Source organism: Affinirhizobium lemnae (assembly GCF_022968395.1).
Classification (GTDB): Bacteria; Pseudomonadota; Alphaproteobacteria; order Rhizobiales; family Rhizobiaceae; genus Neorhizobium; species Neorhizobium lemnae.
This window is the reverse complement of the sequence record NZ_JALJQZ010000022.1, coordinates 1-56,774: the sequence shown is the minus strand read 5'-3', so window position 1 is coordinate 56,774 and position 56,774 is coordinate 1. Positions and strand designations below refer to the sequence as shown.

The 56,774-nt window shown below is 58.2% G+C and carries 54 protein-coding genes, 1 tRNA gene and 1 other RNA gene (1 of these 56 running past the window's edge); 34 read left to right on the top strand and 22 right to left on the bottom strand.

The genetic code is table 11. From position 1 onward, the window contains the following. Positions 1-205 carry the 3' end of an FAD-binding dehydrogenase gene (locus MUU53_RS14475; RefSeq protein WP_247261518.1) on the top strand. Its footprint begins 1,466 nt before the window's first position, so only the last 205 of its 1,671 coding nucleotides appear in the window; its start codon lies beyond the left edge, outside the window; its stop codon occupies positions 203-205. 63 nt (positions 206-268) lie between these two features. Here the strand turns inward: MUU53_RS14475 and MUU53_RS14470 are convergent, their stop codons facing one another. Both MUU53_RS14470 and MUU53_RS14465 read right to left on the bottom strand, forming a co-directional pair. Further along, positions 269-1,204: a Bug family tripartite tricarboxylate transporter substrate binding protein gene (locus MUU53_RS14470; protein ID WP_247261529.1), complete on the bottom strand. Its 936-nt coding sequence runs from the start codon at positions 1,202-1,204 to the stop codon at positions 269-271. A gap of 243 nt (positions 1,205-1,447) precedes the next feature. Next, positions 1,448-3,232, bottom strand: a complete 1,785-nt coding sequence (locus MUU53_RS14465) for an ABC transporter transmembrane domain-containing protein (RefSeq protein WP_247261517.1) — start codon at positions 3,230-3,232, stop codon at positions 1,448-1,450. A gap of 199 nt (positions 3,233-3,431) precedes the next feature. Between MUU53_RS14465 and rpmE the strand changes: the two genes are divergently transcribed. Further along, positions 3,432-3,653 carry a 50S ribosomal protein L31 gene (gene rpmE, locus MUU53_RS14460; protein ID WP_062555693.1) on the top strand — a complete coding sequence of 74 codons (222 nt, stop codon included), beginning with the start codon at positions 3,432-3,434 and terminating at the stop codon, positions 3,651-3,653. A 126-nt stretch (positions 3,654-3,779) separates the two neighbouring features. Then, a complete protein-coding gene (locus MUU53_RS14455) occupies positions 3,780-4,673 on the top strand; it encodes a D-alanyl-D-alanine carboxypeptidase family protein (RefSeq protein WP_247261516.1) in 894 nt (297 codons plus the stop codon). 79 nt (positions 4,674-4,752) lie between these two features. Here MUU53_RS14455 and rcdA read toward each other — a convergent pair whose 3' ends face one another. The 11 genes from rcdA to MUU53_RS14400 all read right to left on the bottom strand — a co-directional run bounded on the left by rcdA (position 4,753) and on the right by MUU53_RS14400 (position 12,790). Beyond that, positions 4,753-5,265: a protease adaptor protein RcdA gene (gene rcdA, locus MUU53_RS14450; protein WP_062555692.1), complete on the bottom strand. Its 513-nt coding sequence runs from the start codon at positions 5,263-5,265 to the stop codon at positions 4,753-4,755. Between the two features lie 449 nt (positions 5,266-5,714). Next, complete coding sequence (locus MUU53_RS14445) at positions 5,715-5,906, bottom strand: DUF1192 domain-containing protein (RefSeq protein ID WP_062555691.1); 192 nt, start codon at positions 5,904-5,906, stop codon at positions 5,715-5,717. Positions 5,907-5,913: 7 nt separating this feature from the next. Further along, positions 5,914-6,738: a TIGR00282 family metallophosphoesterase gene (locus tag MUU53_RS14440; protein WP_247261515.1), complete on the bottom strand. Its 825-nt coding sequence runs from the start codon at positions 6,736-6,738 to the stop codon at positions 5,914-5,916. A 10-nt stretch (positions 6,739-6,748) separates the two neighbouring features. Further along, positions 6,749-7,330: a 5-formyltetrahydrofolate cyclo-ligase gene (locus MUU53_RS14435; RefSeq protein ID WP_247261514.1), complete on the bottom strand. Its 582-nt coding sequence runs from the start codon at positions 7,328-7,330 to the stop codon at positions 6,749-6,751. After that, positions 7,327-8,613: a hemolysin family protein gene (locus MUU53_RS14430; RefSeq protein ID WP_281435141.1), complete on the bottom strand. Its 1,287-nt coding sequence runs from the start codon at positions 8,611-8,613 to the stop codon at positions 7,327-7,329. The genes MUU53_RS14435 and MUU53_RS14430 overlap by 4 nt, the downstream gene beginning before the upstream one ends. A gap of 186 nt (positions 8,614-8,799) precedes the next feature. After that, a complete protein-coding gene (locus tag MUU53_RS14425; protein ID WP_247261513.1) occupies positions 8,800-9,840 on the bottom strand; it encodes a sensor histidine kinase in 1,041 nt (346 codons plus the stop codon). 15 nt (positions 9,841-9,855) lie between these two features. Continuing rightward, positions 9,856-10,293, bottom strand: a complete 438-nt coding sequence (locus MUU53_RS14420) for a response regulator (RefSeq protein ID WP_062555687.1) — start codon at positions 10,291-10,293, stop codon at positions 9,856-9,858. After that, on the bottom strand, positions 10,290-11,789 hold the full coding sequence (locus tag MUU53_RS14415) for a sensor histidine kinase (protein ID WP_247261512.1): 1,500 nt from the start codon (positions 11,787-11,789) through the stop codon (positions 10,290-10,292). The genes MUU53_RS14420 and MUU53_RS14415 overlap by 4 nt, the downstream gene beginning before the upstream one ends. A gap of 94 nt (positions 11,790-11,883) precedes the next feature. Further along, a non-coding RNA gene (gene ssrS / locus MUU53_RS14410) (6S RNA) lies at positions 11,884-12,042 on the bottom strand. Between the two features lie 61 nt (positions 12,043-12,103). Continuing rightward, positions 12,104-12,484 (bottom strand): cell division protein ZapA, encoded by a 381-nt coding sequence (locus MUU53_RS14405; protein ID WP_247261511.1) that lies wholly within the window; start codon positions 12,482-12,484, stop codon positions 12,104-12,106. Positions 12,485-12,517: 33 nt separating this feature from the next. Continuing rightward, positions 12,518-12,790, bottom strand: coding sequence for a DUF4164 domain-containing protein (locus MUU53_RS14400; RefSeq protein ID WP_247261510.1), 273 nt, complete (start codon positions 12,788-12,790; stop codon positions 12,518-12,520). 347 nt (positions 12,791-13,137) lie between these two features. On the opposite strand from MUU53_RS14400, the gene tkt reads away from it, so the two are divergent. After that, positions 13,138-15,117, top strand: coding sequence for a transketolase (gene tkt, locus MUU53_RS14395; RefSeq protein ID WP_247261509.1), 1,980 nt, complete (start codon positions 13,138-13,140; stop codon positions 15,115-15,117). A gap of 67 nt (positions 15,118-15,184) precedes the next feature. Beyond that, positions 15,185-16,195 carry a type I glyceraldehyde-3-phosphate dehydrogenase gene (gene gap, locus MUU53_RS14390; protein ID WP_247261508.1) on the top strand — a complete coding sequence of 337 codons (1,011 nt, stop codon included), beginning with the start codon at positions 15,185-15,187 and terminating at the stop codon, positions 16,193-16,195. A gap of 74 nt (positions 16,196-16,269) precedes the next feature. Here gap and MUU53_RS14385 read toward each other — a convergent pair whose 3' ends face one another. Then, positions 16,270-17,556 (bottom strand): TadE/TadG family type IV pilus assembly protein, encoded by a 1,287-nt coding sequence (locus MUU53_RS14385; protein WP_247261507.1) that lies wholly within the window; start codon positions 17,554-17,556, stop codon positions 16,270-16,272. 322 nt (positions 17,557-17,878) lie between these two features. Between MUU53_RS14385 and MUU53_RS14380 the strand changes: the two genes are divergently transcribed. From MUU53_RS14380 to MUU53_RS14370, 3 genes are all read left to right on the top strand, one after another. Beyond that, on the top strand, positions 17,879-19,708 hold the full coding sequence (locus MUU53_RS14380) for a potassium/proton antiporter (RefSeq protein WP_247261506.1): 1,830 nt from the start codon (positions 17,879-17,881) through the stop codon (positions 19,706-19,708). An 81-nt stretch (positions 19,709-19,789) separates the two neighbouring features. Continuing rightward, positions 19,790-20,992 (top strand): phosphoglycerate kinase, encoded by a 1,203-nt coding sequence (locus MUU53_RS14375; RefSeq protein ID WP_247261505.1) that lies wholly within the window; start codon positions 19,790-19,792, stop codon positions 20,990-20,992. Between the two features lie 216 nt (positions 20,993-21,208). After that, the gene (locus MUU53_RS14370; RefSeq protein WP_247261504.1) at positions 21,209-22,123 is read left to right on the top strand and encodes a fructose bisphosphate aldolase; all 915 of its coding nucleotides are present in this window, start codon (positions 21,209-21,211) and stop codon (positions 22,121-22,123) included. Positions 22,124-22,186: 63 nt separating this feature from the next. On the opposite strand, the gene MUU53_RS14365 is transcribed toward MUU53_RS14370, so the two are convergent. After that, entirely contained in the window at positions 22,187-23,581 is a 1,395-nt protein-coding gene (locus MUU53_RS14365; RefSeq protein WP_247261503.1) for an FAD/NAD(P)-binding protein, read from the bottom strand. Positions 23,582-23,693: 112 nt separating this feature from the next. Further along, the gene (locus tag MUU53_RS14360) at positions 23,694-23,855 is read right to left on the bottom strand and encodes a hypothetical protein (protein WP_165134805.1); all 162 of its coding nucleotides are present in this window, start codon (positions 23,853-23,855) and stop codon (positions 23,694-23,696) included. Between the two features lie 251 nt (positions 23,856-24,106). Between MUU53_RS14360 and MUU53_RS14355 the strand changes: the two genes are divergently transcribed. Both MUU53_RS14355 and MUU53_RS14350 read left to right on the top strand, forming a co-directional pair. Beyond that, positions 24,107-25,366, top strand: a complete 1,260-nt coding sequence (locus tag MUU53_RS14355; RefSeq protein WP_247261502.1) for an MFS transporter — start codon at positions 24,107-24,109, stop codon at positions 25,364-25,366. A gap of 101 nt (positions 25,367-25,467) precedes the next feature. Beyond that, a complete protein-coding gene (locus tag MUU53_RS14350; RefSeq protein WP_377307268.1) occupies positions 25,468-26,301 on the top strand; it encodes an MBL fold metallo-hydrolase in 834 nt (277 codons plus the stop codon). 9 nt (positions 26,302-26,310) lie between these two features. Here MUU53_RS14350 and MUU53_RS14345 read toward each other — a convergent pair whose 3' ends face one another. After that, positions 26,311-26,814 (bottom strand): pyridoxamine 5'-phosphate oxidase family protein, encoded by a 504-nt coding sequence (locus MUU53_RS14345; protein WP_247261501.1) that lies wholly within the window; start codon positions 26,812-26,814, stop codon positions 26,311-26,313. Positions 26,815-26,974: 160 nt separating this feature from the next. Here MUU53_RS14345 and MUU53_RS14340 point away from each other — a divergent pair, with 160 nt between their 5' ends. Then, on the top strand, positions 26,975-27,721 hold the full coding sequence (locus MUU53_RS14340) for a YebC/PmpR family DNA-binding transcriptional regulator (protein WP_247261500.1): 747 nt from the start codon (positions 26,975-26,977) through the stop codon (positions 27,719-27,721). Positions 27,722-27,859: 138 nt separating this feature from the next. Further along, the gene (locus MUU53_RS14335; RefSeq protein WP_247261499.1) at positions 27,860-28,483 is read left to right on the top strand and encodes a hypothetical protein; all 624 of its coding nucleotides are present in this window, start codon (positions 27,860-27,862) and stop codon (positions 28,481-28,483) included. 15 nt (positions 28,484-28,498) lie between these two features. Here MUU53_RS14335 and MUU53_RS14330 read toward each other — a convergent pair whose 3' ends face one another. Both MUU53_RS14330 and MUU53_RS14325 read right to left on the bottom strand, forming a co-directional pair. Next, the gene (locus tag MUU53_RS14330; protein ID WP_247261498.1) at positions 28,499-29,497 is read right to left on the bottom strand and encodes an LLM class flavin-dependent oxidoreductase; all 999 of its coding nucleotides are present in this window, start codon (positions 29,495-29,497) and stop codon (positions 28,499-28,501) included. Between the two features lie 95 nt (positions 29,498-29,592). After that, positions 29,593-30,873 (bottom strand): hypothetical protein, encoded by a 1,281-nt coding sequence (locus tag MUU53_RS14325; protein WP_247261497.1) that lies wholly within the window; start codon positions 30,871-30,873, stop codon positions 29,593-29,595. A 187-nt stretch (positions 30,874-31,060) separates the two neighbouring features. On the opposite strand from MUU53_RS14325, the gene ruvC reads away from it, so the two are divergent. The 19 genes from ruvC (at position 31,061) to MUU53_RS14230 (ending at position 51,264) form a co-directional block, all read left to right on the top strand. Beyond that, entirely contained in the window at positions 31,061-31,570 is a 510-nt protein-coding gene (gene ruvC, locus MUU53_RS14320; protein ID WP_247261496.1) for a crossover junction endodeoxyribonuclease RuvC, read from the top strand. 79 nt (positions 31,571-31,649) lie between these two features. Further along, entirely contained in the window at positions 31,650-32,267 is a 618-nt protein-coding gene (ruvA, locus tag MUU53_RS14315) for a Holliday junction branch migration protein RuvA (protein ID WP_247261495.1), read from the top strand. 88 nt (positions 32,268-32,355) lie between these two features. Then, the gene (ruvB, locus tag MUU53_RS14310; RefSeq protein ID WP_062555669.1) at positions 32,356-33,396 is read left to right on the top strand and encodes a Holliday junction branch migration DNA helicase RuvB; all 1,041 of its coding nucleotides are present in this window, start codon (positions 32,356-32,358) and stop codon (positions 33,394-33,396) included. Positions 33,397-33,401: 5 nt separating this feature from the next. After that, positions 33,402-33,926 carry an NUDIX hydrolase gene (locus MUU53_RS14305; RefSeq protein WP_247261494.1) on the top strand — a complete coding sequence of 175 codons (525 nt, stop codon included), beginning with the start codon at positions 33,402-33,404 and terminating at the stop codon, positions 33,924-33,926. A 63-nt stretch (positions 33,927-33,989) separates the two neighbouring features. Beyond that, complete coding sequence (locus MUU53_RS14300; RefSeq protein ID WP_247261493.1) at positions 33,990-34,226, top strand: hypervirulence associated TUDOR domain-containing protein; 237 nt, start codon at positions 33,990-33,992, stop codon at positions 34,224-34,226. 84 nt (positions 34,227-34,310) lie between these two features. Then, positions 34,311-34,775: a tol-pal system-associated acyl-CoA thioesterase gene (ybgC, locus tag MUU53_RS14295; protein WP_247261492.1), complete on the top strand. Its 465-nt coding sequence runs from the start codon at positions 34,311-34,313 to the stop codon at positions 34,773-34,775. 212 nt (positions 34,776-34,987) lie between these two features. Next, positions 34,988-35,707 (top strand): protein TolQ, encoded by a 720-nt coding sequence (gene tolQ / locus MUU53_RS14290; RefSeq protein ID WP_247261491.1) that lies wholly within the window; start codon positions 34,988-34,990, stop codon positions 35,705-35,707. A 28-nt stretch (positions 35,708-35,735) separates the two neighbouring features. Further along, a complete protein-coding gene (tolR, locus tag MUU53_RS14285; RefSeq protein WP_062555665.1) occupies positions 35,736-36,194 on the top strand; it encodes a protein TolR in 459 nt (152 codons plus the stop codon). 10 nt (positions 36,195-36,204) lie between these two features. After that, positions 36,205-37,341: an energy transducer TonB gene (locus tag MUU53_RS14280; RefSeq protein WP_247261490.1), complete on the top strand. Its 1,137-nt coding sequence runs from the start codon at positions 36,205-36,207 to the stop codon at positions 37,339-37,341. Positions 37,342-37,355: 14 nt separating this feature from the next. After that, a complete protein-coding gene (tolB, locus tag MUU53_RS14275; protein ID WP_247261489.1) occupies positions 37,356-38,663 on the top strand; it encodes a Tol-Pal system beta propeller repeat protein TolB in 1,308 nt (435 codons plus the stop codon). Positions 38,664-38,811: 148 nt separating this feature from the next. Continuing rightward, positions 38,812-39,351, top strand: a complete 540-nt coding sequence (gene pal, locus MUU53_RS14270; protein WP_137133577.1) for a peptidoglycan-associated lipoprotein Pal — start codon at positions 38,812-38,814, stop codon at positions 39,349-39,351. Between the two features lie 183 nt (positions 39,352-39,534). Beyond that, positions 39,535-40,554: a tol-pal system protein YbgF gene (gene ybgF, locus MUU53_RS14265; RefSeq protein WP_247261488.1), complete on the top strand. Its 1,020-nt coding sequence runs from the start codon at positions 39,535-39,537 to the stop codon at positions 40,552-40,554. A gap of 36 nt (positions 40,555-40,590) precedes the next feature. Beyond that, complete coding sequence (tilS, locus tag MUU53_RS14260; RefSeq protein WP_247261487.1) at positions 40,591-41,949, top strand: tRNA lysidine(34) synthetase TilS; 1,359 nt, start codon at positions 40,591-40,593, stop codon at positions 41,947-41,949. A 102-nt stretch (positions 41,950-42,051) separates the two neighbouring features. After that, the gene (gene ftsH, locus MUU53_RS14255; RefSeq protein ID WP_247261486.1) at positions 42,052-43,986 is read left to right on the top strand and encodes an ATP-dependent zinc metalloprotease FtsH; all 1,935 of its coding nucleotides are present in this window, start codon (positions 42,052-42,054) and stop codon (positions 43,984-43,986) included. Positions 43,987-44,210: 224 nt separating this feature from the next. Next, the gene (glmM, locus tag MUU53_RS14250; protein WP_247261485.1) at positions 44,211-45,563 is read left to right on the top strand and encodes a phosphoglucosamine mutase; all 1,353 of its coding nucleotides are present in this window, start codon (positions 44,211-44,213) and stop codon (positions 45,561-45,563) included. Positions 45,564-45,779: 216 nt separating this feature from the next. After that, entirely contained in the window at positions 45,780-46,628 is an 849-nt protein-coding gene (locus tag MUU53_RS14245) for an outer membrane protein (protein WP_247261484.1), read from the top strand. Positions 46,629-46,930: 302 nt separating this feature from the next. Then, complete coding sequence (locus MUU53_RS14240) at positions 46,931-48,109, top strand: phosphoserine transaminase (protein ID WP_247261483.1); 1,179 nt, start codon at positions 46,931-46,933, stop codon at positions 48,107-48,109. Between the two features lie 84 nt (positions 48,110-48,193). Next, positions 48,194-49,789 carry a phosphoglycerate dehydrogenase gene (gene serA, locus MUU53_RS14235; protein ID WP_247261482.1) on the top strand — a complete coding sequence of 532 codons (1,596 nt, stop codon included), beginning with the start codon at positions 48,194-48,196 and terminating at the stop codon, positions 49,787-49,789. A gap of 449 nt (positions 49,790-50,238) precedes the next feature. After that, positions 50,239-51,264, top strand: coding sequence for a Tim44 domain-containing protein (locus tag MUU53_RS14230; protein WP_247261481.1), 1,026 nt, complete (start codon positions 50,239-50,241; stop codon positions 51,262-51,264). A 2-nt stretch (positions 51,265-51,266) separates the two neighbouring features. Here MUU53_RS14230 and MUU53_RS14225 read toward each other — a convergent pair whose 3' ends face one another. Further along, complete coding sequence (locus tag MUU53_RS14225; RefSeq protein ID WP_247261480.1) at positions 51,267-51,683, bottom strand: DUF1810 domain-containing protein; 417 nt, start codon at positions 51,681-51,683, stop codon at positions 51,267-51,269. Positions 51,684-51,960: 277 nt separating this feature from the next. Between MUU53_RS14225 and mnmA the strand changes: the two genes are divergently transcribed. Continuing rightward, positions 51,961-53,157, top strand: a complete 1,197-nt coding sequence (gene mnmA, locus MUU53_RS14220) for a tRNA 2-thiouridine(34) synthase MnmA (RefSeq protein WP_247261479.1) — start codon at positions 51,961-51,963, stop codon at positions 53,155-53,157. 145 nt (positions 53,158-53,302) lie between these two features. Then, positions 53,303-53,379 (top strand) — tRNA-Met (locus MUU53_RS14215). Positions 53,380-54,973: 1,594 nt separating this feature from the next. On the opposite strand, the gene MUU53_RS14210 is transcribed toward MUU53_RS14215, so the two are convergent. Then, the gene (locus MUU53_RS14210; RefSeq protein WP_247261478.1) at positions 54,974-55,201 is read right to left on the bottom strand and encodes a helix-turn-helix domain-containing protein; all 228 of its coding nucleotides are present in this window, start codon (positions 55,199-55,201) and stop codon (positions 54,974-54,976) included. Between the two features lie 355 nt (positions 55,202-55,556). Between MUU53_RS14210 and MUU53_RS14205 the strand changes: the two genes are divergently transcribed. Next, positions 55,557-56,387: a universal stress protein gene (locus tag MUU53_RS14205; RefSeq protein ID WP_247261477.1), complete on the top strand. Its 831-nt coding sequence runs from the start codon at positions 55,557-55,559 to the stop codon at positions 56,385-56,387. On the opposite strand, the gene MUU53_RS14200 is transcribed toward MUU53_RS14205, so the two are convergent. Beyond that, the coding region (locus tag MUU53_RS14200) for a GNAT family N-acetyltransferase (protein ID WP_479683724.1) at positions 56,388-56,774 on the bottom strand (387 nt) is incomplete at its 5' end.

Sequence of the window (56,774 nt, the reverse complement as noted above, 5' to 3'; positions counted from 1 at the left end):
GCGAAAGACGCTTGGCGGCATCCACACCGATCTCAATGCGCGCGTGCTGGGTGCGAATGGCGAGGTTGTGCCGGGGCTTTATGCGGTTGGCGAGGCCGCAGGTTTCGGCGGGGGCGGCCTGCACGGGTACAATGCGCTGGAAGGAACATTTCTCGGCGGCTGCCTGTTTTCGGGCCGCATCGCGGGACGACATGCGGCAGCCTGAGCAGGAGAAGCCAGAGAGGTGGCGTAAGCTGTCTCTCTGGCCTTTTCGTTGAGCGTCGTAGACTTAATCCATCGTCACATTGGCGCTCTTGACGATGGGTGCCCATTTCGCGAGCTCGGCCTTCACATGGTCGCCCAGTTGCTCCGGCGTGGAGGCAACGATGGAGGCGCTGAACTCCTTCATGCGGTCGGCCACGGCTGGCGTTGCGAGCGCTGCCTTCGCGGCTGCGTTCAGGCGGTCCACCACGGGCTTGGGCGTGCCCTTGGGAGCAAAGAGAGCGTTCCAGGTATAGGTCTCATAGCCCGGGATGCCTGCCTCAGCCATGGTCGGAATATCCGGGAAGGAGGGTGCGCGCTGTGATGTGGTGACGGCGAGGGCACGCAGTGTTCCGGCCTTGATGTGACCAGAAGAGGACGGAAGGTTGTCGAACATGATCGGCACCTGGTTGCCGATGACATCGTTCAGTGCAGGACCGGCACCCTTGTATGGTACGTGCTGCATGTTGACGCCCGCCATGCTGTTGAACAGCAGGCCCGACAGATGCAGCGGCGTTCCATTGCCGGACGAGGCATAGCTGTACTTGTCCGGATTAGCCTTCAGAAGCGCCAGCAGTTCGGCAACATTCTTGACGGGAAGCTGTGGATTGACGACCAGCACGTTCGGAACGACCACCAGCAGCGAGACCGGTGCAAAGTCCTTTTCGGCATCGTAAGGCTTGGTCTTCAGCATCAGCGGGTTCAGTGCATGAGTGGCGACGGTTCCCATGAGAATGGTATAGCCATCCGGTTCGGCACGCGAAACGTTGGCCGCACCCAGGCTTCCGCCAGCGCCCGCGACGTTCTGGATGATGACCTGCTGACCAAGATCGGCAGACATGCGCTCGGCGATGACGCGAGCAACCACATCCGTTGAGCCACCCGCCGCGAATGGCACGACGAGCGTGATCGTACGTTCCGGAAACTGCGCGCTGGCGCTGCTTGCGGCAAAAAGGCCCGTCATCAGGCCAGCGGCCAGAATGGATTTGAGAAACTTCATCCGATCATCCTCCCGTAAATGGTCAAGCCAGCAGACGGTTCTCCTCCACGCCTGCCAGATGCGCGGAATTTTTGTCGCACGGATTCGCAATACAACGGAAATACGACGAGCGATCGGGAGGCACGCGCCAGACAATCTGCGAATGGGTGATTTTCCACCCATGCACACCATTTGCCGGGTGGATTTCCACCCAACGCCCGGCCTCTCTTATTGCGCGGCGATGAAGCTCTGGCTCCCAGCCTCGAATTGCAGTTTGGCAAGGCTGGCATAGAGGCCGCCCTTCGCAACCAGTTGCTGGTGCGTTCCTTCCTCAACGATCCGCCCGTTCTCCATGACCAGAATGCGATCGGCCCTGAGAATGGTCGCAAGGCGGTGAGCGATAACGATGGTCGTGCGGTTCTGCATCAGACCGTCTAGTGCCTTTTGGACCAGCGTTTCGCTTTCGGCATCCAGCGCTGAGGTGGCTTCGTCCAGAAGCAGCACGGGAGCATCCTTGAGGATGGCGCGGGCTATGGCAATGCGCTGTCTCTGGCCGCCGGAAAGGCTAACGCCACGTTCGCCCGCCATGGTGTCGTAGCCGTTTTCGAGGCGGGAAATGAACTCATCCGCCTGCGCCGCAATCGCCGCCTGCCGAACGGCCTCGCGCGTAGCATTCGGCTGTCCGAAGGCGATGTTGTCGTGAATAGAAGCGGCAAAGATCGTCACATCCTGCGGCACGATGGCAAGACGCGACCGAAGTTCTGCAAGCCTTGCCTCGCGCAGATCGACGCCATCGAGGCGAATTGCGCCGGATGTCGGATCATAAAAACGCATTAGCAGCGCGAGCAACGTGCTCTTGCCAGCGCCCGATGGCCCCACGACGGCGACTGTTTCGCCCGCAGCGACTGTGAAGGACAGCTGCTCGATGGCTGCCGCATTGGTCCGTGTCGGGTAGATGAAGCCAACCTTGTCGAAGCTGACTTCGCCGCGTGCGGGGGAGGGCAGGGAGACCGGATGCTGCGGATCGCGAATCGCCGGGACTTCGCTCAGCAATTCGCTGAGGCGCTCCGCCGCGCCACCAGCCTGCGAAAGCTCTCCCCAGACCTCGGAAAGCTGACCGAGTGAGCTTGCGGCAATGACCGAATAAAGAACGAATTGCCCAAGCGTTCCGGCGGTCATGGTGCCGTTCAGCACGCTTTGTGCGCCGTACCACAGCACGCCGACAATGCTGCCAAAGACCATCAGGATGGCAAAACCTGTCAGAAACGCCCGTGACCGGATGGCAACGCGTGCTGCATCATAGGCCGCTTCGACGGTCGAGGTGTAGCGCGCGCTTGCGGCCTGTTCCGCGCCGAAAGCGTGAACGGTCCGGTTGGCCGATATGGTCTCAGACGCGAAGGCAGAGGTTGCAGCCAGCGTATCCTGGGCCGCGCGCGCGCGGCGGCGAACGGAGCGCCCGAAACCCACCAGCGGGAAGACGATCAGCGGAATGGCGCCCAGAACCAGAAGCGAGAGCTTGGGGCTTGTCAGGATCATCATCGCCATCGCGCCAAGACAGAGGATGACATTGCGCAGGGCCTGTGAGGCGGCGGAACCGAAGGCAGACTTGATCTGAGTCGTATCCGCCGTCAGACGCGAAACGATCTCTCCGGACTGGTTGACATCAAAGAAGGAGGCCGAGAGCGCGGTGACCCGCTGGAAGACTTCTGTGCGAAGATCGGCAACGACACGTTCACCGATCGTGATGACATAGTAGTAACGCATGGCGCTCGACACCGCGAGAAGCACGGCCAGCGCCAGCAACATGGCAAAATAGCTGTTGATGAAGCTGCCGTCTGCCGCCGCGAAACCATGATCCACCATGCGGCGCACGGCCAGCGGCAACATCAGCGTTGTTGCCGCCGCAAGCGCCAGAAACACGCCTGCAGCCGCCACCATCTTTCTGTAGCGCATGACATAGGGCATCAGGCGCAGCAGAGGCTGGGGGGAGCGGCGCGTCTTCTCGGCTTTCATCGGGCATTTCCGTCTGGCTTGGCCACAAAACAGGGCTGTTCAGCCCGTTTGCGGGTACTTGTGCTTTGGGAGACCTTCCTGTATAGGCTCCGCATCGAATTGGGAAGCCGTGGCCTTGACCGGTGCACGGCTTCATTTACGGAATAGGGTCGCTCGCTGCAATTGCGACATAAAGACCCCGCAAAGCAGGAACTGTGTCATGAAGGCGAACATCCATCCCGACTACCACAAGATCAAGGTTGTCATGACTGACGGCACCGAATACGAAACCTTCTCCACGTGGGGTTCGGAAGGCGCAGTGATGAACCTGGAAATCGATTCCAAGTCGCATCCGGCATGGACCGGCGGCAGCCAGCAGCTGATGGACCGTGGTGGCCGCGTTTCCAAGTTCAACAAGCGCTTCGGCGGCCTCGGCCTCTGATCTTGAGCCGGATCATGCATCCGGTTCTCTGACGATATCCTGCCGCCCGAGGCGAAAGCTTCCGGGCGGTTTTCTTTTTTGTCCGAAAGCCGGTATCCCGGCTTTCGCAACATGAAGAGAATGCTCATGTCTTTTGCTTTTTCGCGGTCGCTGACCTCGCTTTTCGTCGCAGGCTCCCTGTTTCTGTCCACTGCACCGGTCCATGCCGAAGGCAATCAGGCCAGCCTGGTCATCGATGTGAAAACCGGCCAGGTGCTGGAAGCCGACCGTGCGACGGAGCTGCATTATCCGGCTTCGCTCACGAAGATGATGACGCTCTACATGACGTTCGAGGCTTTGCATTCCGGCAAACTCAAGTGGACGGACCGGATCAAGATTTCCGAGAATGCCAACAACAAGGAGCCGTACAAGTTTGCGATCGGCGCCGGAAACACCATCAGCGTGCGCGAGGCGGTCGAAGGCATGATCGTGATCTCTGCCAATGATGCCGCAACCGCCATGGGCGAATATTTCGGTGGCACGGAAGAAGGGTTCGGAAAGCTGATGACGGCAAAGGCGCGTCAGCTCGGCATGGCCAATACCGTCTTCAAGAACCCCGCCGGACTTCCCGACCCCGAGCAGGTGACCACTGCTGCCGACATGGCGAAGCTTGGCATGGCGTTGATGCGCGACTTCCCCGAAGACTTCAAGATGTTCTCCGCGCGATCCATCCAGTTCCGCAGCATGAAGATCCGCGGTCATAACGGCGTACTGAACACCTATCCGGGCGCCAGCGGAATCAAGACAGGCTATACGGATGCATCCGGCTACAATCTTGTGACTTCAGTGTCGCGAGGAGGGCGCAGTCTCGTCGGTGTCGTGCTGGGCGGAAAGACGGCTCAGGAACGGGACGAGACGATGAAGGTTCTCCTCGATCGCTTCCTGCCGGCTGATCCGACGGCTGTGGCAAAGCGTCCCGGTGCGGATGTCGTTGCTCCTGCAAAGACAGCGACCGTCAAGACAACCGTTGCCCAGCCCTGACAATATCTATTCGAGCAAAGAAAAAGCCGCGTCGCCCTTCATAGGCATCGCGGCTTTTTTCATGCATTTCTGGCTGGGCTCAAGCGCCCTTGAAGGCCGTCCGTAGGAGATCGAGCTGCGCACGAACGCTGTTCTCGTTGTCCGGAACGATGGCTTCCTGCGGGCGATAGATTTCGCGATCGAGAAGCGCAACGCGGTTCTGCAGGCGCAGCGAACGCTCGACAAGATCACGGAAGGCTTCCGGAAGGTCACCCCAGCCCGGCGCCATGCGATCGACATTGAAACCGTCGAGGCGAACCTTGTTCTTCTCCGCAAGCACCTGATCGTAGCTCATCTCGCCATTGTTGACGGCGCGCTGCAGCAGCAGCCACGATGCCATCTGCATAAGGCGGGTGGTAAGCCGCATGGATTCGGCTGCGTAAAGAACGGTCGCGACACGCGGCAGCACCTTGGACGCGGCGCGGCCCGGGCCATCGAGATAAGCGGCGGTCTCTTCGACCAGTGACATGCCTTCCGTATACAGCGCCTTGAACTGCGACGAGCTAGCGGCGCGGCCAGCGAAACTTACGGTATTCAATACCTGCTCTGACATCGAGATAATCCTGCTAACGCATCCACTTGATCAGGCAATGACGAAACCACGCAAAAGGTTCCGCTCTCGCTTCTTTCTGCAACAGAAGATGATCCCACTAGCGCAAATCCGCAAGGCGTTTCTTAAAGAAGGGTTAATTCCCACAGTTTATAAGCATAGACACAAAAAAAAGAGCCGCAGTAGCGGCTCTCAAGGTAAAACAGGGAGAATCAGACCAAATCGCCGATCGGAGAAACTGTCTGAGACCAGGAAACCCAGTCAAACTCATCATTACTGAAAATGCTTAATGAGGGATTAATAGGTTTACACAAAGTGTAAATTCTTCGCGAGCAGCCATTCCAGCTTGGACCAAAGCTGTCTCGCAAAGAAAAACATCGCCACTTCAGATCGAAAATCTGCTGAAGTGATTCGTACGGTTGCAAACATTGGGCAGCATGAGGCGCTTTGTCTCATCGCTTGAAGAAGTCTTCCGCTGCCCGGCGTCCCGCATCCTTCTGCGCGCGCTCTGCCTTCAAACGAACGATTTCCGCCTCGAGCAAAGCGACGCGCTTGTCCAGCTCGTCCGCAGACAAGAGCGAGAGGTCGCAGCCGATTTCGTGCTGCGTTACCTTTTTCGGGCGGTCGTCATCGAAGATGCTCATTGTCCGGTTATCTCCAAAATTCGGGAATGGCTTCCTGCAGGCGAGGGCCGATGCGAAGCGGGGCAATCTTTTCCGCAAGCCCGGTGCTGTCGGATATTTCCACGCCAACGCCACAGATCGTTGCGGGACCGCTGGCGGCCTCGAAACGCCCCTTCGGCATCTTGGAAATGAAGCGGTTCAGCGGCTCTTCCTTTTCCATGCCGAGCGATGAATCGTAATCGCCGCACATGCCGGCATCGGACATATAGGCGGTTCCGCCGTTCAGGATCTGGTGATCGGCCGTCGGAACATGCGTATGCGTACCCACGACAAAACTTGCACGACCATCGACAAAATGCCCGAAGCACTGCTTCTCGCTTGTTGCTTCCGCATGGAAATCGAAGACGATGGCGTCCGCCTGTTCCTTGAGCGGGCAAGCGTCGAGAATGGCTTCGGCGCTCTTGAAGGGATCATCCAGCTCCGGATGCATGAAGACGCGGCCCATGATGTTGGCGGCCAGAACGCGCGCGCCGTTACGGGCGTAAAACAGGCCGGAGCCGCGACCTGGGGTGCCAGCCGGGTAATTGGCAGGACGCAGGAACTGATCGTGACGGCCAGCAAATGAAACGGCTTCCTTCTGATCCCAGACATGGTTACCGGTGGTCACCACATCGGCGCCGGCATTGATCGTCTCGAGATAAATATCTTCGGTGATGCCGAAGCCGCCCGCAGCATTCTCACCGTTGACGATGACGAAATCGAGCTTGAGGTCCGAGATGAGGCCGGGAAGGCGATCCCAGACGGCAGTGCGTCCGGTCTTGCCTACCATATCGCCGAGAAAGAGAAGTCGCATACCAATCCGTTCAGCTGTTCAGGCGTCTCAGGCCGCTTTCTGTGAGGATGCCGTGAAGACGCATATCGTGAGGTTCTGCGGGCACTGATGCCACTTCCTGACAATCGAAGGCAATGCCGATCAGGCGCGGATGCAAGCCTTTCCTGTGCAAACGGTCGATTGCGCGGTCGTAATAACCGCCGCCGTAGCCGATCCGATGGCCGGTCCTGTCAAAGGCTGCCAGGGGTACGAGCATCAGCGAAGGGTCCAGTTCCGCGCAATCGGCACCCGGACCGAAGGTGCCGAACCCCAACGGCACCAGAGGACGGTCTGCATGCAGTTCGCGAAAAACGATGGTCGTTTTGTCGAGGATAACCGGTAGGCAAAGAACGGCGCCGCGCGACTTGAGGTCTGCCATCAGCGGCCTGATATCGACTTCGGACCGGATCGGGAAGAAACCGGATACGACCATGCCCGGCTCGATTTCCAGTGTGGTAAGGCCTGTCTCGGCGATTGTCAGGCTCTTTTCGATGCGTTCGGATGTCGGCAGCTGGTTGCGGACTGCCAGCCTTTCTGCTCTCAGAAGAGCCTTCGCCGCGACCTTGTCCGTCATGCTCCGACCGTTGCCTTTTGCACCAGAAGTTTGTCGATGCGCCTGCCATCCAGATCGATTACTTCGAAGGACCAACCATTCCAGTTAAATCGCTCACCCAGTTCCGGTAGATGCTTCAGCTCGTCCAGAACAAAGCCGGCAACCGTCTCGTAATCCGGATCCTCTTTCATGGAGAAGCCCATCTGATGGGCGAATTCATCGACCGGCATCCAGCCAGCCACGAGGAAGGAACCGTCGTCCCGCTGAACGATTGCGGGCTCTTCGACTTCATCTTCCTGGAACACCCCAGTGATGGCCTCCAGAATGTCGCCGGAGGTTACAATGCCTTCGAAGTGGCCATACTCATCATAGACCAAAACCATATGGGCGCTGGACTTGCGCAGGGCCTGTATCACGTCGATAGCGCCCGTGAGATCGGAGACCACGGGTGCCTCGCGCATCCGGTTGCGAATATCTGGATCCTTGCCTTCGGCAATCGCCTCGTAGGCATCCTTCACGAACAGAACGCCAAGAATTTCGTCGGACGAGCCATTGCGAACCGGTAGCCGGGATTTTTGCGTGTTCCTGAGCTGTGCGCGGATTTCCGCCGGATCGTCCTCGATGTCGATGACTTCCACATCGCGGCGGGGGGTCATCAATCCGCGGGCGGTCCGGTCTGCAAGGCGCATGACACCGGAGATCATCGCCGATTCTTCGGTCTCGATCACGCCCGCGATCTGCGCTTCGGCAAGAACCGTGCGAATTTCCTCATCGGTCATTCGCTCCTCGGATTCGCCCTTCTGACCCAGGAGCGCCAGAACGCTTCGACCGGAGGCATCCAGCAGCCACACCAGGGGAAGCGCGAGCTTCGACAGAAGCACCATCATCGGCGCAACGCGCGCTGCAACCGTTTCCGGAGCTCGCAGCGCGATCTGCTTGGGTACCAGCTCGCCAACAATCAGCGAAAGATAGGTGATAGCTACAACGACCGAGCCGACGCCGAGGCCATCCGCCCAGCCTTGAGGAAGGCCCATGGACAGAAGCCAGGCGGACAGGCGAGCCCCGAGGGTTGCACCGGAGAAAGCGCCTGAAAGGACGCCGACGAGCGTGATGCCGATTTGAACGGAGGAAAGGAAACGGCCAGGGTCTTCTGCCAGCTTGATGGCCTGCGCGGCACCTCTGTTGCCCTGTTCTGCCATGAGCTTCAGGCGAACGGCACGGGAGGAAACGACAGCCAGTTCGGACATGGCTAGTACGCCGTTAAGGATGGTGAGAAGAACGACGATGGATATTTCGGTTAACAAGTGACTCTCATTTGTTGCGCCAGAGTTTGAACCACCTTGCATGAAGCATGGTAAACCCGGGCCGACTCGAACATCCGGTCGACCCCGCCGCGCAAACACATGGAAGCTGTTTCGGTTCCATGGTGAAGGCCACGGCTGACGTTAGGAGCCGGATATTATCGGTCGTGCTGCGCCTTGGCAATGCGCTCAGCCCGTTTGTCCGAGCTCCAGAGTAAGTTCCGCACGCGTTCCGCGTGTGACGTCCGCATAGGCGATGGAGCTTCCAAGGGTTGCAGCCATCGAACGAATGATGCGGCTGCCCAGTCCTGTACCATTGGGTGTCGATTCTTCGACGAGACCGATGCCGTCATCTTCTACGGCCAGGAGGGCGTTGTCGTCACCCGTGCGCTTTAGATGTACCCGCACCTCTCCGCCGGACCCCACGGGATAGGCGTATTTCAGTGCATTGGTCAGGAGTTCGGTCACAATCATGCCGACCGAGACCGCGCGATCCGATGACAGTGATACAGCGTCAGCATCCAGCGAAATAGCAGGCCCTTTACTGCCAAGATTGACGGAACGTTGCACCTCTTGCACCAATGTTGCGAGGTATTTGTCCATCTCCACATGTCGGACATCGTCCGAGGTATAGAGGCTGCGGTGCATGCCCGCGATGGCGGTAATGCGGGCCTGCGTCTCCGTCAGGGCGTCGCGGACTGCCTCGTCTTTGCTGTTCGTTACCTGAAGACGGATCAGTGCGGCTACCAGTGCCAGACTGTTGGCAACCCGGTGGTTGACTTCTGCCAGCAGAACTTCCGCGCGTTCTTTCCCGCGGCGGATTTCCTGTTCGGCAAGCTCTTTCGCCCGGTGCAGTTCCGCTGTGGCAATGGCCTGGCGCAGCGCGCTTTCCATCAGAGACCAGAATTCCTCGCCAACAGTCTTGATCACATAGTCTGCGGCACCGCTTTTTAGCGCATCGACTGCAATCGTCGCCTCGCTCGATCCCGTCACGTAGATTGTCGGGATGGAGAGACCGCGTTCCTTCAACATACGCAGAATGTCGAGACCTGTCTCCGATCGCAGATAGTGATCGAGGACAATGGCATCGTAATGGTTGGCGTCCAGTGCGGCGAGGCAGGCCGCACCATCCATGACATGCTCCACCGTATAGCCGACGCGACCGAGCGAACGCTGGGCAAGCCGGCCGAGCGCTGCATCGTCGTCAACGTAAAGGATGGTCTGCGACATTGTCTCCACGCTGTATCAAGGGATTTGCATGACGGAAAAGAACAGGCCCAACTGCCGGATGGCGTTGGCGAAACTGTCGTAATCCACGGGCTTGGTAATGTACACGTTGGCGCCGAGATCATAGCAACGCTGGATTTCGCGCTCGTCATCCGTCGTGGTGAGGATCACCACCGGCAGGCGCTTGGCATGCGGGTTGGACTTTACCTTCTCCAGAATATCGATGCCGGACATGTCCGGCAGGTTCAGGTCGAGAAGGATGAGGATGTACCTGTTCTGAATGTTGTCGCCGGTCCGGTCGGGGCCGAGAATGTAGTCGAGAGCGGCGTTCCCGTTGGTGAAGGGAATGATCTCGTTGTTGACGCCCGCCCGGCGTACGTTTTTCTCAATCAGGCGGGCATGGCCTTCGTCATCCTCGACCATGACGATTGTGACTTCGCGTCCTGCAGCTTTCATACCCCGTGACTCCTGACATACTGGGAAAGATCCATCGGCAGGCGCACAATGAAAGTTGAGCCGCCGCCGAGCGTGGAGGTGACCGTAATCTCACCTCCTAAATTTCTAACTAATGATCTAACATGGGCGAGGCCGATGCCTTCACCCGGACTATCCTGCTGACCTGAACGGCGGAAGAGCTCGAAAACCCGTTCGTGATCTTCAGGAGCTATACCGCGACCGTTGTCCTGTACTTCGATGCGAAGCGCCGTTCGACCGACAGAATAGGCTTTGACAACCAGTTGCAACGGACGCTGCGGGCTTTTGTACTTCACTGCGTTGTCGAAGAGATTGCCGAAGATCTGCTCGAGCGAGAACTTGTCAGTCACAAGGTTGCGGGCGGCCTGCACCGAGATGGTGACTTCGCCACCGGCATCGGTCACCTGGTGGTTGATGCTAGCCGCCGTTGCGTCCAGGAGCTCTTGCAGGTTGACCGGCTCCGGCTTCAGTTCCCTGCGTCCATCGCGGGAAATCTTGAGGATTGCATTGATGAGCCCATCCATCTTTTTCGTAGAGGAGCGGATGAAGGAAATCGCTTCCGGCAGATCCTCTTCCACGGCGAGGCGCGCCTGCTGAACCTGATCGTCCGTCAACTTGTCGCCATCGGCCAGGACATAGGCGCGGATCGACTTCAGTGTCTGGTCCAGCTCACTGGTGAAGCCCATGATGTTGACGAGTGGCGCACGTAGATCATGGCTGACGATATAGGCGTAGCGCTGGATCTCGCGGTTTGCCTGGATGAGATCCTCGGTGCGCTCATCGACGCGCTCTTCTAGCCCCGCATTCAGCGCTTCAACCTCGCGATGGGCACGGGAAAGTTCTCGAACGTGTTGAACGACAATCAGAATAGCGCCCCCCACGACGATCATGATGACGATGCCGCCGCCCATCGTCGCCCATTGGAGGGTGCCTGCTGTGCCATTGAGGTCTTGAATGCCCGTGCTCAGTCTTTCGTCCAGATCGCGAATGAGGGTGATCAGTAGGCCGCTGATGTTATCCATGATCTCGCGGCCGGTCGCTTCGCGAACAAGCGTAATTGCTGCGTCAAAACGGTCGGCCTCGGCCAGATCAAGCGTACGCTTCATCTCTGCCAGCTTGGCATTGAGCAAAGTGTTGAACTGCTCCACCGGGAAGTGCACTGCCGTCTGACCGTCATAGGCCTTCTGGAAACGGGATCGGGACGCAGCGACTCGCTCGGTTGCCGCCAGATAGGGCTCGAGAAATTCTCGATCACGGCTCAGGAGAAAGCCGCGCTGCCCAGCTTCTGCGGCGCGCAGTAAAAGCATCATGTCCGCAGCGGAACTTCTTAAGTCGCGCAGGCGCACGACGTCCGCAAAGTAGCTTTGCGTCGAGCGCGCCAGATAAACGGAAGAGACGACGATGGCGGCCAGAACGGCTGCGCCAATCATCAGCATCAGAAGCGACGAACGCGCGAATTTTTTATTTGTGAATGGCATATATTAGAGAACCCTACCCCGGACGGGGTAGTTGGTCTTGCCGCGCGAGAAGTCAAGGCTTTACACGCAAAAGGTTTTTCAACCTTCAAAGAAAGTACGATCCACGACAACCGATGGAGATTTACGATCCTGGGCGCCTACAAAAGTAGGTGGGCGCCGTGTGTCCAGGCCCACGGGCCTGGTCAGGGACAGCTCCCTTTGGATCGAGTATGGCCCCAGGGATTGTGGTTCCTGTCGGGAAGCGCAGACCGCAACACCAATATAAGCGAGAAGGTGAGGGATCGCCAGAGGGGCGAACGGAAATAGATGAGATATCAGTTGGACGGGTTCTGAGCAGGCCGCGTATTGAGCTTTGCGGTGATGCCTTCAAGTCGTCCCGCAAGTTCCGAGAGCGTGTGGATCATCGCGACCTCGCTCCTGTGCTGTGCTTCGGCGGCACCATTGCCCTCAGCTTTGAGAACGTCAAGCTCTCCCTCAAGCGATGCGATGCGTCGGTTGAGTTCGGAAAGCTCGTCCATGACCATGATCCCCGCCATGACGGTGAGGCGCAGGTCTCCGATCTCGCCGAACTGGCTCTTCAGATGGCCGACATAGCGATCGAAACGGGATGCCAGCATTTCAAGGTGGCTTTCCTGGCCTTCCTCGCAGGCCATGCGGTAGGCCTTGCCGTCAATGGTGATCGTTACCTGAGCCATGGCTGTCGCCTGCTTTCCTGATTATCGGCCTGATTACCGGTCGAGAACGGCACGAATGGTTTCCATCGCCGTCACCAGACGGCGTGATACTTCGCGGTTGACCTCTTCCAGCCGGTTGGCGCGGAATTCCGATTGATCAAGCTCATGCGCCAGACGTGCGCGATCGGCATGAACGCGCCGCACTTCGCTTTCCACATCGGCGGCTTCCCGCTGACGATCCATGCGCATGTCCACGGCAGTCTCAAGGCGGCTTAAGGCAGCCCAGAGTTCGGCTATGGTGGCTTCCAAGGTTTTACTCACCGGCATCCTGCGGGGTCACAAGGCAGAAGATATGGCGATTGCGAATCGTGGCCGCCAAATCTCTCATAAGCATTGCACACTATGCGTCGTGTCATTTCCGGTCAATAAACCGAGCCATGCGTCGGCATACCTTTGCTGTGGATCAAGTCTTTCGACCTGAGGGGCGCTATCCTCATTTTAGGCCTTTCAAGTGAAGCCGACAGATCCTACTTTACGACTGCATCAAATGCAGCGACGAGCCCAGTTCGCGGGTGGCATTTATTGACTTGGCCGTTGCACCTGATATGGAACACCCGCGCCTCGTTTGGTCCTACTCACGGGCTTGATTGACACTGCAAACCAGCGGACTAGCCATGACCTCTGCCGAAAAACATAACCGGATGGCGAATGCGATCCGTTTCCTCTCCATGGATGCGATCGAAAAGGCAAACTCCGGGCACCCAGGCCTGCCAATGGGTGCGGCCGACGTCGCAACCGTTCTGTTCAGCCGTTACCTGAAGTTCGATCCCAAGAACCCGCTCTGGCCGGATCGCGACCGTTTCGTGCTCTCCGCCGGTCACGGCTCGATGCTTCTCTATTCTCTCCTGTACCTAACAGGATATGAGGATATGACGATCGAAGACATCAAGCAGTTCCGCCAGCTCGGTTCCAAGACTGCGGGCCATCCGGAATACGGCCATGCCTCGGGCATCGAGACCACCACGGGTCCGCTCGGTCAGGGCATTGCCAATGCTGTGGGCATGGCGATTGCCGAGCGCAAGCTGGCGCAGGAATTCGGCTCTGAGCTGCAGAACCATTTCACCTATGCGCTGGTCGGCGACGGCTGCCTCATGGAGGGCATCAGCCAGGAAGCCATCGCGCTCGCCGGTCACCTGAAGCTCAACAAGCTCATCGTCTTCTGGGATGACAACAAGATCACCATCGACGGTGCGGTCTCCCTGTCGGATAGCACCAACCAGATCGCCCGCTTCAAATCGGTGAACTGGAACACGATCGAGATCGACGGCCACGATCAGGACGCGATTGCCGCAGCGATCGAGCAGGCGCAGAAGTCTGATCGCCCAACCTTCATCGCCTGCAAAACCATCATCGGTTTTGGCGCGCCGAACAAGCAGGGCAGCCATAAGGTTCACGGCTCACCGCTGGGTGCCGAAGAAATCGCGGCAACCCGCAAGGCGCTCAACTGGGAAGCGGAAGCATTCAGCGTTCCCGCCGACGTTCTGGACAACTGGCGTCTGGCCGGTCTGCGTTCCACCAAGGCACGCAAGGAATGGGAAGAGCGTCTGGCTGCTGCCGAAACCGAAAAGCGTGCCGAGTTCGTGCGCCGTTTTGCCGGCGACCTGCCGGGCGGTTTTGACAGCGCCATCGATGCCTTCAAGAAGAAGGTGGCTGCCAATAATCCGACTGTTGCCACGCGCAAGGCTTCCGAAGATGTGCTGGAAGTGATCAACGGTCTTCTGCCGGAAACGCTGGGTGGTTCCGCCGACCTGACGCCGTCCAACAACACCAAGACCAGCCAGATGAAGTCCATCTCTCCGGATGATTTCTCTGGCCGTTACATGCATTATGGCATCCGCGAGCATGCCACTGCCGCTGCCATGAACGGCATCGCGCTGCATGGTGGACTTATTCCGTATTCGGGCGGCTTCCTGATCTTCTCGGATTACTGCCGCCCGTCCGTTCGTCTGGCGGCCCTGATGGGCATTCGCGTGGTTCACGTCTGGACGCATGACTCCATCGGCGTCGGCGAAGACGGTCCAACGCACCAGCCGGTCGAGCATGTGGCATCGCTGCGCGCGATCCCTGGCCTCATGCTGTTCCGTCCGGCCGACGAGACCGAGACGGCGGAATGCTGGCAGATCGCGCTCAACCACAAGTATCGTCCGTCCGGTCTGGCGCTGACCCGTCAGAACCTGATGCCGGTCCGCAAGGAGTATGAGGAAAAGAACCTCTGCGCCTCGGGAGCCTATGAACTGGTTTCGTCCAGCGATGCCAAGGTTACGCTGTTTGCATCCGGTTCCGAAGTCGAGATCGCGGTCAAGGCTGCTGAAGCCTTGGAAGGCAAGGGTGTTGCCACCCGCGTCGTCTCGGTTCCGTGCGTCGAGCTGTTCTTCGAGCAGTCGGAAGACTATCGCAAGGCAATCCTCGGCAAGTCGCCGGTCAAGATCGCCATCGAGGCAGGCGTTCGCGAGGGCTGGGATGCCTTCATCGGCAACGATGGTGCCTTCATCGGCATGAAGTCCTTCGGTGCTTCCGGTCCGGCCAAGGATCTCTACAAGCACTTCGGCATTACGGTCGAAGCTGTCGTCGCAGCCGCCGAAGCCAAGCTTTGATTATTCCGGGCGCCTGATGGCGCCCGTTTTCCATCACCATAAGCCCAAGTCTAGGGAGTTAATGCACATGACTGTCAAGGTTGCCATCAACGGCTTCGGCCGCATCGGCCGCAACGTTCTCCGTGCCATCGTCGAGTCGGGCCGCACCGACATCGAAGTCGTCGCGATCAACGATCTCGGCCCGGTCGAGACCAATGCTCATCTGCTGCGCTACGATTCCATCCACGGCAAGTTCCCGGCAGAGGTCAAGGTCGAGGGCGATGCGATCACCGTTGGCGGTGGCAAGCCGATCAAGGTCACGGCAGTCAAGGATCCGTCAACGCTTCCGCACAAGGAACTGGGCGTCGACATCGCTCTGGAGTGCACGGGCATCTTCACGGCGCGCGACAAGGCTGCCGCTCACCTGACGGCTGGCGCAAAGCGCGTCATCGTTTCGGCTCCGGCAGACGGCGCGGACCTGACGGTTGTTTACGGCGTCAACCACGACCAGCTGACGAAGGACCATCTGGTCATTTCCAACGCCTCCTGCACCACGAACTGCCTTGTACCGGTCGTGAAGGTTCTGGATGATGCCGTCGGGATCGACCACGGTTTCATGACGACGATCCACTCCTACACGGGCGACCAGCCGACGCTCGACACCATGCACAAGGATCTGTACCGCGCCCGCGCCGCAGCTCTTTCTATGATTCCGACCTCGACCGGTGCTGCCAAGGCCGTTGGCCTGGTTCTGCCGCACCTGAAGGGCAAGCTGGACGGCACGTCCATCCGCGTTCCCACGCCGAACGTTTCCGTGGTGGATTTCAAGTTCGTTGCCAAGCGCGACACGACCGCAAAGGAAATCAACGATGCCATCATCGCTGCTTCGAATGGCGCTCTGAAGGGTATCCTCGGTTATACGGATGAGCCGCTGGTTTCGCGCGACTTCAACCATGACAGCCATTCCTCGATCTTCGCACTCGACCAGACGAAGGTTCTCGAAGGTAATTTCGTGCGTATTCTCAGCTGGTACGACAACGAGTGGGGCTTCTCCAACCGTATGTCGGATACGGCTGTTGCGATGGCAAAGCTCATCTGAGCCATCCAGTAATCAACGAGAAAGGGCGCCTCGAGCGCCCTTTTTCATGTCCGGTGTGTTCTGCGGGCCGTCTGTTATTTGACGAGCCGTCCCACGTTCGACGTGCTGCCACCGTTCGAGGTGGAGGTCGTGGTGCTCGCTGTGGCGGATGGCGTAAACGGTTCCATGCGCCAGTTCGACGTGTTCATGATGACGGAATTGACCACCATGCTGATCTTGCTGGTCTGGTTCGTCGTGGAGTTATAGGTCACGTCGCGGTTGGGCAGGTAGATGATGCCTTCGATGTTTTCGCCCTTGGAGCCGTTGAAGATATATTGCGTCTTGCGACTATTACTGGCCGCGTCCGACGTTTTTTCGAACATGAGAATGTCTTTGTACGCGCCGCTGGTCGAAGGCGAGCCGGTGAAGGTCAAGCCGCCATTGGCCCGGATTTCGCTATCGACATCGGGGAAATAGAAGGTCACGCCCTTTGCTGTTACCGTTGAACCGGAGTTCAATATCATCCTGCCCTTGATGATGTGGAGGCCGGGTTTGAAGGTGACCGACGGGCTTCCATTGAATGTAACGTCGCAGTGCATGCCAGGTTCTAGTGTAAAGCTGCTGCCATCCCGCGCGCCGGTCGTCGTGCATGATGAGGGAAGCTTTGGCTCAGCGAATTTTCCCCGATAGGGATCAGGATTGACCGCGCAGGCCGTCTTCAGGTTGGAGAGCGTGCCCCCGTTCTTGATGTACTTAGTGCCCTTGACGCAAAATTCCGCGGTATCAACTGTCGAACCGCCATTCATGATGAAGGCTGGATCGGCGGTTGAATGGACATCGATACGACAGGCGTTCGACTTGAGGTTGACCCCCGAATTGATGAGCACCGCCTGCGACTGATTGCCGAGAACATAAAGGCAAGAACCCGCCGTCGTCTGGGTCGCGGTGGACGAGGTTGGCGGTGTTGATGGCGCGCCGTTTACGGTGGCCGTCACGCTGAGCGGCAAGGTGGGCATTCCGACCAAGCCGAGAAACCAACTAGTGTAGCTTCGCGAATACACTCCGGTCAGGCTTCCATCCGTATTTCGGACTACTTTCAGACGCTTGCTTAGTGCACCATCTGTCTGCGTAGCGACGTTTGCCGTATCGAAGGTCGAAATGAAGTCTGCGGTCACATCCTGTTGCGTGCTCAGGTCACTCTCGCGGGCAGCTGCCAAGAGACCGCCATCCAGATGCGCCTGCATCTGCTGACGCTGATCATAGGCTGCATGGATATCGATAGCGCCGCCTGCTGCGAGCAGAAGGATTGGCGCGACAAGAGCCGTTATGATGCTAAAATTAGCAGAATCGCACTGAGCAAAGGACGTTTTGTTATTTCGCAAGGCAGTTCTATCCTACAATATGATCTTACTATCGCTCCATCGCCGGATATTGATCGAAGGGTGTTAAGACGTCGTCACAGGGATGTCTAAAAATCGAAGTATGTGTTATTTTAGTATTTTCAAACATTTAATCGGTTTGCTACATGATGCTGTAGCCGCCCTGCTGCTGCCCGAATCATCGACGCCTATGCATAAAGGCGCGAGATTTTTTTCAGTTGCCGTTGTCTTTTCGGTTGTCGACCGCGAGGCTGGCCTGGAAAGATCGTGAAGAGAGGCCGCCCGCGCGGGCTCTATTACAGTTGGTGCGAGAGGGGCGAGATCTTTGGAGACGTTTTATGTCGTCGTGCTGGTGGGAACGGTGCTTGTTCTCGCGGCCGCCTTCTCCAGTCTGCTCGCCTTCCGGTTTGGCGCGCCCCTTCTTCTGATCTTTCTGATGATCGGGCTCGTTGCCGGAGTGGACGGGATCGGCATCAATTTCAGCAACTTCTCGATGGCCTATGTGCTGGGTTCGCTGGCGCTGGCTGTCATTCTCTTTGATTCCGGCTTCGGCACATCGCTCCATTCCTTCAAGATCGCGGCTGCACCTGCCTTGACGATGGCCTCGGTGGGCGTGGTGCTGACGGCTGCGATATTCGCGTTTGCGGCGTCCCTGCTGCTCGGCATCGACTGGCTGCACGGAATGCTGCTCGGCTCCATTGTCGCCTCGACCGATGCGGCTGCTGTCTTCTTCCTTCTGCGCGTCGGCGGAGTTCACATCCGCGACAAGGTACGCTCGACGCTGGAAGTGGAATCCGGCACCAACGATCCGATGGCGGTATTTCTGACCATCGCGCTGGTCGAACTCATCGCCTCGGGACATGGAGCCTCCGGCTTCAACCTCGACCTGCTGACCATGTTCGTCAAGCAGATGGGGCTTGGCACTGCACTCGGTCTGCTGGGCGGTTTGATGATCGTCTCTGTGCTCAACCGGCTGCCACTGGATCGCGGTCTTGCGCCCATCTTCGTGCTTGGGCTTGCGATGCTGATCTTCTCCTTCACCGGGGCGGTGGGCGGTAGCGGCTTTCTGGCCGTCTATGTTGCGGGCATTTTTGCCGGGAACAAGCGCATCTTCGCCAAGGAAGCAATCCGCCGCTTTCAGGACGGACTGACCTGGCTTGCGCAGATCATCATGTTCCTGGTGTTGGGTCTTCTGGCCACACCTTCGCAGTTCCCTACCATTCTGCTGCCGGCCATCGGGCTTGCGCTCTTCCTCATCTTCGTCGCGCGGCCTATTGCCGTCTGGCTCAGCCTGCTGCCGTTCGACTTTACACAGCAGGAAATCGGTTTCGTGGCCTGGGTGGGCCTGCGTGGTGCGGTTTCCATTCTGCTCGGCATCATGCCGATCCTTGGCGGCATTGACGACCAGCATGTCTTTTTCAATACCGCGTTCATCATCGTGCTCGTCTCGCTGCTGCTGCAAGGCTGGACCATCCGCTCGGTTGCGGAACGGCTTGGCCTGATCATTCCGCCGAGAATGGGCGAGGTGGACAAGGTGGAACTGGACCTGCCGGGCAGGGCCAATCACGAACTCATTTCCTACCGTGTCATCAAGGACAGCCCCATTCTGCGCGGTGAACGCATTCCACGCTGGGCAATGCCCTCGCTCGTCATTCGCGATGGTCGCAGCATGCGCTACCAATATGCCGGTCGATTGCGGGAGAACGACCAGGTCTATCTGTTCATCGCGCCGGGGTACTCTCGCCTGCTTGACCGGCTGTTTGCCAGCCGCGTGCCGGTGGACGAGGATGATGCGGATTTCTTCGGCGCTTTCGCTATCTCGCCCTCGCGTCCCGCGAAGGAACTGGATGCCGCCTATGGTCCGGGCCTTCTGACAACGGCGGAACAGGCCATGACGGTGGGCGATCTCATGACCTACAGGCTTGGCGGCAAGGTGGATTATGCGGACCGGGTGCGTCTTGGATCCATTATCCTGATCGTGCGGGATCTGGACGAGCACGAGCATGTGAGTTCCGTAGGTATCTCACTGGAGCCTGTCGAGCCTGCGACGCGACTGCCGATCTTCATCAATATGCGCGAAATCGCCCATCGCATTCGCGATCTCATCCGCCGTTACCGTGGCAAGCCGGTTCCGGGACAGGAAAATCGGGGGTAGGAAAGGGCCACGGCCCTTGCACCGTCCGGCAGGTTGAGTATGGTCCGCTTCGAAATTCAACCATCGAAACGGATTGCCATAATGCCAGCCTTCAAGACCCTGGACGACCTCTCCGATATCGCAGGCAAGCGCGTTCTCTTACGCGTGGACCTCAATGTTCCCGTCTCGGACGGAAAGGTAACGGACGCAACGCGCATCGAGCGTGTCGCTCCGACGATCCTCGAACTGTCCGGCAAGGGCGCAAAGGTTATCCTGCTTGCGCATTTCGGCCGCCCCAAGGGTGCGCCGGTTGCCGATATGTCCCTGAAGCTCATCGTGCCCGCCGTTGAAGACGTGCTGGATCACGCTGTTCTCTTTGCCGAAGACTGCATCGGCGAAGCAGCGGCGTCTGCGGTGTCCAAGATGCAGAACGGCGACATTCTGCTTCTGGAAAATACCCGCTTCCATAAGGGTGAAGAAAAGAACGACGCCGACTTTACAGCAGCTCTGGCCGCGAATGGCGACATCTTCGTCAATGATGCCTTCTCTGCAGCGCACCGCGCCCATTCCTCGACGGAGGGCCTGGCCCACCATCTTCCCGCCTATGCAGGCCGCACCATGCAGGAAGAGCTGGAAGCGCTGGAGAAGGGTCTTGGCAATCCGGCACGCCCGGTTGTCGCGATTGTTGGTGGTGCCAAGGTTTCGACCAAGATCGATCTCTTGATGAACCTTGTGAAGAAGGTCGATGCGCTCGTGATCGGTGGCGGCATGGCCAATACATTCATCGCAGCGCGGGGCACCTCTGTTGGCAAGTCTCTCTGCGAGCATGATCTGGCAGAGACGGCCAAGCAGATCATGATCGAAGCGGCCAGCGCGCAGTGCGCCATCGTTCTGCCGGTCGACGGCGTGGTGGCCCGCGAGTTCAAGGCCAATGCGGAAAATGAAGTGGTCGATATCGACGCCATTCCAGCCGATGCCATGGTTCTGGATGTTGGCCCGAAGTCTGTTGAAGCCGTCAATGAATGGATTGGTCGCGCGCATACGCTGGTCTGGAACGGACCGTTGGGCGCCTTCGAAATCGCGCCCTTCGATGCCGCGACGGTTGCTGCTGCAAAATTCGCCGCCGAACAGACCAAGGCTGGCAAGCTGGTATCCGTCGCAGGTGGTGGCGATACTGTCTCCGCGCTCAACCATGCCGGTGTCGCAGACAGCTTTTCTTACGTCTCGACCGCCGGTGGTGCCTTCCTCGAATGGATGGAGGGCAAGGAACTACCCGGCGTCTCCGTCCTGATCAAAAGCGCCTGAACCGCGGCAAAATAGCGCGTGCGCAACTTGAGGAAAGAGTTGCGCACGTCGAAATCACTAGCTTTAAATTTTTTTAGATGTTTTAAACGATTGAAATAATTTCAATCGTTTCAAGCCTTAAGCATAGGATTTCCCTCACTAAAAACTTCTGTTATCCGCGGATGATATCCAACGGGATGAGCCCGTTATAGGCCGACTTAGGGACAGGAGTTGAGTATGGGAGACGCCAAGATGTTGCACAAGATGAGTTCCGCACCGGGATTTATTGCGGCTCTGGATCAGAGCGGCGGTTCGACACCGGGAGCCTTGCGTGCGTATGGCGTCATGGAAACCGACTACCAGGGCGACGAGGAAATGTTCCGCCTGATGCACGCCATGCGCGTCCGCATCATGAGTGCGCCCTCGTTCACGGGCGACAAGGTTATCGGCGCGATCCTGTTCGAGCGCACGATGGACGGCGATGTCAATGGTGAGCCGGTTCCGTCCTATCTCTGGCAGAAGCGCGGCGTCGTTCCCTTCCTGAAGATCGACAAGGGACTGAATGCGGAAGAAAATGGCGTTCAGACCATGAAGCCGATGCCGGAACTGGATGCTTTGCTCATCCGTGGCCGCGAAAAGGGCATTTTCGGCACCAAGATGCGCTCGGTCATCGCGAATGCGGACAAGGCCGGCATCGCTGCCGTCGTGAAGCAGCAGTTTGAAGTGGCCCGTCAGATCATCGGTCAGGGCCTGATGCCGATCATCGAGCCGGAAGTTTCCATCAAGAGCCCCACCAAGCAGGAAGCGGAAGCCATTCTGCGTGATGAGATTGCTGCCTATCTCGATAAGCTGCCGTCCAGCGAGACGGTCATGCTGAAGCTGACGATCCCGACGGTTGCCGATTTCTATGCGCCCTTCATCGGCCACAAGTCGGTCGTTCGCGTGGTCGCCCTGTCGGGTGGATACAGCACGGCAGACGCCTGCCAGAAGCTGAAGCACAATCCCGGCATGATCGCCAGCTTCTCGCGCGGCCTGACCGAGAGCCTGCGTGTGACGATGACGGATGCCGAATTCAACGCAGCCGTCGCCGGAACCATCGACCAGATCTATGACGCCAGCGTCAACAAGGTTGCAGCCGGCTGCGCTGCTTGAGACTTAGTTTAGTAACTCAAGAAAGCCGCTTCGGAAACGAGGCGGCTTTCTTGCGTGGAGTTATCAGGATGTGGCAGTCCGCACGGCACTCGTCGAACCGGTAGCAAGCTCAGCAGCAATTTGCGAGGCAACGGCATTGGCCTGCACGCGAATATCCGGCACCGCCGTGATTTCCCAGAAACGGCCTGCGGTCAGGGCACCCACCACATGGATATTGTGTTGAGGTTGGCCATCCCTGCCAATCAGGCGGCTTGTCTCATCAACCATGATGCCAAGACCCAAGGGGTCTGGCTGAAGCTGGCCACGATCCTTCATGCATTGGAGAAGAGGAGAGTGATCAATGCCTGCTCTTTCCATTCCGGTACAATTGACAATCCAGTCCGCCGTCAGGCGCCGCATCTCACGCGAGCCCCTTGCGCGATAGGAGAGGCTGATGCCGGGGCGCGAAAGTTCCGCCTGTTGCAGATAGCCTGCATGGACCGTGAGACGTCCATCGTTCAGGACGCGATCGAGATCATCGGCCACGTCCGGTGCCAGCCTGTGCCGGTGCACGGTCCACCAGGGCAGAGCGTGGCGCAGGAAACGTTTCTTTTCTGCATCCGGTAGCTCCTGCCACAAAGTTTGCGTATGCGGTCTGAGGCCGTCGATCACCGAACGCCAGGCAGCGCCGCGCCTAACCTGTTTGCGCAAGGCGACCAGTAGCTTGCTCATGCGTCGATCTGTTTCGGGCAATTCCGGTGTCACCGGGGACACGGGCTGACGGTCATGTCGATGGGGCAGAAGCCCCCGCCGTGAAAGCACATGGATCATGCCTTGATGCCCGCTGGCACGCAATGCCAGAACCTGATCCACCATGGTCAGGCCAGAACCGAGAATGCAGACACGGTCATTGGCGCCGACCTTAGAAAGCCAGCCCAGCCTCCAAGGGTTTTCCACCACGTGAGATTTGGCGGTTTCCGGCAGGTCTCGCAGAGGTGCAGGAATGGAAGCGCTGCCGACACCGAGACACAGGACGAGATTGCGTGCCACCAGTTCCCCGCCATGGGCGAGCCGGATCATGGTGGTGTCTGCCCCGATATCCAGACAGCCCAGCGCCTTGGCCTTGATGAAATCGACCCGGGCGCAGGTCTGGCGCTGTCGCAACAGTTCCGCCAATCGGTCTCGGAGATAAAGGCCGAAATCGCTTCTCGGCACATAGTCTCCTGCCTTGACGCTGCGGCCCTTTTCCATCTGCCAATCCAGGAAATCATCCGGCCTGTCCGGAAAGATGGACATGCGGGCGGCAGCCACGTTCAGGCGATGGATGTGGAACTCGCTGCGATAGGCCGTGCCGCGACCAAAGCCCGGATCATCACCGATAACGGCGACCGACTGATGAGGAGAAAGTTTTCGCAGGAGCTGCAGCGTGACAGCAATTGCCGAAAAGCCTGCTCCAACAACGGCAACGTCATATTTCATGAGCGCTCCTTGTCTGGCCGGACATACCAGTTGCCCGACCTCTCGCCTTAAATAGACTAGTAAACCTGTCGAGATTTCAAGCCCCCGGATTTCAGGCCCAGGATTGTCGGCCTCACGTAAAGTCGCGCAGCAGCAGGATTATGGCCCAGGAGACAAAGGCAAGAACCGCCAGCTTCCAGAAATCGGCACGGCGTTTCAGGCCGGGAAAGCCCAGCGGCTTGATGATCTGGACCACCATGGCCAGCAACAGCAACAGGCCGATGATTTTCGTCATTTTGTTCCAGATTCCTTCAACCGCAGCCACAGGCTGGACATTTTTGCACGTCATCAGGATTAGGTGTTGCGAAAGGGATTCGGAACCGCTCATTTGTCAAACCGGGCGAATTCCATCGCGAAAACTCTTCAAGTCAGCCGCAACTGCCGGATTCATGCCTGAATTTCGATTATTTGCGCAATGACTTAACCATTGCCGTGCTTTGCTGTCACGGTCCTGTTCACGTTCTGATTCTGCTCGCGGTTTTGCCGATGCCTCGCAATATTCTGCCCGTTTTCAGTCTTCTCCTCGGCACGCTGTTTCTGTTTCTGGGAAACGGGCTACAGGGATTGCTCCTGCCGGTGCGCGGCACGCATGAGGGCTATTCCAACGAGATTCTCGGCCTTCTCGGCACCACCTGGGCTGCGGGCTTTGTTGCAGGTTGCTTTGCAGCGCCTCTTCTGGTGCGCCGCATCGGCCATGTTCGCGCCTTTTCCGGCTTTGGCGCCATCATCTGCCTCAACGTGCTGGTGACAGGCATGTTCGTGAATGATGCGGCCTGGCTGACATTGCGTGCGGTCACGGGCTTTTGTACCGCGGGAACCTCGATGATCATCGAAAGCTGGCTGAACGAGCGTGCGACGAACGAAAGCCGCGGTGCGATCTTCTCGCTCTACATTGCCATAACGCTGATGGGCGTTGTTGGCGGACAGTTGCTGGTCGGGGTAGCGGATGTCACGACCCCGATCCTGTTCATGGTCTGCGGCATCCTGTACTGCATCGCCATCCTGCCAACCACGATCTCGACAGCCGCATCGCCGCAGCCGCTCAAACGGGTCAGTCTCGATCTCAGGGGACTGTATCGAAATTCGCCGGTCTCCTTCGTCGGCATTCTGATGATCGGTATCGCGAACGGTGCTTACGGCACGCTGGTTGCCGTCTTCGGTGCGAAGGCCGGGCTTCACCAGGGCACCATTGCCATCATGGTCAGCATCACCATTTTTGCCGGTGCCATCATGCAGTTCCCGGCGGGTCGCTTGTCCGACCGCATGGACCGCCGCTATGTGCTCGCTGCGCTTTCGGCGCTTTCCGCTCTAGCAGGGTTTGTGCTGGTGGTGCTGCATCCGATGAATGTCTATGTCATCATCGCGCTGGTGGCGATCTATGGTGCTGCGGCCAATGCGCTCTATCCGATCGCTGTTGCGCATGCGAATGACTTCGCGGCACCGGAAGATTTCGTCAAGGTGTCGGGCGGCCTGCTTCTGCTTTACGGGATCGGCACGGTCATCGGCCCGACATTGGGCGGACCGGTCATGACGCATTTCGGTCCGCATGCGCTGTTTGCCGTCACGGCTGTCGCGCATCTGATCGTGGTTGCCTATTCGATTATCCGCAGCCGGATCCGGGCAGCGCGTCCCCGCGAGGAAAAGGACAATTATACAACGGCGGTGCCGGGTGCTTCCGCCCAACTCGCGACGCCAGAGGGCCTGAAGCTCGATCCGCGCGCGACAGGCTCGAACGACCGGCGTTGATGCTTCGATGACAGGAAAGTGAGAGCGGAACGGCCTTCCAAGGCTGGACGCTCTGTCATGACTGCCGCATCTTTCGTTCACGAAGACGAGGGATTGGCACCATGTTTCGCGCAGTCGCATTCGCTTTGATGTCAGGCGTATTTTTCGCGGGCTCGCACCTTGGTGTCGCCCAGGCGCAGGATCAGCCTCGCCCCGCCAGTCAATGCCAGGCAATCGCCGAAACGGTGCCAAAGGCGAGCTTCGTCAGCTTCAAGCCGCAGCAGATGGCGCAGGCCCGAAAGATTGCCGAGGATGTTCGGATCACCTTCATCGGGCATTCGACCTATTCCATCGAAAGCCCGGAAGGGGTGCTGATCGCAACAGATTACAGCGGCTACTATCGGCCTCAGCGGCTGCCGGACATCGTTACGATGAACAAGGCCCACTCCACGCATTACACGCGCTCACCCGATGCGGGCATCAAGCACGTGCTGCCGGGCTGGAGTGATACGCCGGGGCAGAAGGCGGATCATCACGTCGTGGTCGGGGATACGTATACCCGCAATGTTTCAACGGATATCCGCGCCTATGGCGGCTTCGAGGAAAACGGCAATTCAATCTTCATCTTCGAGATTGCCGGCCTGTGTATCGGCCATCTCGGCCACCTGCATCATGAACTGACGGACAGCCACTATACGCAGATCGGACGGCTGGATGTGCTGATGGTGCCGACCGACGGCGGGTTGACGATGGGTGCCGATAGCATGAGCCGCGTCGTGCAGCGGTTGCGTTCTTCCCTGATCCTCCCCATGCATCGCAGTGGCCCGCCGCTTGAGCGGTTTCTGACGATGTTCGACGGCAAATTCGACATCGTCTATGCAAATGAGCCGGTGATCACCGTCTCTCTGCGGAACCTGCCACGAAAGCCGCAGATCCTAATTCCGCAGGGAATGTAAGCGGGCTTATCAGGCGAAGGTGAGATGCTGCTTGACGCCGACATCGGGCATCTTCTCATCGCTCAGATTTGCCTTGGCGATTTCCCAGCCAAACTTCAGCGTGCTGTCGGTGGACGCCCAGATCTCGGCATCATCCAGACGCAGCACAAGCATGGTCAGCTTCGGGTCATCCTTGCCGTGTTCGTACCAGGCGGCCGTCATGGCGCTCCAGAACTCGTCGATCTTTGCCTGATCCTTGCGAACTTCAATGACGCCCGCGAGGCAGGCATGGTAATCGTGGTTCTTGCCGACGACGCAGAAATGCGCGCGGGTTCCTGGACGAATTGCCTGTACAAGATCAGTGTCGGTCTTGGTGAAAAACCAGATGGTGTTGGTCTTGGGGTCTGCATGCGGGGCCATGGGCTGGAAGTGCTGGTGAGAGCCTTCAATGCCAAGCATGCCCGCATGGATTGAGTTGATTTCTTCCCACAGCTGGCGTGCAGGGGCTTCGCGGGCTTCGGTCAGACTTGCCATTGCCGGTCCTTTCTTGATGAGGGTGCGGCCGTGAAACGTTGCCGTCAAAGGTTTGTTCCGGCTTTTCCTGCTTGCACTCCATCTGCTTTTTTCTTGAAAGCGACCGATTTCCTGCCTATAAGCCCGCCATTCCAGACATTTTACGCGATTAAGGGGTGCCATGGCTGGCCATTCACAGTTCAAGAACATCATGCACCGCAAGGGCCGTCAGGATTCCATCCGGTCCAAGATGTTCTCCAAGCTCGCACGCGAAATCACCGTGGCTGCAAAGTCGGGCCTGCCTGACCCTTCGATGAATGCGGCTCTTCGCCTGGCAATCCAGAACGCCAAGGCGCAGTCCATGCCGAAGGACAATATCGACCGCGCCATCAAGAAGGCGTCCGGTGCCGATAGCGAGAGCTATGATTCCGTTCGCTATGAGGGCTACGGTCCCGGCGGTGTTGCCGTCATTGTCGAGGCGTTGAGCGATAACCGCAACCGCACCGCCTCAAACGTTCGCTCCATCTTTACCAAAGCGGGCGGGGCTCTGGGCGAAACCGGTTCTGTTTCCTTCTCTTTCGATCATGTTGGCGAAATCGTCTACAAGGCTTCCGCTGGCAGCGCTGATGCCGTGATGGAAGCCGCGATCGAAGCCGGTGCTGACGACGTGATCTCCGATGACGACGGTCACACCATCATCTGCGCTTTCGAGAGCATTGGCGAAGTTTCCAAGGCGCTTGAGGCCGTTCTGGGCGAAGCGCAGACGGTCAAGGCTGTCTGGAAGCCGCAGAACACGGTTCCGGTGGATGAAGAAAAGGCACAGTCGCTGATGAAGCTGATCGACAGCCTCGAAGACGATGACGACGTGCAGAACGTTTATTCGAACTTCGAAGTGTCGGACGAAGTCATGGCGAAGCTTTCGGCCTGAGTCTTTCATCGTTTTTGATTTGCGGAAAGCCGGTTCCAGATCTGGGGCCGGCTTTCTCGTTTTGCGCGTACTCACCAGCCTCGTACATGCCTTGCATGGCATTCTGCCCATATTTGCAGCGGTCGAGAGGATCGTCACATGGTGTCATCAGTGGATAATGTTCGGCAGTGGTCGACGCTAACCATGCTGAAGGTGATGAAGCAGACCGATCAGGAGCAGAACGCCACGAGCGGCAGTCTAGCCAGCCGATTGCTCAGCGATTACGGCATCGACAGCAGCGATGATGCATCCGATAGCGGAACCTATGACTTGCTGAACCGGATCGCCGACCAGCAGGACGATACCACACCCTCCACAGATACGGTGAAACAGCCGGATAGCGTGACATCGGCCGATTTCGCAGCCTTCATCAAGCAGCAGCTTGAGGAGATGAAGAATGAGCCGGGCAAGGCGAGCCAGGCCGACGCCATGCTGAAGGCGCTGGATGCGGGCACACTGACCGTGGCCGATGCTGCGGAGGGAAAGAGTGTTCAGCTGGTGGCACCCGGCAAGGTGTCCACGCAGGAGATCAAGGTGACCGATCTCACCTCAAAGGACTGGGGCAGCTTCCTGCGCGATCATCTTACGCGCGAGAACGGCGGCATCTTCAGCCGCAACAAGGATGGCAGCTACATCGACCGCCAGAGTGGCCAGAATGCCTTTTATGGATCGCTTGGCGACAAATCCTACTACTTCACCTGGCCATCCAGCTCGACCAGGTGAGACAGAGGCCTTCTATCAATGTGTGGCCTGCATCATGGGCAGGCTGGCGAAGATTTCCGCCGAGCGCAGCCTTGCTTCGAAATCATGGATCGGCATCGAGATGATCAATTCGTCGGCGCTGGTCTCAGCCAGGAAGCCTTCCAGCTTCTGATGAACCGTTTCGCGCGAACCGACGGCGGCAAAGCGAAGCGTGTGCTCCACGCCATAGCGCTCTGCTTCCGACCAGATGCCCTCCATGCTCGCGACCGGGCGCGGGAATTTGGTGCGCACATTCCGGCGCAGGTTCACGAACTGCTGCTGCGCGGAGGTGAACATTCGCTCTGCTTCCTGATCGGTTTCTGCCGCAACGCCCATGACGCCCACCATGACGTAAGGCTTCTGCAAGGTCTGTGACGGCTGGAACCGTTCTCGGTAGATGGCAATTGCATCCATCAGCATGTCGGGTGCAAAATGCGAGGCGAAGGCGTAGGGCAGGCCCAGTGCAGCCGCCAGATGTGCACTGTAGAGACTGGAGCCGAGAAGCCATATCGGAACATTCGCTTCCAGCCCCGGAACCGCCAGGATCGCCTGATCCTCGCGGGCCTCTCCCAGCAGATGCTGGAGTTCCACAATATCGTGCGGGAAATTTTCAGCGCCCGCATCCAGGTTCCGGCGCAGTGCACGCGCCGTTCTCATATCGGTGCCGGGCGCACGGCCGAGACCCAGATCGACGCGACCGGGAAAAAGAGCTTCCAACGTGCCGAACTGTTCTGCCACGACCAATGGCGAATGGTTGGGCAGCATTATGCCGCCAGAGCCGATGCGGATGCGCTTGGTTGCTGCGCCCACATGGCCGATCACCACCGCGGTTGCTGCACTGGCGATGCCAGGCATGCCGTGATGCTCTGCCAGCCAGATGCGATTGAAGCCCAGTTCCTCCGCCTTCTGAGCAAGCCTGCGCGACTGATCCAGTGCATGATACACAGTCTGGCCTTCCGCCACGGGCGAAAGATCAAGGATGGAAAAGGGTATCATGGCCCACCTATAACAAATTCCGTTCCATCTCATTTAAGGAGTTTGATCGGAAATCGTAAGGGGGCCTGATTAATTCCTGGTCCGGTTTATCAAGTTCAGGTCACGCAGCGCAGATGCGGCGCCTTCGTCGGCTTGAGGGTGGTCGTTTTCTCCGTCGGCTGCGTTTTGAACATGGAGAGACGGGTCTCGATCGTCGTCGTCTGGCTCATGATCTTCATGAGTTGCGCCTCGGCATCCTCCGCCATCGGGGACAGACGGGAGGTGACCGACGCGATTTCGCGAGCGACCGTCTGGCTAAGGGCAATCCGATGGCTTTCCTGATCCAGTGTCGTGCACAGTTTGCTGGCGCAGTGCGACTGTTCCTCAAGCGCTTCCGCCAGAGCGTGCTGCTCGTGCTTGAGCTGGCGCAGGTTTTGGATTGAGCCTTCCAGAGACCTCGAAAGTTCATGGCAAGCCTGGAGATAATCGCGGGCGAAGGCGACGCAATCGCTCGCATGGCTTCTGCGGAAGGCTGCGCCATGCCGTTCGGGATTACTGGCGAATTGTTCTGCGCGGATTGCAAGATCCGACATGCGGCGCGAAAGCTCATGCAAGTGTTGACCGGCGGAAAGTGAAGCGGCGTGCTGCTCAGCAAGGTCTGTCCTCAGCGCCTCTATTCGGCTGGTGCGTGCCAGGGCATCGACATTCCTGCGGCTCAGGCGTTCCGCCTCCGCATGGGCGTCTTTGAGGTTGGTGCCGAGATGGACGGTCGCCTCGGCCAGCGCCTTGCTGCCCGTCAGCATCTTTTCCATGCGCGCCGAGACGAGGGCGATGGTGCTTTGCGCGCGGTAGGCATTGTCGCGCAGCAGGGCCGCAGCACGCCCCGTCGGCAGAAGGTTTATCTGAAGCGTTGAAGCCAGCCGATTGAACTGGAACCGCAGCCCATCCATGCCTTCGGGAAACTCTTCATGCAGGAGAATTGATGTTTCTCCATTGGCCAGTCGCCGCAGGGCCTCTTCAAGGCGACGAAGCGATATCTTCTCAGCACTCTCCTGCTGCGAGAATGCGGCGGGCTTGATCGATGTCGGCAGCCCCGCGATCTCGTTCATCGGATTGTCCTTGGGCAGGCCAATGCTATTTGCAGCCACGGACTGGGTTGCCGGAGCCGTTTCCGGTCTCTGCGTCGAAGCCTGTGTCGGTGCGGCTGACGCAATTCGAATGCGCAGCAGATAGAATGCCAGCGCCGCGGACACTGCGGCAAGAATGCTGAAGCCTGTCATCACCGGCGAAAGAGCGCTTGCCTTGACAGCGAGACCCGACGCGATGGCAATGTTCAGCGCAACAAGCCATTGAATTGGCTCGAGCGGCTGATGCTTCAAGCGGGCGAACATCGTCATGATGGACCTCCATGCTTGGTTGATGATCCACTAATGCGATTCGTCGGCAAAAGTTGGCTCTCAAGCTGCTGGCCCCACGGCTTCCTCGTTTCAGCGTTAATTGGCGGTTAACGCTTATCGCGTTTGTTTCGTTTTTGTTCGCGTTTTTGCTAGCCGTTCACTGGCAACTGGGGTTAGGATTTGTGGCATGACAACTGTGATTCGTATCATCGGGATAGACCCTGGGCTTCGTCGTACCGGCTGGGGCGTTATCGACACGATCGGCAACAGCCTGAAGTTCGTGGCGTCCGGCACGGTGACCTCCGACGGGGACATGGATCTTGCTTCGCGTCTTTGCCAACTGCACGACGGATTGGCAGAAGTCGTTCATGCCTATCGCCCGGATGAGGCTGCAGTCGAACAGACGTTTGTGAACAAGGATGCCGTCGCGACCCTCAAGCTTGGGCAGGCCCGCGGCGTGGTGATGCTGGTGCCGGCCAGAGCCGGGTTGCCGGTTGCCGAATATGCGCCGAATGCGGTTAAGAAGTCGGTGATCGGCGTTGGTCACGGTGAGAAGCAGCAGATCCACATGATGCTGAAGATCCTGATGCCGAAGGTGGAATTCAAGGGCAATGACGCCGCCGATGCACTGGCCATCGCCATTTGCCATGCACACCAACGCGCTGGAAACAGAATGCGGCAGGCTCTCGCAGGTTGAACCGGCAGAGTTCAATTTGTTCTTGACTTGTTCTGGTATCCGCGTTTGATACGCAGGCGGAAACGGGCGGGTGTTATGCATGATCGGTAAGTTGAAGGGTACTATCGACGAGATCGGGGAGGATCACGTCGTCGTGGATGTACATGGGGTATGCTACATCGCCTTCTGCTCTTCGCGGACATTATCGCGCATCGGATCGGTTGGCGAAGCCATCGTGCTTTTCATCGAAACCTATGTGCGCGAAGACCAGCTGAAGCTTTTCGGTTTTCTGAGTGCGCTTGAGCGGCAGTGGTTCAATCTGCTTCAAAGTGTGCAGGGCGTGGGGTCGAAGGTGGCCCTTGCCCTTCTTTCGACGCTGACGCCTTCAGAGCTTGCCAATGCCATAGCGCTTCAGGACAAGGCTGCCGTTTCGCGAGCGCCGGGTGTTGGGCCCAAGGTCGCGATCCGCATTGTCACCGAGCTGAAAAACAAGGCTCCGGCCTTTGCCGGGGAAGCCAGCGCGACCATCGGCTTCAAGCAGGAACTGGGCGAGGGAGTTGCCTCCGCGCCGGTCAGTGACGCGGTCTCTGCCTTGACGAATCTCGGTTATTCGCGCGATCAGGCGGCCAATGCCGTTGCCGCTGCGCTCAAGACCGCAGGCGAGGGGGCAGATAGTGCCAAGCTCATCCGGCTTGGCCTGAAGGAATTGTCGCGCTGATCCTGGCTGTGATTGCAGAAGCCCTGCCGTTTGGATAGCTTCGAAATTAATTGCGCAACGTGAGTGACGTGTGCGTCTGGAATGAGTGATGAGCGAACAAAACCGCCTCCTTTCGCCCGACAAAAAGGGTGAAGATTTCGATACGGCTTTACGGCCACAGTCGCTGGACGAGTTTACCGGTCAGGCGGAAGCGCGTGCCAATCTGAAAATCTTCATCGAGGCTGCCAAGAACCGCGGTGAGGCGCTGGATCACGTGCTGTTCGTCGGTCCGCCCGGTCTGGGAAAGACGACGCTGGCGCAGATCATGGCGAAGGAGCTTGGCGTCAATTTTCGATCGACGTCCGGACCGGTCATCGCAAAGGCGGGGGATCTGGCGGCGCTGCTGACCAATCTGGAAGAGCGCGATGTTCTGTTCATCGACGAAATTCACCGCCTCAATCCGGCGGTCGAGGAAATTCTCTATCCGGCGATGGAAGATTTCCAGTTGGACCTGATCATCGGGGAGGGGCCTGCGGCGCGCTCGGTCAAGATCGACCTTGCGAAGTTCACGCTGGTGGCCGCCACCACGCGCCTGGGATTGCTCACAACGCCGCTACGCGACCGGTTCGGTATTCCGGTTCGCCTCAATTTCTACACGGTGGAGGAACTCGAAGGCATCGTGCGGCGTGGCGCGCGACTTCTGGGCCTCGGCATGACGGAAGAAGGCGCACGCGAGATTGCCCGCCGCGCCCGTGGCACGCCGCGCATCGCCGGTCGCCTGCTGCGGCGTGTGCGTGATTTCGCCGAAGTTGCGCGTGCAGAGGCAGTGACCCGGGAGATCGCCGACGAGGCCTTGACGCGGCTGCATGTCGACCATGCGGGGCTCGATCAGCTCGACAAGCGCTATCTCAACATGATCGCCGTCAATTTCGGCGGCGGGCCGGTGGGCATCGAAACCATCGCGGCGGGCTTGTCCGAGCCACGCGATGCGATCGAGGATATCATCGAGCCTTACATGATCCAGCAGGGGTTCATCCAGCGCACGCCGCGCGGACGGGTGCTGACCGCAACCGCCTGGAAGCATCTCGGCCTTCAGCCGCCGAAGGATCTGGAGGCCGCGCAGTTCCGCCTGTTCAGCGAGGAAGAGTAAACGCCATGCCGGGTACCCGCATTCGTATCAAATCAAAGCCTAAGCGTACGTTCCAGATGCGCGTCGCTGGTCTCGGTTTTCGCAATGGTCATGTGCTGGTTCACCGCGCTGTTCACGAACCTTTCTGGACCTTTCCAGGCGGTGGGGCGGAGATCGGCGAGACATCCGATGAAACCCTGCGTCGCGAAATGATGGAGGAGCTTGAGGTTCATGTGCGGGTCGACCGGCTGCTCTGGATCGTAGAGAACTTCTTCCATTACGAAAGTCGGGACTGCCACGAACTGGGCATCTTTTATCTCATGGATATTCCCGAAAGCTTCCCCTTTGCCTCGGGCGAAATCGTGCATAGGATCAAGGACGGCAATAACGAATTGGAGTTCAAGTGGGTGCCTGCGACGACACAGGCCCTGACGGAACTGGATATTCCGCCGTACTTTATTGCCAGCGAGATCGAGAATTTGCCGCAGACTGTGAAGCATCTCGTCTGGGATGATCGCAATCTCGATGAAAAAGGCAGATCGCAGGCGTAAACATCACGGAACGGGACTTTGAGAGCATCATTGACGGTTGCAGAAACCCTCAAGGAGAGCACCATGAGCACGAAAGCGAGCGGCGAGAAGATCAAGAAGGGCGACGAGGTTTCCTGGAAATGGGGAAAGGGAACGGCTGAAGGCGAAGTGAAGCAGACGTTCACGGGCGACGTCGAACGCAAGATCAAGGGCAAGACCATCAAGCGCAAGGCCGATAGCGACAAGCCTGCCGTTCTTATCAAGCAAAAGGATGGCGATCAGGTTCTGAAAAGCGCCTCCGAGGTTCACAAGAAGCACTGAGGGAGAGGTCTTGCTGCCGGTTGCAGATCTGCGCAAACATTGTATTGGCTTCGGGTTGAAACATAGCAGCAGGACTTTTTCCCCATGAGCAGCCCTGAGACGCACAAGCTTGCCGGTGAAATCATCGAGGGTCAGCATCGGCTTCAGCAGCGTGTCTATTACGAAGATACCGATTTTTCAGGCCTGATCTATCATGCGCGCTACCTGCATTTTCTGGAGCGCGGCCGAACCGACTATCTTCGCTGCCTCGGCTGCGAGCAGAGCAAGCTGATCGGCTTCGACGAGGAGGGGCTCGTCTTCGTCGTCCATCGTATGGAAATCGAGTTCAAATCGCCCGCGCGCATGGACGATGTTGTGACGATCCTGACGCGTACCGAGAAGGCGGGTGGGGCCAAGATGGTTCTGTCTCAGGAGATCCGTAGGGGTGAGACATTGCTTATCCAAGCCAAAGTCATCATCGCGATCATCAATCGGCTCGGGCGCCCGCGTCGGTTGCCGGAGGGGCTTGCACGCTCGTTCAACGGGGTTGATGAAGGTCACAATGCATAAAATTTTAAGAGAACTTTAACCATAATGAGGTCTTACTGACCGGGATAAGTTTTGTGCGGTGCACGCCTTCGTTTAACCAAATTTGAAGGCGAGAAGGCCCTTAAACCTTAAGGTAGACGGGCCTTTCTGCGCAACCGCGCTCACACAGGACAGCGCTTGCAAACCGGCCCGTTGCTACGTGCCGGGCGATTCGATTCAGGGGTAAGGGATTTATGGAACACGCTGATCTAGCGGCTGCTGCAAACTCGGTAAGCCTCATTTCGCTTTTCATGCAAGCCGGGCTCATCGTGAAGCTCGTGATGATCGGCCTCATGGGAGCCTCGGTCTGGACCTGGGCTATCGTGATCGACAAATATATGAATTTCAAGAAGGCCAAGCGCCAGTTCGACCAGTTCGAACAGGTTTTCTGGTCCGGCCAGTCTCTTGAAGAGCTGTACCGCACGCTGTCGGACCGGCAGAATACCGGACTTGCCGCCATTTTCGTGTCGGCCATGCGCGAGTGGAAAAAGAGTTTTGAACGTGGTGCACGCTCTCCGATCGGCCTACAGATGCGTATCGATCGCGCCATGGATGTAACGATGGCACGCGAAAACGAGCACTATGAGGCGCGGCTTGGATCGCTGGCAACCATTGGTTCCGCGGGTCCCTTCATCGGTCTGTTCGGTACGGTTGTCGGTATCATGACCTCGTTCCAGGCCATTGCGGGATCGAAGTCCACCAACCTTGCAGTCGTGGCACCTGGCATCGCCGAAGCGCTTCTGGCAACCGCCATCGGCCTTATTGCCGCTATCCCGGCGGTCATGGCCTACAACAAGTTCACGGCAGATGCAGGCAAACTGTCTTCCCGCATGGAAGGTTTTGCCGATGAATTTTCCGCCATCCTATCACGCCAGATCGACGAGAAGCTGCAGCCGCGCCAGGCCGCGCAGTAAGCGTTTCGTTTTCTGAAGGAGTAGCTTCATGGGTATGTCGGCTGGAGGATCGAAGGCATCGGGCGGTGGTCGTCGCGGGCGTGGCCGTCGCGGGCGCGGCGGTGCAATCAGCGAAATCAACGTGACGCCGCTGGTCGACGTCATGCTCGTTCTTCTCATCATCTTCATGGTTGCCGCACCGATGATGACGGTGGGCGTTCCGATCGATTTGCCGGAAACCCAGGCAAAGGCGATGAATTCCGATACGCAGCCGATCACCGTTTCGGTCAATCCGCAAGGGCAGATCTTCCTGCAGGAAACGCCCATTTCCATCGATGAAGTCGTTCCCAAGCTCGAGGCCATTGCCAAGACCGGCTATAACGAGCGCATCTATGTGCGCGGCGATACCGCCGCTGCCTATGGTGGTGTGATGAAGGTCATGGCCCGCATTTCTGCAGCCGGTTTCAAGAACATCGGTCTTGTGACGCTGCAGGAACAGCAGAAGTGATTCAGCGCCGATGAAGACGAGTCTCGGCACATCGCTGGTCGCACACACAGTCATACTCGCCTGGGCGCTGGTATCGATCAGTGCGCCTGCCTCTTTCGAGGTTGCGCCGGTCGAGGCCCTGCCTGTCGATATCGTTCCGGTGGAATCCATCACCCAGATCCAGCAGGGTGACAAGAAGGCGCCGATGACCGAAAAGCCTTCGCCCAAGAAAACCGAGAAGCAGAACGTTGTCGAGAACGCGGAGAATGCGGGCGAGAACGACGTAGACCTGAAGAACCCGCCGACGCCTGTGAAGAAGCCGACGACGACGGAAACGGCGGCCGCTCCGCCGAAAAACGAAAAGCCGCTGCCCAACCCGACAACGGAAAACAACGACGTCAAGGAAATCGCGAAGGAAGAGACCGCGCCGAAGCCGGTAGAGACGGCGGCGCTGCCGATCCCGAAGCCTGAAATCACACCGCCGACACCCAAGCCGGAACCGCCGAAGCCCGAGGCTCCGAAGCCGGAACCACAGGCGCAGAAGGTAGAAGAAACGCCTCTGCCAACCACGGCCCCGGTTCCTGCCGCGCGTCCGCGCCCCGAACCGCCGAAGCAGGAAGAGGCAAAGCCCGCCGAGAAGCCACCGGAAAAGAAGACGGACACGGCGCATGCCGAAAAGCCGAGCGACAAGAAGGTTGCTGACAAGAAGCAGGAAACCGCCAAGTCATCCTCATCCAAGCAGAGCGATTTCAACGCCGAGGATATTGCTAGCCTGTTGAACAAGCAGGAGGCTGCGGGCGGTGGTGCGAAGCGTTCGCAGCAGATGGCTTCGCTGGGCGGCAAGAAAAACACTGGTGGTTCGACTCTCAGCCAGAGCGAGATGGATGCGTTGAAAGGCCAGATCCAGAACAACTGGTCGGTGATTGCCGGTGTTGATGGCGGCAAGGGCATGATCATTACGGTGACCATGAAGCTTGATCCGTCCGGTGCCATTGTTGGCAGACCGGAAGTCACATCGTCAGGCGGCAACGAAAGTGCCCGCCGCATGCTGGAAGGCAGTGCAATTCGAGCCGTCATGCGCTCTTCACCATTCAAAAATCTTCCTGCCGACAAATACGACGCGTGGAGCGAAGTCGTTGTGAACTTCGACCCGAGCGAACTGCTTTGAAAGGCCCCAATATCATGCTGAAACCAACTCTCATCCGCGTTATGCTGGCTATTGCCGGTATGGCCGTGATGTTTGCAGCGCCCGCCCAGGCGCGCGTGGAAATCAACATCAATCGCGGCAATGTGGAGCCACTGCCCATTGCCATTACGGACTTCATTTCCGGCAACGAACTTGGCGCGCAGATTTCCGGCGTCATCGCGGCGGATCTGCAGCGTTCGGGTCTGTTCGCACCGGTCAACAAGGCCGCATTCATTGAGAAGATCTCCGATCCGGGCAAGATGCCGCGTTTCGAGGACTGGAAGGCAATCAATGCGCAGGCTCTGGTGACGGGTCGCGTGACCCGCGAAGGCGATGGCCGCCTTCGTGCCGAATTCCGCCTGTGGGATACGTTCGGCGGTACCCAGATGACCGGCCAGCAGTTCTTCACGCAGCCGGAAAACTGGCGTCGTGTCGCTCACATCATTGCCGATGCGATCTACAAGCAGATTACCGGTGAGAACGGCTATTTTGACACGCGCGTCGTGTTCGTGTCGGAAAGCGGTCCCAAGAATGCGCGTGTGCGCCAACTGGCGATCATGGACCAGGACGGCTTCAATGTCCGCAGCCTGACCAATGGCAAGGACATCGTTCTGACGCCGCGCTTCTCGCCTAACCGTCAGGAAGTGACCTACATGTCCTTCGAGGGACAGCAGCCGCGCGTCTATCTGCTTCAGCTTGAGACAGGCCAGCGCGAAGTGGTGGGCAATTTCCCGGGCATGACCTTCTCGCCCCGTTTTTCTCCAGATGGCCAAAAGGTCATCATGAGCCTTCAGCAGGAGGGAAACTCCAACATCTATACAATGGATCTGCGGTCTCGCACGACCACGCGCTTGACGAATACGGCCGCGATCGACACGTCTCCGTCCTACTCTCCCGATGGTAGCCGTATAGTGTTTGAAAGCGACCGCGGTGGTCGTCAGCAGCTCTATGTCATGGGTGCCGATGGTTCCGGCCAGACGCGCATTTCCTTCGGCGATGGCGCCTATTCGACGCCGGTCTGGTCTCCTCGCGGCGATCTGATTGCCTTCACAAAGCAGTCGGGCGGCAAGTTCTCCATCGGCGTCATGAAGCCGGATGGTTCAGGCGAGCGCATTTTGACGACGGGTTTCCATAACGAAGGCCCCACCTGGGCACCGAACGGTCGCGTATTGATGTTCTTCCGCCAGAATGCGGGAGCGGGCGGTCCGCAGCTCTATTCCATCGACCTGACGGGTTACAACGAACAGCAGATCAAGACGCCTTCCTTTGCATCCGATCCGGCCTGGTCACCGCTGCTTGAATAAATGTGAATGCCGTTTCACTGCTGCTTGCCCTTGCAAAGGCTGCAGTGAAAGGGTTTAGGGGAAAATTAACCATGATCGTTGGTCGTACGTTAACCAGAAACGGTTAGATTCCGGCAACGATAAAATTCTGATCAAGGAGAGACCGGCTATGAGCCGCATCGATACCCCGGCAATGAGCCGTATGCAGACCCTCGCACGCAACCCGGCTGTCATTGCCCTCACGCTTGCTCTTGCTCTGGCAGGCTGCGCGAACAAGAAGAACCTGCCGAACAGCGCCGGCGAACTGGGCCTTGGTGCCGGTGGCGCAGGTGCGGCAACGCCGGGCTCCAGCCAGGACTTTACCGTCAATGTCGGCGACCGAATCTTCTTCGATACCGACTCCACGTCGATCCGCGCAGACGCCCAGCAGACGCTGGACCGTCAGGCACAGTGGCTGCAGCGCTATCCGCGCTATGCCATCACGATCGAAGGTCATGCCGACGAACGTGGCACGCGCGAGTACAACCTTGCTCTCGGCGCACGCCGTGCCGCTGCAACGCGCGACTATCTTGCTTCGCGCGGCGTTCCGGCCAACCGCATGAAGACAATTTCCTACGGCAAGGAACGCCCGGTCGCGGTTTGCGACGACATCTCCTGCTGGTCTCAGAACCGCCGTGCAGTCACTGTTCTCGGCGGTGCCGGAATGTAGTCGATGCCATGATGGCGCGGAGGAGGCGGCGTCAGCCGCCTTTTTCGTAATCTCCATAGTTTAGCCGAAGTTGCGGGTTTACCTGCAAGCAACGGGGCCAGCTTGGATTGTTTTGTCTGGAATTCGAAAACGTCGGGGCTGCGCCATGGGGTGCATACCCTCTAGAAAAACAGGACGGACATCATGAAGAAACTTGTTCTGGCAGCGATGCTGGGGCTTGCGGCCACGACGAGCCACGCGAGTGCATTCACGCTCGGAAACCTGTTCAAGAACGATGCCGCGAAAAACGAGCAGGCAGGCCAGCAGAAAATGCAGGCACGTCAGCCGCTGGTGCTCGCCCAGAGTTCTGCTGACTCGGTGCGCATCCAGCAGTTGGAGGAAACCATTCGCCAGCTGAACGGTCGCGTCGAAGAAATGAGCTTCCAGCTGCTGCAGATGCAGGAGCAGATGCGCAAGACCCAGGCTGACAATGAATTCCGGTTCCAGGAGCTGGAAAAGGGTTCGATTGGGGGCGGTGCTGCTCCTGCAGTTGCCGCAGCTGCTGCCGCCGGGGCAGCCGGCTCAAAAAAAAACGATGAAATCGCGAATATAATCGATCAGCCGGGGACATCTGCGGGGGCAAGACCATCTGCAGGCGCTCCGGCTTCGAACCGATCGACGACTGCGCCTGGCGAAACGACCCTCGGTTCCATCGAAATGGACCAGAGCGGCAGACAGGTCGGTGCAAGCGTCAATCAGAACGCGCGCAATGCCGCAGCCTTGCCCGGTGTCGATACAGGTTCTGCCCCTGCAAAGCCAACCAACCAGACGGCGTCTCTTGGTACGGAAAGCGATAGCTACCGCGCCGCCTACAACCATATCCTATCCGGCGACTACAAGACCGCCGAAGCCGAATTCACGGCCTATCTGCAGAGCTACCCCAAGAGTGCGCGCGCGGCTGACGCGAGCTTCTGGCTGGGCGAAGCGCAGTATAGCCAGGGCCGCTATAACGATTCCGCCAAGACCTTCCTCAACGCACACCAGACCTATGGTTCGTCGCCCAAGGCGCCGGAAATGCTTTTGAAGCTTGGCATGTCACTGGCCGCTCTCGATAATCGCGACACAGCCTGTGCAACGTTGCGTGAAGTTGGCAAGCGTTATCCATCTGCTTCCAAGCCCGTGACCACAAAGGTCGCAAGCGAGCTCAAGCGGTTGAGCTGCTGATTTCAGGGGGATCCTATTCTTTCTGCAGCAACTCAATTGCTGTCTCCTGGCGAAGCGATCGATCTCTTTCTCGCATCGTTGAAGAGGCCAGCGCGCCTTTTGGTGGCCATTTCCGGCGGCAGTGATTCGACCGGCCTACTGACGGCGCTGTGCGAGGCAGCAGGCGATCCCGACGAAAGCGGCATCACCATTCTGGCCGCCACTATTGACCATCAACTGCGGCCAGGATCGGCCGACGAGGCTTTGGCCGTCAATCTCCTTTGCGACCAGTTTTCCGTCGAACACCGTATTCGTGCCTGGACCGGTGAAAAGCCTTTGTCGGGCCGCGCCTCCGCTGCCCGCATTGCGCGCTATCAACTGCTCTGTCAGATTGCCGAAGAGCTTCAGGCCACCGCTATCGTGACTGGCCATACCCTGGACGACCAGATCGAGACCATCACCATGCGCCAGGCACGCGATCCGGAACGGCGGGAGCCGGAAGGAACGGCGCCGCGCGAGAGCCGCGGTGGCGATGCCGGCATGTCGTCCTCGGTCCTTATCAATGGCCGGTTCTGGTTGTTCCGACCGTTTCTCAAGACAAGGCGCAACGCGATCCGTGACTTTTTGCTTCGTCGCGGCATGGGCTGGATCGATGATCCTTCCAATACAGATGAGCGTTCAGAGCGGGTAAGGGTTCGCTTGGCCCTTGCCGGGCTGTCGGATGCGAAGGCGGATGCGTGGAGAATAGCTGTTGATCTGGCGCAGAACCGGCGGCGAACGGTGTCGGAGGCGGCGGCTGGTCTACTTCGCGATTTTGCCACGGTCTGGCAGGCCAGTGCTGTACGGCTTGATGCCAGAGCACTTTCGGCGCCACCGGAGGTGTTGTTCTATGCGATTGGCACGTTGATCGCGGTTCTTGGGGGGCGGGAACATCTGCCGGCGAGCGAACCCTTCGAGCGTATCATGAGCCGCTATTTGCGCGGCGAAAGCTTTCGCGAAACGCTCGGGCGGGTTCTTCTCTACAACAAGGAGAATGGCCTTTATTTGACGCGAGAAAGCCGTGACCTCCCTGAAATGCAGATTTCCATGTGGCAGCGAGAGCTCTGGGATGAACGCTTCGAAATTGTCTCTCATGTTCCGGCTGTCTGTACCGTTCTGCCAGGGCGGGGCGAGGTGGCTGCCCAGACCTATCCTGATGTACCCACCCTGATTTCGAGGGCAGCATGGCGGTCTTTACCCCATGTCATAGTGCCGCAGGAGTTCAAGGATGTGCAGGTGCAAATCACGCCTGTTCTTGCGCCCTTCAGGCAATTTCTTGCGGATTTCGACCTTGGACTGGCCGATTGTCTTGCGCAATTGATGGGTTTGGCGCCCATTCCCCGCCCGCCACTTAACGATTTGATACGGAAAACATGATCTGGAGGTCGCCTTGCCTTGGCAAGGCCGTGCCGGGAACCTATGTTAAGGACCAAGAAAGGCAGTTGGCTTAAAGCAGGCTGTCAATGTCCGGGGAGTTCGATGAACCCAAACTTTCGTAATTTCGCCCTCTGGGCGATCATAGCCCTGTTGCTGATCGCGCTGTTCAGCATGTTCCAGACCTCGCCGACTCAGACGAGTTCGCGGGAAGTGCCGTATTCGCAGTTTCTTCGAGATGTGGATGCAGGGCGCGTGCGTGACGTGGTAGTGACCGGCAATCGTGTGCTCGGAACCTATACCGAGAGCGGAACCGGTTTCCAGACCTATTCGCCCGTGATCGATGACACACTGATCGACCGCTTGCAGGCCAAGAACGTGACGATCGTGGCGCGCCCGGAATCGGATGGCTCGTCCGGCTTCCTCAGCTATATCGGCACGCTTCTGCCGATGCTGCTGATCCTCGGCGTCTGGCTGTTCTTTATGCGCCAGATGCAGGGTGGTTCGCGCGGCGCCATGGGCTTTGGAAAGTCTAAGGCAAAGCTTTTGACCGAAGCGCATGGCCGGGTGACATTCGAAGACGTGGCAGGCGTGGACGAAGCCAAGTCCGATCTGGAAGAAATTGTCGAGTTCTTGCGCGATCCGCAAAAATTCCAGCGTCTGGGTGGCCGTATTCCCCGCGGTGTTCTTCTCGTCGGTCCTCCGGGAACCGGTAAAACGCTCCTGGCGCGCGCCATTGCCGGTGAAGCCAATGTGCCATTCTTTACGATTTCGGGCTCCGACTTCGTGGAAATGTTCGTTGGCGTGGGCGCAAGTCGTGTCCGCGACATGTTCGATCAGGCTAAGAAGAATGCGCCTTGCATTATCTTTATCGACGAAATCGACGCGGTGGGTCGCCATCGTGGTGCGGGCCTCGGCGGCGGTAACGACGAGCGCGAACAGACGCTCAACCAGCTGCTGGTCGAGATGGACGGCTTCGAGGCAAATGAAGGCATCATCCTGATCGCCGCGACAAACCGCCCGGACGTTCTCGACCCCGCGCTCTTGCGTCCAGGCCGTTTCGACCGCCAGGTGGTCGTGCCGAACCCGGATATCGTCGGTCGCGAGCGCATCCTCAAGGTTCACGCCCGCAACGTGCCGCTGGCTCCGAATGTCGATCTGAAGACACTTGCGCGTGGAACGCCCGGCTTCTCCGGTGCCGATCTCATGAACCTCGTCAATGAAGCTGCGCTGATGGCGGCCCGCCGCAATAAGCGTCTGGTAACGATGCAGGAGTTCGAGGACGCCAAGGACAAGATCATGATGGGCGCCGAGCGCCGCTCGTCTGCCATGACCGAAGCCGAAAAGAAATTGACTGCCTATCACGAAGCCGGTCATGCTATCACTGCACTCAACGTTCCGGCGGCTGACCCTCTTCATAAGGCCACGATCATTCCTCGTGGCCGTGCGCTCGGCATGGTCATGCAGTTGCCGGAAGGCGACCGCTATTCCATGAGCTACAAGTGGATGGTGTCGCGTCTCGTCATTATGATGGGCGGCCGTGTTGCCGAGGAATTGACCTTCGGTAAGGAGAACATCACCTCTGGTGCGTCATCCGATATTGAGCAGGCCACTAAGCTTGCCCGCGCCATGGTAACCCAGTGGGGCTTCTCCGACATCCTCGGTCAGGTTGCCTATGGTGAAAACCAGCAGGAAGTCTTCCTTGGCCATTCGGTTTCGCAATCGAAGAATGTGTCGGAAGCGACAGCCCAGAAGATCGATACGGAAGTCCGTCGTCTGATCGATGAGGCCTATACCGAGGCACGCCGGATTCTAACCGAGAAGCACGACGAGTTCGTCACGCTGGCCGAAGGTCTGCTGGAATATGAAACCCTGTCCGGGGAAGAGATCAAGGCGCTCATCCGTGGTGAGAAGCCTGCCCGGGATATGGGTGACGACAGCCCGAACGCTCGTGGCTCCGCTGTGCCGAAGACCGGTTCCAAGAAGGATGAGCCGAAGGGCGGCGAGCCTGAAAGCGGCCTTGAACCACAGCCTCATTAAAGTTTTAGTATCCGTCGAGATTTGGGGGGCTGTCCGTAAGGGCAGCCCCTTCTTGGTCTGCGGTTTATGATTTGGTAACGCTATATAATCCAGATTGATGGTAATTTATGTGTTCGAGCCAAACTTCTATGGCATGAGCACAGTATGCGGCCGTACTTTTTTCGTTCGACGGCCACAGCTCACAAAGTCGCAGCAAATGCCGCGCAGGGCATCAAGGAGCATTCATGACACGCCGTTACTTTGGCACCGATGGCATTCGCGGACAATCGAATGTGTTTCCCATGACGCCGGATCTGGCGATGCGGGTCGGGATTGCAGTGGGCACGATTTTTCGCCGTGGCAATCACCGTCACCGGGTGGTGATCGGTAAGGATACGCGCCTTTCCGGCTACATGCTGGAAAACGCGCTGGTGGCTGGTTTCACGGCTGCGGGGCTTGATGTCTTCCTGCTCGGCCCGATCCCCACACCAGCAGTCGCTATGCTGACCCGTTCGCTGCGCGCTGATATCGGCGTTATGATTTCCGCGTCTCACAATCCCTTCGAGGACAATGGCATCAAGCTGTTTGGCCCAGATGGCTACAAGCTTTCCGATGAGCTCGAGCTTGAGATCGAAGATCTGCTCGACAAGGATATCTATGCGCAGCTCGCCAAGCCGCACGAGATTGGGCGGGCGAAACGCGTGGACGGCGATATCTACCGCTACATTGAATTCGTGAAGCGCACGCTGCCGCGCGATGTGACGCTGAATGGCCTGCGCATTGCCATCGATTGCGCCAATGGCGCCGCCTACAAGGTGGCGCCAACGGCTCTGTGGGAACTTGGCGCGGATGTCGTGACCATCGGCAACACACCGAATGGCACGAATATCAACCTCGATTGCGGCTCCACCAGCCCGGACGCCTTGCGCAGAAAGGTGCATGAAGTGCGCGCCGATATCGGTATCGCTCTTGATGGAGATGCGGACCGTGTGATCATCGTCGACGAGCACGGCCAGATCATCGACGGCGATCAGTTGATGGCCGTTATCGCGGAAAGCTGGCTGGATGACGAGACACTGCGTGGCGGCGGGATTGTTGCGACCGTCATGTCCAACCTGGGATTGGAGCGCTTCCTGAAGAAGAAGGGTCTCAACCTGGCTCGGACCAAGGTGGGTGACCGGTATGTGGTTGAGCATATGCGCAACCACAATTTCAATGTGGGTGGCGAACAATCCGGCCATATCGTCCTTTCCGATTTCGGAACGACCGGTGATGGTCTTGTGGCAGCGTTGCAGGTGCTGGCGCGAGTCAAGCGTCTTGGTCAGCCGGTCAGCGAAGTTTGCCGCCGGTTCGAGCCCGTTCCCCAACTGCTCAGGAACGTTCGCTTTTCCGGGGGTAAACCTCTGGAGGATATTATTGTTCGCCAGGCAATAGAGAGCGCGGAGGCTGAACTTGGCAAAAAGGGCAGGCTGGTTATTCGGCCGTCCGGCACCGAGCCACTCATCCGTGTCATGGCAGAGGGCGATGATCGCGCCCAGATTGAGCGGATCGTCAACGATCTCATCGGTGTTATCTCCAACGTTCGTTCCGCTGCCTGAGTGCAGCAGCGAGGCAGGCTGACGAGGGGCCCGCGACACATCGCGGGCCCATTTCTTTATCCGCTCTTCGGTCGCGTTCATCCAAAACTTACCAATCCTCTTAGCGAAGCGTTATCCTTAATTGCTCCTTAACCTTTATCGTTAATGATCCGGTTCAGTTTAGAACAACCTCGCCGCGCCGCGCGTCGAAGCAAACTGGAACTTGGAGTTCATGCCATGAGGAATACCCTGATCGGCGCACTTGTCCTGGCCCTGACGGCAGGTGTGGCTCATTCCGCAGACCTTTATCAGCCGCAGCCGGAGGTTCCGATGGACGCTCCGGAAGTTGCGGTTCAACAGAGCTCCAGTGGCTGGTATCTGCGCGGCGATGTCGGTTACGGCTTCAACGACCTTCGCGGCGCAAATTTCTATCAGGGCAACGATCCAAGCCAGAAAGTTGACTTCCACAGCTCCGAACTGCGAGATGCGTTCACCGTCGGCGGTGGTGTCGGTTACCAGATTAATAACTATCTTCGCACAGACGTCACCTTCGATTATCTCTCCAAGAGCAAGTTCGAAGGATCCACCAAAGGCAGCGGCGCGGACTTCGGCGCCTGCGTTGGACCCTGCACCTCGCGCGATATCGCCAACATGCGCGCTTACAGCCTGTTGGCAAACGCCTATGTCGATCTCGGCACCTATGGCTATTTCACGCCTTACGTCGGCGCCGGTCTCGGTGGCACCTACGTGAAGTGGGACAAGCTGCGCAACACTTCCTGCGCTGACAATGGCACCGGCTGCGATACGACGGTCGAGCATGGCGGCAAGGGCGGCTGGCGCTTTACCTATGCGCTCATGGCCGGTGCGACGATCGACGTGACCTGCAACCTGAAGGCTGATATCGGCTATCGCTATCGCCGCGTTGAAGGTGGCGACATGTTTGGCTACGCCCAGAACGGCGGACCGGGCTATGACAAGGGCTTCGACGTTCACGAAGCACGCCTCGGTGCTCGCTACACATTCGGCGGATGTGCAGCGCCTTACGTTCCTGAAGAGCCGGCACCGGCCCCGATCGTCTACAAGTAAGATCCCTTCATCTCTCTTGAAGCCGTCCACAGTCCGTGGGCGGCTTTTTTCGTTGCGGACGCCTGCAAGTTTCTTCTGCTGTATCGCTTCGTTCGACGCTTTGAAGATCGATCAAACTTCAAGGGCTTGTGCCTGTTCCACTCGGCTGAATCCGGGTTTACGCGCCTGTAAGTGGAAGAAAATTACGCCAAAAAGACATCTTGCGTTTCAAAAACGACTTGACCGCAATGCCTCCTTCCACTAGCAACGACGGCGGGACACCTCTCCCCAACGAGAGGCTAATTACCTGGAAGGGTATCTATATGGCTGATATCGTCGCCCCCGCCGTGCGTCCGGCAAACTCGCATTTTTCCTCTGGCCCATGCTCGAAGCGCCCCGGTTGGACGCTTGAAGCGCTCGCTGATGCCCCGCTCGGTCGCTCGCACCGCGCTAAGGTTGGCAAGAATAAGTTGAAGCTGGCCATCGATCTTACCCGTCAAATTCTGAATGTACCTGCGGATTACCGCATAGGCATTGTTCCTGCGTCCGACACCGGCGCTGTTGAGATGGCCATGTGGTCGCTGCTCGGCGAGCGTGGCGTCGATATGCTATCTTGGGAAAGCTTTGGCGCTGGTTGGGTGACGGATGTCGTCAAGCAGCTGAAGCTCAGCGATGTTCGCAAGTTCAACGCCGATTACGGCCTCCTGCCGGATCTGACGCAGGTCGATTTCGACCGTGACGTCGTCTTCACCTGGAACGGCACCACCTCTGGCGTTCGTGTTCCGAATGCGGATTTCATCCCAGCTGACCGCAAGGGTCTGACGATCTGCGATGCGACCTCTGCCGCTTTCGCGCAAAACCTCGATTTCGGCAAGCTCGATGTCGTAACCTTCTCCTGGCAGAAGGTTTTGGGCGGCGAGGGCGGCCACGGTGTGATCATCCTGTCGCCCCGTGCTGTCGAGCGTCTCATCACCTACGTTCCGGCCTGGCCTCTGCCGAAGATTTTCCGCATGACGTCTGGCGGTAAGCTCATCGAAGGCATTTTCGTCGGTGAAACCATTAACACGCCTTCGATGCTCTGCGTGGAAGATTATATCGATGCGCTGAACTGGGCAAAGTCTGTTGGCGGTCTTGACGGCTTGATGGCGCGCGCCGATGCCAATGCCAAGGTCATTTTCGATTTCGTCGAAGCCAATGACTGGATCGCCAATCTCGCAGTCGATCCAGCCACGCGCTCCAATACCTCCGTCTGCCTGAAGATCGTTGATCCGGACGTACTTGCGCTGGATGCGGACGGACAGGCTGCCTTTGCGAAAGGTATTGTTGCCCTTCTCGAAAAGGAAAATGTTGCGCTTGATATCGGCGCTTATCGCGATGCGCCGTCCGGCCTTCGCATCTGGGCCGGTGCGACCATCGATACAGCTGACATGCAGGCCGTGATGCCTTGGCTGACCTGGGCCTTCCAGACCCAGAAGGCAGATCTTGCAAGGGCTGCTGCCTGATTTTGCATTCGGTCCTGCCCCTGAAGCGGGACCCCATTCCCCATTGTTGATCGTTACAAACGAACTCTATCAGGAGGCCTCGTCATGGCACCTCGCGTTCTCGTATCCGACGAACTTTCGGAAACCGCCGTCCAGATTTTCCGCGATCGCGGCGTTGAAGTGGATTTCCAGCCGAAGCTTGGCAAGGACAAGGACAAGCTGGCTGAAATCATCGGCAATTACGATGGTCTGGCCATTCGTTCCGCAACCAAGGCTACGGAAAAGCTGATTGCTGCCGCCACCAACCTCAAGGTTATTGGCCGCGCCGGTATCGGCGTCGATAACGTTGACATTCCTGCTGCGTCCAAGCGCGGTATCATCGTGATGAATACGCCGTTCGGCAACTCCATCACGACGGCTGAGCATGCCATCGCGCTTATGTTCGCCGTTGCCCGCCAGATCCCCGCCGCCGATGCCTCCACACAGGCTGGCAAGTGGGAAAAGTCGAAGTTCATGGGTGTTGAAATCACCGGCAAGACGCTGGGCGTCATCGGCGCCGGCAATATCGGCTCCATCGTCTGCTCGCGTGCGCTTGGTCTGAAGATGCGCGTTCTGGCCTATGACCCCTTCCTGTCTGCCGAGCGCGCCCAGGAAATGGGTGTCACCAAGGTCGAGCTGGATGAACTGCTGGCGCAAGCCGACTTCATCACGCTGCACGTACCGATGACCGACAAGACACGCGGTATCCTTTCTCGCGAAGCGCTGGCCAAGACAAAGCCGGGTGTCCGCATCATCAACTGCGCCCGTGGCGGTCTGGTGGATGAAGCAGCCCTTGCCGATGCCATCAAATCCGGCCATGTGGCTGGTGCTGGCTTTGACGTCTTCGAAGTGGAGCCTGCAACGGAGAGCCCGCTGTTCGGCCTGCCAAACGTTGTTTGCACGCCGCATCTCGGCGCTTCCACCACGGAAGCTCAAGAAAACGTCGCTTTGCAGGTGGCCGAGCAGATGTCGGATTACCTCGTGAAGGGTGCCGTTTCCAACGCCATCAACATGCCTTCGATTACCGCTGAAGAAGCACCGATCCTGAAGCCGTTCATTCGTCTTGCAGATGTTCTCGGCTCGTTTGCCGGTCAGGTGACCGAGAGCCCGATCAAGGCGATCGAGATACTTTACGATGGCCAGACGGCATCGATGAACACCCGTGCGCTGACGTCGGCACTGCTCGCGGGCCTCATCCGCAATCAGGTGGCGGATGTGAACATGGTTTCGGCGCCGATCATGATCAAGGAAAAGGGCATCGTCCTTTCCGAGGTTAAGCGCGACAAGACCGGCGTCTATGACGGTTACATCAAGCTGACGATCACCACGGACAAGCAGACGCGTTCCGTCGCGGGCACCGTGTTCTCGGATGGCAAGCCGCGCTTCATCCAGATCAAGGGCATCAACATGGATGCCGATGTGGGTGCGGACATGATCTACATCTCCAACACCGACGTTCCCGGCATGATCGGTTTCGTGGGCACGACACTCGGCAATGCCGGCGTCAACATCGCGAACTTCCAGTTGGGCCGTGAGAAGGAAGGTGGAGACGCTATCGCGCTTCTCTATGTCGACGGTGCCGTCAAGCAGGACGTTCTGGACAAGCTGACCGCAAATCCGGCGATCAAGCAGGCCAAGCCGCTGACCTTCAACGTCGACTGAAAGTAGAGCGGGGTTCGATCTGATTGGATCAATTCTGTTGGCCCAAACCGGTTCGTTCCACGAGGAGAAGGGCGCGTGGCGTAGCCTTAAGCTACGCCCAAGCCATTCGACAAAGTGGATGGCCGGTTTCGGCCAACCTGTTCAGGCGACATGTATTTTCGCCACTATCTTCGGTTTTCGCCTCGGACGTATATCTAGATATGCCCTTCGGCAAAATCCTTGATCCTGACGAAAATCCATTGTCGCAGAATGATTCAATCAGGTCGAACCCCGCTCTAGTTCCCTCCCAGGACAAGAAGAACCCGGCCGGAATTTTCCGCCGGGTTTTTCACGTTATAGGTTTCATTCATCAAAACCGCGTCAGATCGTCTTGCGGCCTCTAAAAACTTTTCGCGATGCTCTCTATATAGATCGCAATGCCCGTGGGACGGGTTTTTGAGGAGAGAGAAATGTTTGCAAAACTTCGGCGCTTCAAGCACGCCGCTTCCGTGTTGGCAATTGGCATGGTTGTGACTCTGGCCGCCGTTGATTTCGCGGAAGCCCGTCGGGCCGGTTCCAGCGGCTTTGGCAGCCGCGGCACGCGTACCTATGATGCACCCGCTACGACAAATACGGCTCCCGGTGCTGCTGCGCCGATGCAGCGTTCCATGACACCGAACACGCAGACCAATGCTGCCAATCCCGGAGCTGCCGCCGGTCAGCAAGCTGCTGGCCAGCAAGCGCGTCGCGGCCTCTTTGGTGGCATCGGCGGTGGCATCATGGGCGGCCTGTTGCTAGGCGGCCTGTTTGGCATGATGATGGGCAATGGTTTTGGCGGTCTTGCCGGCTTCCTCGGCTTGCTGTTCCAGGGTCTGTTGATTGGCGGCATCATCTTCCTGATCATGCGCATGTTCGCGCGTCGTCAGCAGCCTGCGCCGCAGGGTGCGGCTCGTAGCGCCTATCAGGCTCCGAATGCGCAAGGCGCGGGCTTCAAGATCCCGCAAATGGGTTCGATGACGGCTGGTGCTGCCGGTGGTGTCGCTGCTGCAGCGGTGACACGCCCGAAGGTCGCTTCGCAGGCAACGGACGAAATCGGTATCAACAATGCGGATCTCGATCAGTTCGAACAGTTGTTGAAGGACGTCCAGGGTGCCTATGGCGCTGAAGATTATGCAAAGCTGCGCGCAATCGCGACGCCGGAAGCCATGTCCTATCTGGCCGAGGAACTGGGCGAGAACGCGACGCAAGGTCTTCGCAACGACGTCAAGGACGTGCAGTTGCTACAAGGCGATCTGTCGGAATCCTGGCGCGAAAACGGACAGGAATATGCCACGGTTGCCCTGCGTTACCAGAGCATCGATGTGATGGTGAACCGCAATACGGGTAAGGTCGTTTCCGGCGACCCAATCGCTCCGGTCGAAAGCACGGAAATCTGGACATTCGTCCGTAAGCCGGCTGAAGCCTGGAAGCTTTCGGCGATCCAGGGCACCGATTGATCTCACAGGCGGCTGAGTGTCGCCTGATCCGGTTCACCCCCATAGAATTGTTGAAGGGCTCGCTCGAAAGGCGAGCCCTTTTCACTTGTAGCCATGAAGAGCGTCATGCTTGAGCGAAACTTCAGATCGTCCGGCGAGCCGAGAATGTCATGCGCCGTGCGTCGCTTGTGGGTCAGCATGGTGTTGGTGCAGTCCAGCAGGCGTTGACCGAGCGTCGGATGGCCGAGATAGGCCTTTGCTGCGTCGATGTTGGCCAATGCGTAAAACCGTGCTGTTTCCGAACGACCAAGGCCTTCGATTTGCGGGAAAATGAACCACATCCAGTGACTTCGCTTGCGACCGGCGCGCAGCTCTTCGAGAGCATCGGCGTAAATCGGTTGTTGAGCATCGAGAAAGCGCTGAAGATCATGCAACCTCATAAGTGGTCCTCCTCTTCATCACACGAAACCGCTTTTGGCGTTTTCAGTTGCATATGGAGGCCGCTCATGGATTTCTCAGGCAATCGATCTTTTTATTGCTGTAACGCGCGTCATGCAGTCCTGACTCCAGCGATTGCACAGACTGTCCGCAAGCTTGCGTTTCGGGGGCATCCTTTCTATATCAGCGGAGTGAATGAGGCAGTGGCCGATCCCGCTGCCGGAAGAGATGCGGCCGTGATGAGGCGCAGACGCCACAACCCAGACCGAGAGAGTTACTGTGAATACGCTGGATTTTAACAAGAGGCCGGAGGATACGCGCGTTGTTGTCGCCATGTCCGGCGGTGTGGATTCTTCCGTCGTTGCCGGTCTCCTCAAACGTCAGGGCTATGATGTGCTGGGCATCACGCTGCAGCTTTATGACCACGGTGCGGCGGTTCACCGTGCAGGCTCCTGCTGTGCGGGCCAGGATATCGACGATGCCCGCCGGGTTTCCGAAACGCTGGGCATTCCCCATTATGTGCTGGATTACGAGAAGCGCTTCCGTGAAACCGTGATAAACCCGTTCGCCGAAGCCTATGCCATGGGCGAAACGCCGATTCCGTGCGTGGCCTGCAACCAGACCGTCAAGTTTGCCGATCTTCTGTCGACTGCGCAGGAACTGGGTGCCGATGCGTTGGCAACGGGGCACTATATCCGTTCGCGCCCCAATCCAACGGCAGACAATCCCGGCCGCCGCGCGCTGTATCGCCCTGTCGATAGCGACCGCGACCAGAGCTGGTTCCTGTTTGCGACCACGCAGGAGCAGATCGACTATCTTCGCTTCCCGCTGGGCGGCATGTCCAAGGCCGAAGTGCGCGCCCTTGCCGAAGAGATGGGACTGGTTGTTGCCAAGAAAGCCGATAGTCAGGACATCTGTTTCGTGCCGCAGGGCAAGTATGCCGACATCATCAACAAGGTGAAGCCGAATGCGGCGCTTGCTGGCGACATCGTGCATATGGACGGACGCGTGCTGGGCCGTCATGACGGCATTCTGCACTATACGATTGGTCAGCGGAAGGGTCTCGGTGTTGCAACGGGCGAGCCCCTCTACGTGGTCTATCTCGATGCCCGAGGCCGTCGTGTCATCGTTGGTCCGCGCGAGGCGCTCGATACGCACAGGGTCTATCTGCGCGACATGAACTGGATCGGCGATGCCGGGCTGGCCGAGGATGCCCGAGACGGTTTCCAGTGCTTCGCCAAGGTTCGCTCCACGCGCCCGCCGACACCGGCGACGCTTCATGTGGACGAGCGTGGTATCTACGTGGATCTTCTGGTCGGCGAGGCAGGCGTCGCACCCGGTCAGGCCTGCGTACTGTATTCGGCAGAAGGGCCCGATGCGCGGGTCTGGGGTGGCGGTTTCATCGAGCGGTCGGAACGGGCGGCCGATGCAGAAGCCTCTCTCAAGGCGCTTCTCTCGGCATCCGCGGCGGCCTGATCGCGCGCTTCACAGATATGCCGGAGCGCTCTGAAAAGCCTCTGCGATTTTGTCATAAGCGCGCTTGACTTTGCCCGGAGCATCCCTTTATAAGCCCGACATCGCGGTAGGCATGAAACCAGATGCCAGCAGGTTCCGCGAGTGTGGCGGGGTAGCTCAGGTGGTTAGAGCGTGGGATTCATAACCCCAAGGTCGGCGGTTCAAGTCCGCCCCCCGCTACCATTTTCACAGAAAATCATGGTGTTTCAAAAGTCAGTGGTGATACAGCGATCACAGAATGATGTGTCGCCAGCCTTCATGACACATCCATCCGGCCTTTTGCATCGGCGGCGATAAGTGACCGCTCGTACCGGATAAATGTCTGCATTGAGCGGTCTGCCTTCTCCCGAAGAGACATCAAGCTCTTCGCTCTTCACCCTGTCTCTCCTGCTGCGCCTGATAAAGGCAAAGCCCTCCAGGGCTGTTAGCAGATAGCCGGGAAGGGTCGTCCTGAACGGATGTCCAACGGGTGAGGATGTGGTAGAGGCTGCAAGATCAACTTGCCCATTTCGGCCAGGATCGGCAGGTTTCCGGAGTTGCACGTTTCTGTCTGTCGCCGGTCTCTCTGGGTCAACTGGTTCCCTTGGGTTCACTGCGTCGGAAAATGAGGTCGAGAAGCGTTGGGTATCAGCCCGCAGGGTATGGTCGCGTGAGAGCTGATCGGCAGGTCGGGACACCGATTTGACCGCCCAGTCGTTGGAGCAGGATACGGGCTCCTCTGCTCCTGGCTTGCCTGACGAGGGTCTGTCGACTGTTGACACAGGTTTTCCATAAACCGCGAGAGCATGCGGCGGCGCTGGCGCCTGCCGATTGATGAACGGGCCATTGGCTATAAAGGTGGCTCTGAAGTGACCTTGCGGAACCGATTTCTCATGCCGTGCGCTTGCCGGTGCCCTGTCCTGTAGTGCCGACGGCTGGCTCTGTGCGCCCAACTGCGCGCCGTTTCCGGCTTTGATCATTGGGCCTGCGGACATACGGTTGGTTACGATATCTGGCACGCGCGGGTTGTTGGGCCCTGCGTCATCGGTACGCAAAACGTCAGCGGGCTGTGGCGCAGTATCGTCTATGGTTCCATCTGCCATTTTCGCGGCTATCGTTCCAACGGCTGGGGAAGTCGGCTCTCGACCGTACCCCTCCGGCCGCGCCTGATGTCGCCCTTGCGATCCGGCTTTCGCTTCGCGATCCGAACCTGCCCCGAGTTGCAAGCGGCGCGCGTTCGGTAGACTTGCCTGATGTAGCTGAACCATGCCGATATGCTCCCGATCGGCGCGAGTTTCTACGCTTGCATCTGACGGCAAAGGATCAGCCGTCTGTTGTCCGTGAGGATGACAGGACGAGGAGCCATCAAGGTTCATGGAGGTCTACCCCCGAAAGCTCAACTTGGAGCGAAAGAGAACAAAGAAATTTTCAAAGCGGATATTGAATTCAATTGCGATTTTTACGCCCTGCCAGTCTGATTTTGACATTTGCTACCGCTTGCAGCACTCCCAATGGAAAAGGCAAAATCTTCTAGGCTACTAGTAAATTCATCCCGATAGAGCATTTCAGTTGATTACTGGCTGACCTTCATAACTCTGTCGGATTGAATGCGGTCCAGACGTAAAACCAATAATGCACTTACACTGCACATGCGTTGTATTCTATGTTTCGATCTTAGTGTCTGGTTAACGTGAAATCAACTATATTTGTTAATCACTATTGCTCACGGACCTTTGCCCGAAACGAATGAGCGGGCTGATGCCCGCTCGTGTATCTTGTTTCTTGGGGCGGAAGCCCTTTAGCGGGGCGCGCCCAGACCGTGCAGCTGCAGGGCAGCGGCCACGCGTTTCAATCGGGCCGGATTTGCATCTTTTCCATCTTCGAGAGCGGTAAGCTCGGTCACTGTCAATCCGGTGGTAATCGCCAGATCCTCGAGGCTATAACCTGCTGTTTTGCGCGCGGTGGCGATTGTTTCTGCAACGGAAATTGCACGGTTATTATCGAAATTACTGTGCGAGATCGTCATATATACTCCTTCGGTAGTGCCGAGATGTCTTCGGCAAATCGGGCACAATAGCCCTTGTGTCAGTCCTAAAGGATGCGGCGCCGGTCACAGACCGTTACGTAGCGTCACATAAGTAGTCCCTAAATTTCTTCTGGCAAGTAAAAATATGGCCCGCCCGTGACGGGAGCGTGAACCCAAAGACGCAAGAGTGGCCAAATGGTTCCCGCCAGCTATGACATTTTCCATTTGGACTGTTCGTAAGCCTCACTTGATGAAGATCAATTCATCGATATCCGGAGGCAGTACAATCCATCCATCAGCAGGGACATGTCGTGGGCGCAGACCCTCGCATGCCGGGGCAGCAAGGGAGTATGCCATGTCGTTTAAGACAATTCTGTCTGTTATCGGAAATCGTGACCAGGAGACCGATATCGCCAAGGCGATTGAACTGGCGCTGCAAATGGATGCCCATCTTACGGTTCTCGTGATGGACATCGCCATCACACCGACGCTCAGCGACTACCCGGTCGGCACTGTATGGCTCGATCAGCGTGTCGAGGACATGAAAGCGCTGCAGTCCACTGCCGATAAAGCCAAGAACTCCCTCGATATTGCCAATATCCCTTACGATATCGAGCATTTCTATACCGAGCGACCTTTTGCGGCGGATGTTATCTATCGGCATGCCCTTTACGCTGACCTCGTGCTGCTTGGTGAAAAGACGCGTGAAAATTCGGCCCTTCTCTCTGCTGTCGTGGATGGTGCAGTCTTCGGGGCGCAGCGTCCGCTGCTCTTGACGTCGGCGAAGGACAAGCCTGCCGCCAAGGTCCGCAAAGTGCTGCTTGCCTGGAACTCGAGGCCGGAAGCGGGCCGTGCGGCGCGTGAAGCCATGGACCTCTTGCGACATGCGGAGGCGGTTCATCTCGTTGTTGTGGATCCGGATGCGACCTATCTCGCCAATGGAGGGGAGCCGGGCGCTGACATGGCGGCTTATCTTGCGCGCCACGGCGTGAATGTGGTGGTGGATCAACTGCCGAGCGGCGGGCGCCGCGTGCAGGACGTTCTCAATAGTCACGCGCTTGAGGTCGGTGCCGATCTGATCGTTATGGGGGCCTACGGCCATTCAAGGCTGCGTGAGCGTGTTTTCGGTGGTGTAACGCAGTCCATGCTGGAGGAATGCGAGGTTCCGGTGCTGATCGCTCGTTGATCAGCCCAATTCCAGTGTGGTGACACCGAAAGCGAGGCGTTCTTCCAGGCGGGGAGGAACGCCTCTATACATTCTTGCCGTGGTAAAGCCTTGGGTGAAGCCAAGGCGCTCAAGACTTTGCCCGAAGAATTCCTGAGCCTCCGGGATATCGATATGGATGGTCTCTCTTCCGCTAAGTTGGCTGAGAGCGCTGAGGAGTTCGAATGCTCCCTCATCCGTCTCAGCAAAAAGGGGCCCGATCTTGAAACCCCGATGACAGGAACGCAGCACACCATAGAGTCTGTCAGCGCTACTCGGAATCGCGGCGGGGTTCCATTGATTTGGTTTTTGTGATTCAAGATCATTGCTGGATCGGAGGCCAGCAATGATGGTGCGACCTCTTTCACT

What these genes read in the sequence shown, in the direction of transcription:
- MUU53_RS14470 (WP_247261529.1), bottom strand. Translation starts at nt 1,204, where the DNA reads ATGACGGGCCTTTTTGCCGCAAGCAGCGCCAGCGCGCAGTTTCCGGAA.
- MUU53_RS14465 (WP_247261517.1), bottom strand. Translation starts at nt 3,232, where the DNA reads ATGAAAGCCGAGAAGACGCGCCGCTCCCCCCAGCCTCTGCTGCGCCTG.
- rpmE (WP_062555693.1), top strand. Translation starts at nt 3,432, where the DNA reads ATGAAGGCGAACATCCATCCCGACTACCACAAGATCAAGGTTGTCATG.
- MUU53_RS14455 (WP_247261516.1), top strand. Translation starts at nt 3,780, where the DNA reads ATGTCTTTTGCTTTTTCGCGGTCGCTGACCTCGCTTTTCGTCGCAGGC.
- rcdA (WP_062555692.1), bottom strand. Translation starts at nt 5,265, where the DNA reads ATGTCAGAGCAGGTATTGAATACCGTAAGTTTCGCTGGCCGCGCCGCT.
- MUU53_RS14445 (WP_062555691.1), bottom strand. Translation starts at nt 5,906, where the DNA reads ATGAGCATCTTCGATGACGACCGCCCGAAAAAGGTAACGCAGCACGAA.
- MUU53_RS14440 (WP_247261515.1), bottom strand. Translation starts at nt 6,738, where the DNA reads ATGCGACTTCTCTTTCTCGGCGATATGGTAGGCAAGACCGGACGCACT.
- MUU53_RS14435 (WP_247261514.1), bottom strand. Translation starts at nt 7,330, where the DNA reads ATGACGGACAAGGTCGCGGCGAAGGCTCTTCTGAGAGCAGAAAGGCTG.
- MUU53_RS14425 (WP_247261513.1), bottom strand. Translation starts at nt 9,840, where the DNA reads ATGTCGCAGACCATCCTTTACGTTGACGACGATGCAGCGCTCGGCCGG.
- MUU53_RS14420 (WP_062555687.1), bottom strand. Translation starts at nt 10,293, where the DNA reads ATGAAAGCTGCAGGACGCGAAGTCACAATCGTCATGGTCGAGGATGAC.
- MUU53_RS14415 (WP_247261512.1), bottom strand. Translation starts at nt 11,789, where the DNA reads ATGCCATTCACAAATAAAAAATTCGCGCGTTCGTCGCTTCTGATGCTG.
- MUU53_RS14405 (WP_247261511.1), bottom strand. Translation starts at nt 12,484, where the DNA reads ATGGCTCAGGTAACGATCACCATTGACGGCAAGGCCTACCGCATGGCC.
- MUU53_RS14400 (WP_247261510.1), bottom strand. Translation starts at nt 12,790, where the DNA reads ATGCCGGTGAGTAAAACCTTGGAAGCCACCATAGCCGAACTCTGGGCT.
- tkt (WP_247261509.1), top strand. Translation starts at nt 13,138, where the DNA reads ATGACCTCTGCCGAAAAACATAACCGGATGGCGAATGCGATCCGTTTC.
- gap (WP_247261508.1), top strand. Translation starts at nt 15,185, where the DNA reads ATGACTGTCAAGGTTGCCATCAACGGCTTCGGCCGCATCGGCCGCAAC.
- MUU53_RS14375 (WP_247261505.1), top strand. Translation starts at nt 19,790, where the DNA reads ATGCCAGCCTTCAAGACCCTGGACGACCTCTCCGATATCGCAGGCAAG.
- MUU53_RS14370 (WP_247261504.1), top strand. Translation starts at nt 21,209, where the DNA reads ATGGGAGACGCCAAGATGTTGCACAAGATGAGTTCCGCACCGGGATTT.
- MUU53_RS14365 (WP_247261503.1), bottom strand. Translation starts at nt 23,581, where the DNA reads ATGAAATATGACGTTGCCGTTGTTGGAGCAGGCTTTTCGGCAATTGCT.
- MUU53_RS14360 (WP_165134805.1), bottom strand. Translation starts at nt 23,855, where the DNA reads ATGACGAAAATCATCGGCCTGTTGCTGTTGCTGGCCATGGTGGTCCAG.
- MUU53_RS14355 (WP_247261502.1), top strand. Translation starts at nt 24,107, where the DNA reads ATGCCTCGCAATATTCTGCCCGTTTTCAGTCTTCTCCTCGGCACGCTG.
- MUU53_RS14350 (WP_377307268.1), top strand. Translation starts at nt 25,468, where the DNA reads ATGTTTCGCGCAGTCGCATTCGCTTTGATGTCAGGCGTATTTTTCGCG.
- MUU53_RS14345 (WP_247261501.1), bottom strand. Translation starts at nt 26,814, where the DNA reads ATGGCAAGTCTGACCGAAGCCCGCGAAGCCCCTGCACGCCAGCTGTGG.
- MUU53_RS14340 (WP_247261500.1), top strand. Translation starts at nt 26,975, where the DNA reads ATGGCTGGCCATTCACAGTTCAAGAACATCATGCACCGCAAGGGCCGT.
- MUU53_RS14335 (WP_247261499.1), top strand. Translation starts at nt 27,860, where the DNA reads ATGGTGTCATCAGTGGATAATGTTCGGCAGTGGTCGACGCTAACCATG.
- MUU53_RS14330 (WP_247261498.1), bottom strand. Translation starts at nt 29,497, where the DNA reads ATGATACCCTTTTCCATCCTTGATCTTTCGCCCGTGGCGGAAGGCCAG.
- MUU53_RS14325 (WP_247261497.1), bottom strand. Translation starts at nt 30,873, where the DNA reads ATGACGATGTTCGCCCGCTTGAAGCATCAGCCGCTCGAGCCAATTCAA.
- ruvC (WP_247261496.1), top strand. Translation starts at nt 31,061, where the DNA reads ATGACAACTGTGATTCGTATCATCGGGATAGACCCTGGGCTTCGTCGT.
- ruvA (WP_247261495.1), top strand. Translation starts at nt 31,650, where the DNA reads ATGATCGGTAAGTTGAAGGGTACTATCGACGAGATCGGGGAGGATCAC.
- ruvB (WP_062555669.1), top strand. Translation starts at nt 32,356, where the DNA reads ATGAGCGAACAAAACCGCCTCCTTTCGCCCGACAAAAAGGGTGAAGAT.
- MUU53_RS14305 (WP_247261494.1), top strand. Translation starts at nt 33,402, where the DNA reads ATGCCGGGTACCCGCATTCGTATCAAATCAAAGCCTAAGCGTACGTTC.
- MUU53_RS14300 (WP_247261493.1), top strand. Translation starts at nt 33,990, where the DNA reads ATGAGCACGAAAGCGAGCGGCGAGAAGATCAAGAAGGGCGACGAGGTT.
- ybgC (WP_247261492.1), top strand. Translation starts at nt 34,311, where the DNA reads ATGAGCAGCCCTGAGACGCACAAGCTTGCCGGTGAAATCATCGAGGGT.
- tolQ (WP_247261491.1), top strand. Translation starts at nt 34,988, where the DNA reads ATGGAACACGCTGATCTAGCGGCTGCTGCAAACTCGGTAAGCCTCATT.
- tolR (WP_062555665.1), top strand. Translation starts at nt 35,736, where the DNA reads ATGGGTATGTCGGCTGGAGGATCGAAGGCATCGGGCGGTGGTCGTCGC.
- MUU53_RS14280 (WP_247261490.1), top strand. Translation starts at nt 36,205, where the DNA reads ATGAAGACGAGTCTCGGCACATCGCTGGTCGCACACACAGTCATACTC.
- tolB (WP_247261489.1), top strand. Translation starts at nt 37,356, where the DNA reads ATGCTGAAACCAACTCTCATCCGCGTTATGCTGGCTATTGCCGGTATG.
- pal (WP_137133577.1), top strand. Translation starts at nt 38,812, where the DNA reads ATGAGCCGCATCGATACCCCGGCAATGAGCCGTATGCAGACCCTCGCA.
- ybgF (WP_247261488.1), top strand. Translation starts at nt 39,535, where the DNA reads ATGAAGAAACTTGTTCTGGCAGCGATGCTGGGGCTTGCGGCCACGACG.
- ftsH (WP_247261486.1), top strand. Translation starts at nt 42,052, where the DNA reads ATGAACCCAAACTTTCGTAATTTCGCCCTCTGGGCGATCATAGCCCTG.
- glmM (WP_247261485.1), top strand. Translation starts at nt 44,211, where the DNA reads ATGACACGCCGTTACTTTGGCACCGATGGCATTCGCGGACAATCGAAT.
- MUU53_RS14245 (WP_247261484.1), top strand. Translation starts at nt 45,780, where the DNA reads ATGAGGAATACCCTGATCGGCGCACTTGTCCTGGCCCTGACGGCAGGT.
- MUU53_RS14240 (WP_247261483.1), top strand. Translation starts at nt 46,931, where the DNA reads ATGGCTGATATCGTCGCCCCCGCCGTGCGTCCGGCAAACTCGCATTTT.
- serA (WP_247261482.1), top strand. Translation starts at nt 48,194, where the DNA reads ATGGCACCTCGCGTTCTCGTATCCGACGAACTTTCGGAAACCGCCGTC.
- MUU53_RS14230 (WP_247261481.1), top strand. Translation starts at nt 50,239, where the DNA reads ATGTTTGCAAAACTTCGGCGCTTCAAGCACGCCGCTTCCGTGTTGGCA.
- MUU53_RS14225 (WP_247261480.1), bottom strand. Translation starts at nt 51,683, where the DNA reads ATGAGGTTGCATGATCTTCAGCGCTTTCTCGATGCTCAACAACCGATT.
- MUU53_RS14210 (WP_247261478.1), bottom strand. Translation starts at nt 55,201, where the DNA reads ATGACGATCTCGCACAGTAATTTCGATAATAACCGTGCAATTTCCGTT.
- MUU53_RS14205 (WP_247261477.1), top strand. Translation starts at nt 55,557, where the DNA reads ATGTCGTTTAAGACAATTCTGTCTGTTATCGGAAATCGTGACCAGGAG.